A 49,714-nucleotide genomic window follows, 5' to 3' on the forward strand; every position below is an offset into this window, starting at 1 on the left:
ATGCAAGCTCGTACCGGCACGTCGTTGCGCTGGCGGATGCAAGGGCAAATTCCGCCCGGCGTGCAAAGCCGTGCTGACCCATGGAATAGGTCTGGCCGCCGATCGCCAACACGTCGTCCGGCGCCTTGCCTACGATCGGAAAGAGCACGGGGGAACGCCCGCTCCAGAAAGCCGCATCGCCGTTCCACAGCCAAGACCTGCCATCGCTGGTCGCAAGCGTCTGCATCTCCGCCCCGAGAGAGGAGACATCCACTGTCAGATATTGGTTGGTGATCCGCGTCAGGCTTGGCATCGAGCGTCCTCTTCAGTTTGCCTCCCGCGTCGGACCATATCCGCGCCCGCCGCCGAATTCCATCCGAAAGGCAGAGGACCTATTGCGGCTTGCCATTCTTCCAGGTGACGTTCTGGCCATAGAGCGGGATGGTCGAGATTGCCATCTTGGCTGATCCATCGGTCAGTTCGCGGGAATGCGCGAGATAGATCAGCGTATCGTTCGCCTTGTCGTAGATCCGGTTTACGACCAGCTTCTTCCAGATCAGCGACATGCCTGTCTTGAACACCTCGTCGCCACCCTTCGAAAGATCGATGTCGTCGATCTCGATCGGCCCCGTCTGACGGCAGGAAATGGAGTTGTTGGAGGGATCCTCAAACCAGTTGCCGTTCTTCACGCGGTCGATGACGCTTCGGTCGAAATAGGTGACGTGGCAAGTGACGCCCTTTACCTGAGGGTCGGCCACCGCGTCAATGACGATGTCGTTGCCGGTCCAGTCGACCCCGACCTTGCCGACCTGGTCGGCGGATGCTGTGCCGGCGCAAAGCCCGATGAGCGAGGCGGCGGCGAGCGCGATGCAGCTGTTTCTGGACATGACGATTCCCTGATGACATCCGCATCTAAGGTAAGTGCGGCCGATGTCTTTACAAGGAAGCCCTCACGCCTTCCTGCAGGTGCAGGCCTCGTATCCTTCCGATGTCAGCCTTCCGGGTTTCATGCCGATCAGACCAGGAATGGCATTCACAGCTGTGGCCCCGACGGCCTTTGCCATCGCAATCGCCGCATGCGCGCAGACGGCAGCGTCCTCGGCGGCATTGTGATGCGCAAAGCGCAAACCGAGATGCTCGGCGATCATGTTGAGCTTGTGCGACAGAAAATGCGGCCAGATCCGCTGGGCCATCTTCAAGCTGCAGAGATACGTCAGCTCCGGGTAGGATTGTCGATAGAGATCCAGGCTCGAGCGCCAAACGCTAAAGTCGAAAGCCGCATTATGCGCGATCATGGTCGCGCCTCGGAAGTCGTCGTGAAACTCGTCCATCACCTCCGGGAACTCCGGAGCGTCGTCGACATGCTCGGGCCTGATACCGTGAATGGCGATGTTCATGCGGGAGAACCGCATGTCTTTCGGACGGATCAGCCGCTCCTCGACGCGTGTGACCTTGCCGTCCTCGATCCACGCCAGCCCAACCGAACAGGCGCTGGCGCGTTGTTCGTTGGCCGTCTCGAAATCGATGGCGATGGTCTTCAAGTTACGTCCGCGATTCTGTGTGTGCAGACAGGTAGCCCTGTGAGACGCCTAAGGTAAACAGCGCAGCTTGACTTGAGCGCCACGATCAACGACTTTCCTGCCATGATCGGATCGAAAACCATTCTTGCAACGATGCATTTCACCACGGCCCACGCAGGGCTTGGGAAAGCATTGGCGCGTTAGCCGACCGATCAATCCCGAGAACCCTGCCGAGGTGAGCAGGGTTTTCGAAGCTTGCTCTCCTCATTCAAATTCAAGGAGAGCATTTTGAAAAATCCGGAAGAGAATTTACTGGACCGACAACCGGCCGCCTGCGGGGTGACTATCCGTGCCATGCGCGCCAGCGATATCGAAGCGGTGACGGCCTTTATCAACCTGCCCGGCTTTCGTCACGGCACGCTTCGGCTTCCCTTTCAGACGGTCGAGGAGACACGACAACGTTTCGAGAGCATGCCTCGGGGCAATGTCAGCGTGGTCGCCGAGCTCGACGGCAAGCCGGTCGGCGATGCCCACCTCATGCGCTACCAGGGGCGGCGCGGCCACGTGGCGAGCATCGGCATGGGCGTGCGTGACGACTTCACCGGCAGAGGTATTGGCAGCGCGTTGATGGAGGCAATTGTCGACACGGCCGACAATTGGCTCAACATCAAGCGGTTGGAGCTCACCGTCTATACCGACAACGCCGCTGCCATCGCCCTCTACGAGAAATTCGGCTTCGAGAAGGAAGGTCTGCTGAAGGCCTTCGGCTTCCGCGCTGGCGAATATGTCGATGCCTACACGATGGCACGTATCAAGTCGTAGAAGGGTGAGCGGGCTGCCGCCTCACCCGCCGATCAGGGCCAGCCACTCGTCCTCGTCCATCGTCTGGACGCCGAGTTCGCGGGCCTTGTCGAGCTTCGAACCGGCACCCGGCCCGGCAACAACGATATCGGTCTTCTTGGAGACGGAACCTGCAACCTTTGCACCGAGGCTTTCGGCCGTCGCCTTGGCCTCGTCGCGCGTGAACTTCTCGAGCGAGCCGGTGAAAACGACAGTCTTGCCGGCGACCGGGCTGTTCGAAGCAGCGACCTTCTCTGCCGCCAGGGGCGTGCCGTCATTGAGCTCAGCCAGAAGCCGCGAGATCACCTCGACATTGCGCGGCTCCTTGTAGAACTCGACAATGGCGCGCGCCATAATCTCACCGATGCCTTCGATGGCGTTCAGGTCGTTCCAGGCGTCACCGGAAAGCGGTGCTGCCTCCACCATCGCCGCCTCGAAAGCCTCATAGGTGCCATAGGAGCGTGCCAGCAGCTTCGCAGTCGTTTCGCCGACGTGACGGATGCCAAGCGCGTAGATGAACCGGTGCAGGGCAATGCTGCGCCGCTCATTGATTGCGGAATAGAGTTTGCCGACACTGACCTTGCCGAAGCCTTCGATGTTTTCCAATTTGGTCAGCGAGTTCGACTGCCGCTTCTCCAAAGTAAAAATGTCGGGCGCCGTTCGGATCTGCAGCGCCGGATCATCGCTCTCGAAGAAGAAGTCGACCTGCTTCGATCCCAGGCCTTCGATATCGAAGGCGTTGCGGGAGACGAAATGCTTCAGGTGCTCGGTGGCCTGCGCGCGGCAAATAAAGCCGCCAGTGCAGCGTGTGACCGAGTCCAGCTTGCCGGTCTTTTCGTTCTTCTCCCGCACTGCGTGGCTATCGCAGACCGGGCATTTTTGCGGGAAAGCGTATCGAACCGCCTCGGCGGGCCGCCTCTCCATCACGACGTCAAGCACCTGCGGGATAACGTCTCCCGCCCGCTGTACGATGACAGTGTCGCCGATCCTGATGTCGTGCCCGACTTCGCGGATGCGTTCGCCCGAATTGCCAATACCTTCGATGTAGTCGGCATTGTGCAAGGTCGCGTTGGTCACGACGACGCCACCGACGGTGATTGGCGTCAGCCGGGCAACCGGAGTGAGGGCCCCGGTGCGGCCCACCTGAATGTCGATGTTCTCGACGGTCGTGAAAGCCTGCTCCGCCGGGAATTTATGGGCTGTGGCCCAGCGCGGGCTGCGGGAGCGGAACCCAAGGCGAGCCTGCAGTTCAAGACTGTCGACCTTATAGACCACGCCATCGATGTCGTAGTCGAGGTCCGGCCGCTGGAGGCCGATCTCGTCGTAATGCGCCAGGATTTCGGTAACCGAATTCAGCCGCTTCATCAGCGGATTGACCGGAAAGCCCCAACTCTTGAACACCTCGACCATGCCGAACTGCGTGTCGGCAGGCATGTCCGATATCTCCCCCCAGGCATAGGCGAAGAACTTGAGCTTGCGGCTTGCCGTCACCTTGGCATCAAGTTGCCGCAGCGATCCGGCCGCCGTGTTGCGCGGATTGACGTAGGTCTGCTTGCCCTCCGCTTCCATCTGCTTGTTCAGGGCCTGGAAATCGCTTTTGGCCATGTAGACCTCACCACGTACTTCGACGATGGCAGGCGCACCAGCCGGCAGCGTCTGGGGAATTTCCTTGATCGTGCGGATATTCGCCGTGACGTTTTCGCCTGTCGTGCCGTCGCCGCGCGTTGCCGCGCTCACCATCCTGCCGTTCTCATAACGGATCGACATGGAGAGGCCATCGATTTTCGGCTCTGCCGTGAACGCGATCGATTCGTCCGGCAGCCGGCCCAGGAAGCGGTAGACGCTAGCCACGAAGTCCTGCACATCCTCCTGCGAGAAAGTGTTGTCGAGCGACAGCATGGGCCGCGCGTGCACGACCGGCGCGAAGGTTACGGAAGGCGCCGCACCGACGCGCCGCGATGGACTGTCCTCGCGGATGAGTTCCGGAAAGCGCGCTTCGATCGCATCGTTGCGCCGTTTCAGCGCATCGTATTCCGCGTCCGAAATCGCTGGACGGTCCTCGCCGTGATAGAGCTCATCGTTGCGGGCGACCTCCTTGGCAAGCCGCTCAAGCTCGGCGGCGGCATCCTCGATCGTCAGATCGTCTACGGCAACGGATTCGGTTGGCATACTGTTTCACTCCCTCGAACGGCGAGTCGTTTTAGCGCATCTTGCAAAGATGGAAAGAGCAGCAGAGCAGACATGTCGGGATCCAACCGTGGAGTGGGCGCTCGCGCTCCGGTCACGCGCCGGCAGCCACGCGGCGCATTCGCCGGTGGTCCCTTCCCGAGTTGCTTGCCGGCCTTCGCCGCTTCGGAGAGCCCACACGAATGCGGAACCTCACTTTGTTTTAGTTTGTGGCTCCGCATTCGCGTGGCCTTCAGCGTTCTCTCGGGGCATCCCTACCCCTACAGATGATCACCTCGCCTCGCTGCGTGACGGAACTCCGCCACTTGCACGGCTCGACCGAACCGGACATGGCTGTCCGGGGGAGGCTTGACAGGAGAGAACTTTGCCGGGGCTCTCATCCGAAAAGTCTGCAACTTTTCAGGAGACCCGGGATTCCCTCCACGGCTTTCACCTCCCTTGCCTTTCGCGCACGTCACGGTTCCGGCAAGGGCGCCGGCTCCCGCCTGCCCGCGAACGTCTCGCGAAACACTCCGGCGACGGAAGCGAACGGATTGTAGGCCTGACGTCGCTGAGTGGGGAAATGGATGCGTGCAAGTCATTGGAGAGATTGGCGTCATGGCGCCTATTCTTACACTGCCTGCCCTATCGAGGCTGAAGCGGACACCGCTCGCTTGTTTCTGGATCCTCGGGTCAAGCCCGAGGATGACGAAGGAGAGGCGGGAGCAAGGGTCTGAGGCAACCGTTGAATATGCCGCACCGAAAAAACGGGCAGCCGCATGGTGGAGGCCGGACGCTCGTTCGATCAATCCACGGCACGACGACATGTCGCCGACGTTCGATGCGCGCTCCTCGGCTTCGGATATGGCACCTTAAGCACACACTCACGGCCGTCATCCTCGGGCTCGACCCGAGGATCCAGACACAAGCAGGCGGTGATAGCCCCATAGCTCAATCGGTAACATGCCACCCTGGAAGACCGCCGCCCCCTTCGCGGGCGTGAAGCGGTGGCTACCCGTTCCCGGCAAGCAACCGCGCGGCAGCGGCCCTCGCCTCTTCGGTCACCGAGGCACCCGCCAGCATACGGGCGATTTCTTCCGTGCGATCGCCGGGCGCCATCGTCGCGACGCGAGTCGCGATCTTCTCGGAGCCTTCGGCGGCCGGGCCCTTCGAGATCAGGAGATGCGTTGCCGCCCGGGCGGCGACCTGCGGCGCATGCGTGACGGAAAGCACCTGGACTCGGTCGGAGAGCCGCTTCAGCCGCTGCCCGATAGCATCCGCGACTGCGCCGCCGACGCCGGTATCGATTTCGTCAAAGACAAGTGTCGGCGCAGAGCCGCGATCGGCAAGCGCAACCTTCAGCGCCAGCAGGAAGCGCGAAAGCTCGCCGCCGGAAGCTACCTTCATGATCGATCCCGGACGCGTTCCGGGGTTGGTCTGAACGTGGAATTCCACCACGTCGATACCTTCCGAGGTCGCGTCCTCCGGATTGGTGGTGATCTCCACCATGAACCGCGCCCGCTCGAGCTTCAGCGCCGGCAGCTCTGCCATTACGGCAGCGGCCAGCGCATCCCCGGCATGGTGACGCTTGTCGGAAAGCGTCCGCGCCGTTGCGTCGTAATTCGCCTTGGCAAGACCGACCTCTGCCTGGAGCTTGGCAAGCTTTTCCTCGCCTGCGTCAACATCGGCAAGATCGCTGATCATGCGGACCGCCAATGCTGGCAGTTCCGTCACCGGAACCGAATATTTGCGTGAGGCGGCGCGCAAGGCAAACAGGCGTTCCTCGACACGCTCCAACTCCTTCGGGTCGTATTCCGTCTTCCTGAGCGCAGCCTCGACTTCCATCTGGGCGTTGGAAAGCTGGTCCAAAGCAGCGTCGAGCAGAGCTACCGTATCTTCCAGCAGTCCCGGAGCTTCGTGGCTCTTGCGCTCCAGCCGGCGTACCAGCGAGGCGATATGCGGCACGGGAGAAGCATTGCCGTTCAGGAATTCGGAAGCTTCTGCGATATCACCCGCGATCCGCTCGGCCTTCATCATCTTCTGGCGGCGATCCGCAAGCTCGTCTTCTTCTCCGTCCTGCGGCGAAAGCTTTTCCAGTTCTTCGACGGAGGAGCGGAGATAATCCGCCTCCCGCGCAGCATTCTCCACCTTCTCGCGCTGCTTCTTCAGCGTCCGCTCGGTATCTCGCCAGATGCGGTAAAGGTTGGAAACGGCGGCAGCGTCTTCATTGGTGCCTGCGAAAGCATCGAGCAGAATCCGGTGCGCATGTGCATCGACCAGCGCTCGATCGTCGTGCTGGCCATGGATCTCGACCAGCATCTGTCCTGCCTGGCGCATCAGCTGAACGCTGAGCGGCTGATCGTTGACATAAGCCTTGGTGCGACCATCAGCGTTTTGAACACGGCGGAAAATCAGATCGCCGTCATCATCGATGCCATTCTCGCGCAGCAGCCTGCGGGCGCCGTGATCCGGGCCAACGTCGAAGACGGCCGTCACCTGCCCCTTGTCTTCGCCGTGGCGAACAAGGCCGCCATCGCCGCGACCGCCGAGGGCGAGCGACAGGCTATCGAGCAGGATGGATTTACCGGCACCGGTCTCCCCGGTCAGCACCGAAAGGCCGGTCTCGAAGGCAAGATCCAGCCGCTCGATCAGAACGATATCGCGGATCGAAAGCTGGATCAGCATTGGGCCTCAGGAACCGAGCAGGAGTTTCTTGCCTGCGGCAGCAATCCATGAGCCGGGGTTTTCACGCGGCTCGGTGCCACCACTCTTCAGCAGCTTGAAGGAGTCCGCGTACCACCGGCTATCCGGATAGTTATGGCCGAGAACCGCCGCTGCCGTCTGCGCCTCTTCGACGATGCCCATTGCGTAATAGGCTTCGACAAGGCGCGCCAGTGCTTCTTCGATCTGGTTGGTATTGGGATACTTCTCGACGACAGTGCGGAAGCGCGAGATCGCGGCGAGATATTCCTTGCGCTCCATGTAGTAACGCCCGACCTGCATTTCCTTGCCGGCCAGCTGGTCGCGCGCGAAACGGATCTTCGCCTGTGCGTCGTCGACATATTCGGAGTCCGGATAGTTGTCGATGACCGCCTGCATAGCCTCGACGGTCTTGGCCGCCGCGCGCTGGTCCTGCGTCACGTCAACGATCTGCTTCGAATAGCTGAGACCGATCAGATACTGGACGTAGGGAGCATCCTTGGACTTCGGATATTGCGCCATATAGCGGTTGCCCGAAGCAAGGGCATCATCCAGGCGGTTTTGACGATATTTGACGAAGGTGCTCATCACGAGCGCCTTGCGCGCCCATTCGGAGAACGGATTGTCGCGATCGATCGCGTCGAACTTGCGGGCCGCTTCGCTCATGTTGCCGGCCTTCATGTTCGCAAGGCCCTGGTTATACAGAACGTCCGGCGGATCACTATCGAGGCCGAGCTTGGTAATATCGATATCAGGGTCCGACTGGCATCCGGAAATTAAGGCACCTGCGCTCAGCACCAAGATCGATGCGAACAAAGCGCGCGCTGTCTTCATCATACTTTCAGACCCTGCATAACCCATCGGAACAATCCCAACGCTGCCATCCCTCAATGTCAGCCACGCCTTGCCGGCGTTTCTAGCCACAAATGTGCAGCCAGAGCAACGCAATGATGATGCATTAACGCATTTTTGTGGCGATGCCGGCCACAATCATCTGTTTTGCACCGAGAAAGCCGCAACTGTTGCCGCTAAACACCTGCCGCTAAACATCTATCGCAGAATCACCAACGCCTGCTTCTCATAAAGAAACCGCCCCCCGAAGGAGGCGGCCCTGGCCTAAAAGATGCGATGGAGGTCATGCCGACCAGGGAGCAAATTCCGGTGCGTTGACCCGGATGAAATCCCGGGGAGCAACACGCTGGCGCGGCGCAGACGTCTCGACCACTTCATAGGCGGTCGGGTCGCTGAGCAACGCCTTGAGAGCATTGGCATTCATCTTGTGGCCGCCGCGGTAAGAACGGTAGCAGCCGATAAAAGGAGCGCCGGCGAGCGCCAGATCGCCAACGGCATCGAGCGCCTTGTGGCGCACGAACTCGTCCTTGGCATAACGCAGGCCTTCAACGTTGATAACGGTATTGTCGTCCGAGATGACAACCGAATTCTCGAGCGAGGAACCGAGCGCGTGGCCCGAAGCCCAGAGACGCTCGACATCCCGCATGAAACCGAAGGTACGGGCGCGCGACAGCTCGGACTTGAATGTCGCCGCCGTCATGTCGCCTTCCCACTTCTGGCGGCCGATCAGCGGGCAATCGAAATCGATCTCGACCTCAAAGCGCATGCCGTCATAGGGGCGGAACTCGCTCCAGGAGCCACCATGCTCGATGCGAACCGGCTTGGTGATGCGGATGTAGCGGCGCTTCACGCCGAGCGATACCAGGCCAACCTGCTCGATCGCTTCGATAAAGGGCATCGAGCTGCCGTCCATGATCGGCATTTCTGCGCCATGAACTTCGATCAGGACGTTATCGAGGCCAAGCGCGTAGACAGCAGCCATGACGTGCTCGATCGTCGCGACCGAGCGCGCCGGCGAGAACCCAAGGACGGTGCAGAGATCGGTATTGCCAACCTGAGAAGACACGGCACGGTATTCGGAAACGTCGCCGTTCTCATGCATGCGATTGAAGACGACGCCAGAGTCAGCCTCTGCCGGGTTGAAGGTAATCGAAACGTCAGCACCGGAATGAACGCCGATGCCCGAAAGCGTGATCGGACGCGATACTGTCGTCTGAAAACCCAACATGCCAATAACCATAAATTTTGCCTTTACTATCCCCGGTGATCCGCAGCGGCTAACATGCCGAACCATCTGCCAGGGTTCATTTCACTCCGTCAAAAATCCCGCCGAGAGGCGCAAAAAGACGGTTTCGTGACCACATACATACGTGCGCCCGGCTTCCAATCCAAATCACTGTTTCTTTCGCATTGTTACGAAAGCATGTCGTTGAAATTACAACGCAATATGCACCAGATCTGACCCTCTGAAACGAGAAGGCCCGGGAGTGTGCTCCCGGGCCTTTTTATAGCGATTCCGTGCCTGCCTCAGTTCGATTGCCGGCGCAGGAAAGCAGGAATTTCAAGCTGATCGTCTTCCTGCATCATCCGAGCCTGCGGAACGCTGCGGCCCTGATCGTCGAGATTTCCACGGCGCGGTGCATAGAGGCTCGCTTCCGGAGAAAGCGGGCGGCGCTGCTGCGATGCCGCGGCCGGAGCCGACGTCATTTCCGGAGCAACCTCCTCCTCGCGGCGACCAAGCGAGTTGGTGATCCGCTTCAGGAGGCCCATCGGACCACGCTCTTCGTGGGCATGAGACGGAGCTGCCGGCTGCGAGCGGTGATCGATCTCTGCCTGTACTACCGGTGGAAAGTCTTCCACCTTCGGCATGCGAACGGCCTGCTGAGCAGCCATCGGCTGCTGCATGACAGGCGCCGGCTGGCTCATGATCGGCTGCGGAGCCGGCTGGCTGATGACGGGCGCATGAACCGGAGCCTGCTGTATCGGGGCTGGGCGAATGATCGGCGCGGCCTCAGGAGCAGCAAAGATCTTGCTCTGCGGACGGAAGGCTTCCTGCGGAGCAGGCTGCTGGTGAACCGGAGCTGCCGCGCGCGGAGCGTGGATCTCGAGCTCACGCTCCATTTCGGCTTCTGCCGTACGGATTGCCTGCGCGACCGTGTCGACCGGCTTGGGGGCCTGCTGCATGACCGGTGCAGGCTGAACTGCGGCCGGCGCCTGAGCAACGGCCGCGGAAGGACGCACGACTGGCTTGGCCGCGGGCTGGAAGGTCTTGCCTGCCGCCGCGTTGATGGCACGGTCGATACCGGTCGCAACAACGGAGACGCGGATGATGCCTTCGAGCGATTCGTCGAACGTCGCGCCGAGGATGATGTTGGCATCCGGATCGACTTCCTCGCGGATACGCGTCGCAGCTTCGTCGACTTCGAAGAGGGTAAGGTCGCGACCGCCGGTAATGGAGATCAGGAGACCCTGCGCACCCTTCATCGAGGTTTCGTCGAGGAGCGGGTTGGCGATCGCAGCTTCAGCAGCCTGCATCGCGCGGCCCTGGCCGGACGCTTCGCCTGTACCCATCATCGCGCGGCCCATTTCGCGCATGACCGAGCGGACGTCGGCGAAGTCGAGGTTGATGAGACCTTCCTTCACCATCAGGTCGGTGATGCAGGCAACGCCCGAGTAGAGAACCTGGTCAGCCATCGCGAAAGCGTCGGCAAACGTTGTCTTGTCGTTGGCGATGCGGAAGAGGTTCTGGTTCGGGATGACGATCAGCGTGTCGACCGACTTCTGCAGCTCTTCGATGCCGGCTTCCGCCAGGCGCATACGGCGTCCGCCTTCGAAGTGGAAGGGCTTGGTAACAACGCCGACGGTCAGGATGCCCTTGTTCCGGGCTGCCTGAGCGACAACCGGAGCAGCGCCCGTACCCGTGCCGCCGCCCATACCGGCGGTAACGAAGCACATGTGCGTGCCGTTCAGGTGATCGATGATTTCATCGATGCACTCTTCGGCAGCCGCACGGCCGACTTCCGGCTGCGAACCGGCACCGAGACCTTCGGTGACATTGGCGCCGAGCTGGATGATTCGCTCTGCCTTCGTCATCGTCAGGGCCTGGGCATCCGTGTTGGCGACGACGAAATCGACACCCTGGAGGCCCGCGGAAATCATGTTGTTGACAGCGTTGCCGCCGCCGCCGCCGACACCGAACACGGTGATACGCGGCTTAAGCTCAGTGATATCCGGCTTTTGCAGCTTGATAGTCATGTTACCGTTCCTTCTCTTTATGGCCGCATCGCCACGCCGGCCAATTCACTCAATTGTCAGAAGCTTTCTTTCAGCCACTGCCCCATGCGGGCAAAGCGGCTGGTATTTCCCCCAAGCGACATGAGCAGACCGCTCTGTGACGCATGTGTTTCCTGGTCCGCGACCTGCGGGTAGATCATCAGGCCGACAGCGGTCGAAAAGGCGGGGCCTTTCGCTGCGGTCGGCAGGCCCGAGACACCCATCGGACGACCGATTCGGACGTTGCGGGCAAGAATGCGACGCGCAACTTCGGCAAGGCCGGTCAGCTGGCTCGCACCACCCGTCAGCACGACGCGCTTGCCGACGATCGGGCTGAAGCCCGAGCGCTGGATGCGGTCGCGGATCAATTCCATCGTTTCCTCGATACGAGCGCTGACGATGCGCGACACCAGGGCGCGCGGCACCTGCGTCGGCAGGTCGCGTTCGTCTTCGCCGATCGGCGGGATCGAGATAAGTTCGCGTTCGTCCGAGGAGTTCGGCATTGCGGAGGCGTGAACGACCTTGAGGCGTTCGGCATCCTCGATCCGGGTCGAAAGACCGCGGGCCAGATCGGTGGTGACGTGATGGCCACCGAGGCTGACGGCATCCGTGTGCACCAGCTTCCCCTCTGCAAAGACCGAAATCGTCGTCGTTCCACCGCCCATGTCGATCGCCGCGCAGCCAAGCTCGACCTCATCATCAACAAGAGCGGCCAGACCCGAAGCGTACGGTGTTGCAACGATTCCCTCAACAGAGAGGTGCGCGCGATTAACACTCAACTCGAGATTCTTAAGCGCAGTGCGTTCAGCAGTGACGACGTGCATATCGACGCCGAGGACGTCACCATACATAGACAGCGGATCGCGAATGCCGCGTTCGCCATCCAACGAGAAGCCGGTCGCCAACGAATGCAGGACCGCGCGATCCTGGCGTAGCGACTGCTGGCAGGCTGCCGACAGAACCTTCTTGAGATCGTTCAGCTCAACTTCCTGACCACCGAGGTCGATGGTTGCAGTGTAGATATCGCTTGTCAGACGGCCCGCCGTGACATTGACGATCAAGCTCTCGACGGTCAGGCCGGCCATGCGCTCGGCCGCGTCGACTGCAAGGCGGATCACGCTCTCAAGCGCATCGAGGTCGGAAATCGCGCCTGTCTTGATGCCGCGTGAGCGCTGATGGCCGATCCCGATGATTTCAATGTTGTGCGTACGACCGGGCAGCACCTGACTTTCCTCGCGAGGCGTCAGGCGTCCGATCATGCAGACGACCTTCGTCGATCCGATGTCCAGCACCGAAACGACATGGGACCGCTTCGACGAAAGCGGCTTCAGGCGCGGCAATCCGAAATGGGACGAACCGAACAAGCTCATATATTTTGCCCCGCCTTCTTCAAATCCTTGGTCCGCTGATCGAGTACGAGCTGCCGACGCTCCATTGCTTCCGGCGTCAACTGAATTGCGGTCCGGTCGGTAAGCCTCAGATCGACGGCCGCGATATCGCGCTCCAGAAGATCCTGCTCCTTCATGAACTTCGACAGCCGCGCCAAAGCGAGATCGACGTCGTCTTCCGGCAACTTCACAGCAACGCCGTTGTCCATGTGCAGATCCCAGCGACGACCCGAAACCCAGACGTAAGCCTTCACCCGCGCCTTGATCTCCGGCCAGTTCGCGAATTCAGCCTCGAGCGAAGTTGCAGCAACTTCAGCACCACGACCGACCACCAGCGGCAACTGTGAGAACTTGTTGTCGCGAAGCGGAGCGATGACGGAGCCACCCTTCTCCACGAGTGACAATTCCTGGCCATGCTGCCAGATCGCGTAGGCCTGACGCTCCTTGAGCTTCACCTCGATCGTCTTCGGATAGATCTTGCGAACCTCTACGTTCTCGACCCAAGGAAGCCTGGCGATCTTCTGACGCGCCGCATCGACATCAAGCGCAACAAGCGACGTCGTACCGTCCAGCCCGAGCAGCTGCAGGATCTCGATCTCGGAGGTCTCCGAGTTCCCGGACACCTTCACATCATCGATCGCAAAGCCAGCAGCAGTCGTCGTCGCCTGCGCAACCGCTTCCGTGTGCCCGCCAAGTGACATGCCGTAGAGGCCGGTCGCAGCGAAGAAGGCCAGAGCGGAAATAGTTCCAGTGTGCACCGGAATATGAATGCGACCACTGCCAAGACTGACGAGGAAACGCACCACTCGACGCAGCGGACGCGGCAACACCAGCCGCCCCTCACCTTCGGGATACGAAGGCTCAGCGTGATGACTTGGGCGCCCTATCCTTTTGACCGTCACCGAGAACAAGAAGCGTCCTCCACCATCCAACGGAGAAATTCACCAAACGAGTAGCCGGCATGACCAGCCATTTCGGGCACCAGGGAGGTTGGCGTCATTCCAGGCTGAGTATTGATTTCCAGCCAGATGACTTCGCCATCTTCAGAGAAGCGATCGTCGTAACGGAAGTCTGAGCGACTGACGCCACGGCAACCAATTGCTTGATGCGCCCTTAACGCCAATGATTGTATTTTTTGGTAAATATTCGGTGAAATTTCCGCAGGAATGACGTGTTTCGAGCCACCCGCGACGTACTTGGCATCGTAATCGTAAAAGCCATGCCCCAACGGCACAATCTCGGTTACACCCAGCGCGCGATCGCCCATGACGCCGCAAGTCAGCTCGCGACCATGGATGTAGCGCTCAACAAGAACCTCTTCGCCATAGCGCCACTCCGGAGAGCTGATGATCTGCGGCGGATGGGACTGATCCTCCTGAACGATGACCACACCGAAGCTGGAGCCCTCGCGCACAGGCTTCACAACATAAGGCGGCTTCATCGGATGCTCAGCCGGAAAAGCGAATCGATTGATCACCGCAGATTGCGCAACCGGGACGCCGGCGGCGGCGGCGACGCCCTTGGCCTTGTCCTTATCCATGGCGAGCGCCGAAGCCAGCACGCCCGAATGCGTGTACGGGATCTCAAGATACTCAAGGATGCCTTGAATTGTCCCGTCCTCGCCGTAGGGGCCGTGCAGGGCATTGAAGACGACGTCCGGCCGCAATGCCGCGAGCTTGGCGGACACATCGCGATCGACATCAATGCGCGTCACCTGGAACCCTTCGGCCTCGAGGGCGTCAGCGCACGCCGTCCCGGAAGAAAGGCTTACCGGCCTCTCCGAGGAAAATCCGCCCATCAGGACAGCGACATGCTTGCGACTCATCAACACCCCCAAAAAATAACCTGCACTTTGAGTTCCGACGCTTGCACCAAGCTTGTTTCCTGCCCGAATCTCGCTCGATGATGCAGGTGTATTAGTGCCTGATTATGGTTAATGAAGTGTTTACTTTCGTTAATTTTTGCCTCTGACGGTCATCCCGACGGAACCGCACCGGACGAGAAGAAACCAGCAACGCCAGGGCATAGCGCACGGGAATTCATCAAGACGTTGAGCCAGCTCGAGACTTCCTGGAACGTTAACTTCCCGACGAGACGCGGCGCGATCGACGATCGAAATCCGCTTCAAGGTATCCGCTATTGGTGATTCTGATCGAGTAAAGTGAGGGCGGCGGAAAAATGCAAAGCACGCTAATCTTTTTTCCGTTTCTTACGCGATTGGCATTTGCGCCGAATTAAAATTGCGTTAAGAGCCGCTGGCCTCCCAAGGCACAGGTACAATCCCGATTGGAATGAAAATGTCAGACGCGATATCCAGAGTATCGCCGACTCCCGCTTCATCGAACAGTGCGCAGGTCAACTCGCCGGCGCGCGTTCTGATCGCGAGCCTTGTCGGCACCACGATCGAGTTCTTCGATTTCTATGTATATGCAACGGCAGCCGTGTTGGTTTTCCCGACGCTGTTCTTCCCGAACAGCGACCCGACGACCGCGCTGCTTGCATCCTTTGCGACTTTCTCCATCGCCTTCTTCGCCCGCCCGCTTGGCGCCGTGGTCTTCGGCCATTTCGGCGACAGGATCGGCCGCAAGACGACACTCGTCGCCGCCTTGCTCACCATGGGCATCTCGACGGTTGTGATCGGTCTTCTGCCGTCCTACGAATCGATCGGCGTCCTCGCGCCGCTGCTGCTCGCCATTTGCCGTTTTGGCCAAGGCTTCGGCCTCGGCGGGGAATGGGGCGGCGCCGTGCTGCTCGCGACAGAAAACGCGCCGGAAGGCAAGCGCAGCTGGTACGGGATGTTCCCGCAGCTTGGCGCGCCGGTGGGCCTGTTCCTCTCCTCCGGGATCTTCTGGCTGCTGCTGCAGGTCATGTCTCAGGATGCACTCCTGAGCTGGGGCTGGCGCGTACCATTTATCTCGTCCATCCTGCTCATCGTCATCGGTCTGTGGGTCCGCCTTTCGATCACCGAAACGCCGGCCTTCCAGAAGGCGATCGACAAGCAGGAGCGCGTTGCCGTCCCGGTTGCCGAACTCTTCCGCAAGCACAAGCGCAGCCTGTTCCTCGGCACCTTCGTGGCTCTCGCGACTTTCGTGCTGTTCTACATCGGCTCCGCTTACCTGCTGTCCTACAACGTCAAGGTCCTGAAGATCCCGTTCCTGGACGCGCTCGAAATCCAGATCATCGGTTCGGTCGCCTTCGGCATTTTCATCCCTGTTGTCGGCAAGCTCGCCGAGCGGTTCGGACGTCGCGAAATGCTGATCCTCACCACTATCCTGATCGGTATCTTCTCGTTCTTCCTGCCCGGCCTGATGACCGGCGGCGAAGGCAGCATCGTGGTCTTTGCGATCGTCGCCATGGCACTGATGGGCATGACCTACGGCCTGATCGGCACGGCTCTCGCCGCGCCCTTCCCGACGGCCGTGCGCTACACCGGATCGTCGATTACCTTCAACCTTGCCGGCATCTTCGGCGCTTCGCTGGCGCCCTACATCGCCACCTGGCTGCAGGCAAACCACGGCATGCAGTATGTCGGCTACTATCTCGGCCTTTCCGCCGTCATCACATTGATCTGCATCCTGGCTTCCGGCCGCGACGAAGTCTGATCATCGAAACAGCGCAGTTCGAAGGGCCGCGACAGGCAATGTCGCGGCCCTTTTTGTTGTTGTCTGTTAACGCCTTGCTTCTAGATTTTCTGAAACAAGGAGAGCCCGATGCTGACAAGACGATTATTGCTCACACAAGGGTTCAGCGCCGGAATCTCGCTTACACTGCCGTCAATAGGACGCACAGCCAGCGTTCCGTCCACCGATGTCACCTTCCTTGTCATCAACGATGTCCATGCATGCCGGTTCGGAGACGGGCTAAGCCCAAACTGCCAGGAAGAAGGCAAGACCGACGCGAACCTGCTCCGGCACATTCTCGCGTTGAACAACATTCATCACCAGACTTGGCCCACGGAAGTCGCCGGCAAGCCAAGCGGCCTCTCGCTGGCTGGACAGCCGATTGCAATGCCGCAGGGCATCATCGTCTGCGGCGATGTCACGGACGACGGTGGCGGTCAAACGGCAGAATTCGCGGAAGGGTCGCAGCTGCTACAGTTTTCCCATCGCTATCAGCAGGGACGTGGACCTGATCACGTGCACTTTCCCGTTTATGTCGGCCTAGGCAACCACGATCTCGATCAGGACGGGCGCCCGCCTCAGGTCGACTGGTACCGGGACGAACTGCGCGACTATGTGCGGATGAACCACAAGCCGAGCGTATTCTTCAAGCCGGTAGTACCGGCCGACAACTACGACGAAGCCTCGGACAATTATTCCTGGAACTGGGGCGGCCTTCACCTGATCCAGGCGCAGCGTTACGGTGGGGACAATACCAAGGGCGCCGCAAGCAGCCTTGATTGGATGAAGCGCGATCTCAAGACCTACGCCTCCGATGGACGCCCGGTAGTCATCTTCCAGCACTACGGTTGGGATCCGTTTTCATTGGAGCGCTGGGATCCGGAGAAGACAACATTCACCGCCAATGGCAGCGGCGCGCCCCATTGGTGGGGTGAATCAGAACGTCAGGAACTTCTCGCAACCCTCGAAGGCTACAACGTAATCGGGATTTTCCATGGCCACGAGCACGACACGCCGATGGTCTATCGGGTCGACAAGCTGGACGTCTTCAAAGCGAAAGCCGCCTTCATGGGCGGCTTCTGCCTTGTCCGGGTGACAAGCAACACGATGGATGTGGCAATCGGCGAAGCCAGTGACGACAGGGGCGGCGTGGCCTTCTCCGCTGCCTTCAGCAAGCGCTTCGGCTGAGGATTACTCGCTGGTTACGCCCTGGAAGGGGCGAACCTCGCGCCCTGGCATGAACACGCCGAGTCGCTTGATTTCCCACTCGAGCTTGATGCCGGAATTCTCGAAGACCTCCCGGCGAACCTGTTCGCCGAGGTATTCGAGGTCATATCCCGTCGCCTGCCCCATGTTGATCATGAAGTTGCAGTGAAGTGACGACATCTGCGCGCCACCGATCACCAGACCGCGGCATCCCGCTTCGTCGATCAGCTTCCACGCGGAATGTCCTTCCGGGTTCTTGAAGGTCGAGCCGCCTGTCTTCTCGCGGATCGGCTGAACCGTTTCGCGATGGCTGCGCACGGCATCCATCTCGGCGCGGATCTTAGAACGATCCTCGCTATATCCTTCGAAGAGTACGGACGTGAAGATCAGATCGCTCGGTACCGACGAATGGCGGTAGGAATAGCCCATATCCGCATTCGACAGCACATGTTTGTTGCCCTTGCGGTCGATGGCGGAGACTTCGACGAGCCGCTCGCGCGTCTCACCCCCGTTGGCGCCAGCGTTCATCCGTGCCGCGCCGCCTATGCTGCCGGGAATGCCATAGTAGAAATGAAAGCCGCCGATGCCGTTGTCCATTGCCATGGCTGCGACGTGCTTGTCCGGGCAGATCGCACCGGCGCGAATGCGGTTCTCGCCCGCCAGCTCGACGGAGCCGAAGCCCTTGGCCGAAAGCCGCAGCACAACGCCTGGAATGCCGCCATCACGCACCAGAATATTGGAGCCGACGCCCACGACCGTAATCGGCACCTCCTCAGGCAGAAGCTGGAGGAAGGCAATGAGATCGGCCTCGTCGTGCGGCTGGAACATCAGCTCGGCCAGACCACCGGCATGAAACCACGTGACACGGTCCATCGGCGCATCCGGCGTGATCCTCCCGCGGATGTCCTTTACACCGTCGCCAAGCGACGCAAGAAGCTTTTCCCCATTCACCTGTTTCATGCAGATATTCCCGAAAGGCTTTCCAATTGCTTGGGCAGCGCTGCCGCCCAGTACGTAATACTCCCAGCCCCCAACAGAACCACAAAATCGCCCGGCTTTGCAATCTCTGCGACCATTTCAGGCAAAAGCTCTGGGGATGACAGGAAGCGGGCATCGCGGTGACCGCCGGATTTGATCCTCGATACGAGCGTCTCCGAGTTCATGCCCTCGATGGGATCCTCGCCAGCGGCATAGACCGGAGCAAGGAAAATGCTGTCCGCGTCGTTGAAGCAGGAAGCGAACTCCTCGAACAGGCTGGATAGCCGTGAATAGCGATGCGGCTGATGAACTGCGATCACGCGGCCCTTGCAGGCCTCACGCGCAGCCCGCAGCACCGCCTTGATCTCGACCGGATGGTGGCCGTAGTCATCGAAGATCTGAACGCCATTCCATTCGCCGGTCAGCGTGAAGCGGCGCTTGACGCCGCCGAAGGAGGCCAGCCCCTTGGCGATGTCCTCGCTCGACATGCCGAGACGGTTTGCAACGGCGATCGCCGCGGTGGCATTGGAGATGTTGTGACGCCCAGGCATCGGCATCACAAGATTGTCGAGCCTGATGACCTGCCCGGTCCGCCGGCGACGGATCTCCACGTCGAAGATCGAACGCGGACCATCAATGCGGACATTCATGAAACGCACATCGGCCTGCGGATTCTCGCCGTAGGTAACGATCTTGCGGTCCTCGATACGGCCGACCAGCGCCTGAACTTCCGGATGGTCGAGGCATAGCACGCCAAAGCCGTAGAAGGGCACGTTCTCGACGAACTGGCGGAACGCGGCGCGCACGGCATCAAAGTTGCCGTAGTGGTCAAGATGCTCCGGGTCAATGTTGGTGATCACAGCAACATCGGCGGGAAGTTTCAGGAACGTACCGTCGGATTCGTCGGCCTCCACCACCATCCATTCGCCCTCGCCCATACGGGCATTGGTGCCGTAGGCGTTGATGATGCCGCCGTTAATGACGGTCGGGTCGAGGCCGCCTGCTTCCAGCAGGGTCGCCACCAGCGACGTGGTCGTGGTCTTGCCGTGCGTACCACCGATCGCGATCGCATTTCGGAAACGCATCAGCTCGGCAAGCATCTCCGCGCGGCGCACGACCGGCAGCAGCTTTTCGCGCGCCGCCACGAGTTCCGGGTTGTTTTTCTTGATCGCGGTTGAGACCACCACCACTTCGGCATCGCCGAGGTTCTCGGCCTTGTGGCCGACGAAGACTTCAATGCCCTTGTCGCGCAGGCGTTGCACGTTGGCGCTGTCGGCCTGATCCGATCCCTGCACGCGATGGCCGAGATTGTGGAGCACCTCGGCAATGCCGCTCATGCCGATGCCGCCGATGCCGATGAAATGAACGAGGCCGATGGCCTTCGGCATTTTCATGCGCGTTTCCCCTTGAACTCTGCAATTGTACGTCGTGCCGCAATAGCCTCAACCATGTCGGCAAGCAAGTTCGCAGCGTCGGGTTTGCCCGCCTGCTTGGCCGCAGCAGCCATACGAGCGAGCTTTTCCGGATCGTTCATGACATGAGCCAGGATCGACGCGATCTTCTCGGAAGAGAGTTCGGCCTGAGCGATGACCTTGGCGCCGCCGGTCGCGGCAAGCGCCGCGGCATTGGCCGCCTGGTCATGATCCAGTGCATGCGGATAAGGTACCAGGATCGCCGGACGCCCGATCACCGATATTTCCGAAACCGTCGAGGCGCCTGAACGGCAGATCACAAGGTGTGCCGCGGCAAGTCGTTCGGCCATGTCGGTAAAGAACGGCGCGATGTCTGCTCCCATCTGCAATTGCGCGACGCAGCCGGCAACCATATCCATGTCTTCGGGCCGCACCTGCTGCGTCACGCGCAACCGGCCGCGCAATTCGTCATCAAGAAGGCTGATCGCCGTCGGCATCGCCTTGGAGAAATATTGCGCGCCCTGGCTGCCGCCGAAGACGACCAGATTAAAGGGCTCGCCGGCGCGGGAAGGTGCATAGGGCGCTTCTGCTGCCGCGATGATCGCGGGGCGTACCGGGTTGCCGGTCGTTACCGTCTTATCGGGAAACTGGCCGCCGCTTTCAGGCAGGAAACCACCGGCAATCGCCTGAACACGACTGGCAAGCGCCTTGTTGGCGCGTCCCATCACCGCATTCTGCTCATGAATCATCGCGGGCACGCCGAGGCGCGTGGCAGCGAGCAGCGGCGGCACGGTCGGATAGCCACCGAAGCCGACGACGACTGTAGGCTTCAGGCGGGCGATCAACTTCTTGGCCGCGCGCATCCCGCTCCACAATGTCCACAGCGAGCGCGCAACCGCCACTGGATTCTTTGAGGCAATCGTCGCCGACGGGACGACGTGAATCTCCTCGGCAGGGAATTTGCCGGCGTACCGTTCAGCGCGGCTGTCGGTGACGAGATGCACGGAATATCCGCGTTCCTTCAGCTTGTAGGCCAAGGCCTCCGCAGGGAACACATGGCCACCGGTTCCCCCGGCGGCAAGCAGGACGATGCCTTTGCTCATAAACTCTTACTCCGCCGGCATACCGTGCGCGACACGGAAGAGGCTCCGATCCTGCGCACGCTTTTCCGGCCTATGACGCGTCAAGGCGAGGATAAACCCGGCAGTGACGCAGATAGCGACCATGGACGAACCGCCGTAGGAAATCAGCGGCAAGGTCATGCCCTTTGCCGGCAGCAGTTCGAGATTGACGCCCACGTTGATGATCGACTGTATGCCGATCTGCAGCACGAGGCCAGCGACTGCGAAGCGGTTGAAGTCGTTCCGTTCCTTGTAGGCGTGCGAGAGACCACGCAGCACAAGGACGGAAAACAGCGCCACGAGCGCCATGCAGAAGACGATTCCGAACTCTTCCGCCGCGACCGAGAAAATGAAGTCGGTATGCGCGTCGGGAATGATGCGTTTGACGATGCCCTCGCCCGGTCCCTGGCCGAACCAGTCACCACGGATGATGGCTTCGCGCGCCGTATCGATCTGGAAGGTGTCACCTTCACCTGTGAGGAACTTGTCGATGCGCAGCGCCACGTGCGGAAACACATAGTAGGCGCCGACGAGGCCCCCGACGCCACCCGCGCCGAGGATGATGATCCATATCCACGGCATGCCGGCCATGAAGAACATCCCACCCCAAACCGCTGTCGTCAGGATCGTCTGTCCAAGATCCGGCTGTGCGACAAGAAGGGCAGCGACGATGCCGAAGAGGATAATTGCGAAGAGGTTACCCGGTATTTCCGGCTGCCGGGCATGCTCGGCAAACAGCCATGCGCAAACCACGACGAATGCGGGCTTCATGAATTCCGATGGCTGGATCGAGATCCCGGCCAACGTGACCCAGCGGCGAGAGCCCTTGACCTCGATGCCAAAGAACAGGGCCAGCAACATCATGGCGAGAGCAGCGATCAGAAGGATGATTGCGGTACGTCGAACCTGGCGAGGCGTCAGAAACGAGAGCCCGATCATGACGCCGATCGAAGGGATCATGAACGCCGCGTGTCGCTTGACGAAGTGGAACGGCTCCAGTCCAATACGTTCGGCGACCGCGGGCGAAGCGGCAAACGACAACATGAAGCCGATGCCCATCAGGAAGATGAACATCGCCAGGAAAAAGCGGTCGATGGTCCAAAACCAATCGGCCAGAGGCCCACGTTCCGCGCGGCTTACCATGTTATTTATCTCCTGTTGCCGAACCTATCAGCATGGTGATTCCTTCGAGCGCTGCCACATGGCTGACAAATGCATCGCCCCTGACTTCGAAGTTCTTATATTGGTCGAAGCTTGCGCAAGCCGGGGATAACATCACGGCAAGCGGGCCATTCTCATCCTTCTCGGCATCAGCAGCGGCGTGCGCGACGGCACGCTCCAGCGTGCCGGAAATCTCGTAAGGCACGGCCTCGCCGAGCGTTGCGGCAAATTCGGCCGCGGCTTCACCGATTAGGTAGGCTTTGGCAATCCGCGGGAAGAAGCCGGTAAGCGAGGTGATGCCTCCAGCCTTCGGCAGCCCACCGGCAATCCAGTAGATGCGGTCATAGCTCGACAATGCGGGAGCGGCCGCATCCGCATTGGTGGCCTTGGAATCGTTTACGAAGACGACATTTCCGCGACGTCCGACAGGCTGCATCCGATGCTTGAGGCCAGGGAACGATGCAAGTCCGGCACGGATCTCGTCCTCGGACACACCAACCGCCAGGCAGGCTGCAATCGCGGCTGCGGCGTTCTGCGCATTGTGGCTGCCGCGCAGTGTCTGTATCCCCTCAAGGTCGACGATCGCGCGCACGGCACCAGCGGCTGCGCGCATGAGCCTGCTGCCCTCGGCGTAGATGCCATCCGCAAGAGGGTGCCGCCGGGAAATCCGGATCACCTTGCCACCTGCCCGCTCGATACTATCGGCAACAATCTGGCAATAGCTGTCGTCCACGCCAATGACGGCCACGCCGCTACCGGCAACCAGCCGTTCCTTGACGTCGGCATAGTGCTGCATCGTGCCGTGACGGTCGAGGTGATCCGGTGTCAAATTGAGCAGGATACCGGCAGATGGATTGAGCGTCGGCGCGAGGTCTATCTGGTAGGACGAGCATTCAACGACGTAGAAGCGCCCATCCTTCGGCGGATCAAGTGTCAGCACCGCCGTACCAATGTTGCCGCCAAGCTGTGTGTCGCGTCCGCTGGACTTCAGAATGTGCGCGATCAGGGCCGTCGTCGTCGACTTGCCGTTAGTGCCGGTGATAGCGATGAACGGGCAATCCGGCGCATGCGCCCGTCGTTCCCGCACAAAAAGCTCCACGTCGCCGACGATATCGACACCTGCAGCACGAGCGAGATCCACCGTCCAATGCGGTTTCGGATGCGTCAGGGGAACGCCCGGCGAAAGCACGAAGAGCGACTGCACACTCCAGTCGATCGTGCGCAGATCAGCAGTGTGGATGCCCTCGGCGGCAGCTTTCGTGACGCTATCTGGATTATCGTCCCATGCCGTCACGTCGGCACCGCCCAGCTTCAGAGCGCGCGCCGTGGCAAAGCCGGAACCGCCGAGCCCGAACAGCGCGACCTTTTTTCCTGACAGCGTCGTAACGGGAATCATCGCCGCCTCACCGAAGCTTCAGGGTGGAGAGGCCAAGCAGGGCGAGACCGACCGCGATGATCCAGAAGCGGATCACCACCTGGCTCTCCGTCCAGCCCTTCTTCTCGAAATGGTGGTGAATCGGGGCCATCAGGAAGACACGCCGACCGGTCATCTTGAAGAAGCCGACCTGAATGATAACCGAGAGCGTTTCCATCACGAACAGACCGCCAATGATCGCCATGACGATCTCGTGCTTGGTGGCGACCGCAACGGTACCGATCGTTCCGCCAAGCGCCAGCGAGCCAGTGTCGCCCATGAAGATAGCCGCGGGCGGCGCATTGAACCAAAGGAAGCCGAGACCGGCACCGATGACTGCCCCGAGAACCACCGACAGCTCGCCGGTACCAGGCACAAAGTTGATTTGCAGGTAGTTCGCGAACACGGCGTTACCGGCGAGGTAAGCAATCACGCCGAAGGACGCTGCGGCAATCATGACGGGGACGATGGCAAGTCCGTCGAGACCATCCGTGAGGTTCACGGCGTTGCCCGCGCCGACGATCACGAAGCCGCCGAAGGCGACAAACATGATGCCGAGATTCATCATGAAATCCTTGAAGAAGGGAAACGCGACCGATGACCCGAATGTCGAGCCCGCGGTTCCCGAGGCCAGTGCCGTGCGCATCATGAAATAGACCGCAATACCGGCGATCACGAACTCGATGCCGAGGCGCGCTTTACCGGAAAAGCCCTTATGGCTCTGCTTGGTGACCTTCAGATAGTCGTCGTAGAAGCCGATCGCCCCGAAACCGAGCGTGACGAGCAGCGTCGCAACGACATACACGTTTGAAAGATCCGCCCACAGCAAGGAAGAGCCGACGATCCCGGCGAGGATCATCAGGCCGCCCATGGTCGGCGTACCGGCCTTCTTGAAGTGCGTCTGCGGGCCGTCAGCACGGATCGGCTGCCCCTTGCCCTGGCGAACGCGCAACGAGTTGATGATCATTGGACCAAAGAGGAAGACGATGAAGGCGGATGTAAACAGAGAGGCGCCCGTGCGGAAGGTAATGTACCTGAACAGATTCAAGAATTTCAGGTGTTCCGACAGTTCGACAAGCCAAATCAGCATTCAGGGCCCCTTGTTTACCCGCTCAAAAATCGCGTTGCGTGTCGGCAAATGGCGGGAATTTGTCAAGGAGCGCGGCGACGATCTTGCCGAAACCGATGCCCAGTGACGATTTTACCATCAGCACGTCGCCAGCCGCGACAGCGTTCAATACATATTCTGCAAGTTCCTCGGTCTTCTCGTAGTGGACGACCTGCACGCTCTCCGGGAGCGATTCCTTCAATGCAGCCATTTCGGGGCCGGCGAGCCAGACGTGCTCGATACCGGAGGCAAGCAGCGGCCCCGCCAGATCCGAATGGACCCTCTGCGCGTAGTCTCCCATCTCAAGCATATCGCCAAGGACCGCGATGCGGCGCCCAACGCCCGTGGGCATGGAACTCGCAAGCACAGCGATCGCCGCCCGCATGGACGCCGGATTGGCGTTGTAGCTCTCGTCGATGACCGTGAAGGCACCGCGGTCGATCGCAAGTCGATGGCGGCGCCCCCTGCCCTTCTCCGGCTGGAGCGTCGCAAGCGCACCGATCGCCTGCCTCATATCGGCACCGACGAGCGTCACAACCCCAAGGGCTGCCAATGCATTCTCTGCAATATGGCGGCCCGGCGCGCCGATCGCGACTTCCTTGGTATCGCCGTCGATGGTGATCCAAAGCGTCGAACTCTGGTCGGAACCGTTGAACTCCGCCAGGCGAAAATCAGCCTTCGCATGTTGGCCGAAGGAATGGATGTGCTGGATGCCACAAGCCTGAGCCGTGCGCTCCAGGAAGTTGAACTGATCGTTGTCCCTGTTGAGGACGACCTGGCCGCCCGGCACCACCCCTTCGAAGATCTCGGCCTTCGCGGTCGCGATTTCCCGGATGCTCTTGAAATTGCCGAGATGGGCCGGGGCGATCGTCGTGATCACCGCGACATGCGGTTGGATCATCTTGACCAGAGGGCGGATCTCGTCCGGATGGTTCATGCCCACCTCGAAGACACCGAAGTAGGTATCGAGCGGCATGCGGGCGAGCGTGAGCGGCACGCCCCAATGATTGTTGAAAGAGGCGACGGAAGCATGAACCTTGCCCGATGGAGACAAGACCCGCCGCAACATCTCCTTCGTTGTCGTCTTGCCGACCGATCCGGTGACGGCGATGATCTGTGCGCGCGAACGGGCACGGGCAGCTTGTCCGAGCTTGCCGAGCGCCGCCAGCACATCCTCGACGACGATCATCGGAACGGTGAGGCGGCCCATTGCTGGAAGACGGGCTTCGCTGACGACGAGAAGGGCAGCCCCGTTGGCCATTGCCATCGAGGCGTAGTCGTGGCCGTCGACGCGGTCGCCCTTGATCGCAAAGAAGGCTTCGCCGGACGCAACGGAGCGGCTGTCGATGGAAATGCCGGTGATGCCCTCAGGCAAAGTGCCGAACGGCCGCCCTGCCATGGCGGCAATCATGTCTTCCGTCGTCCAAAGCCAGTTCACGGTTTCAGCTCCTCCAAAGCCTTACGCAATTCGGCATGATCCGAAAATGGCAGCGTCACACTCCCTATCGTCTGCCCTTCCTCGTGTCCCTTGCCCGCAACGATCAGCGTGTCGCCGGATTTCAGCATCCCGACTGCCGTGCGGATCGCCTCGGCGCGGTCGCCAATTTCGCTTGCGCAGCCTGCTGCCGCCATGATCTCGGAACGAATGGAGGCAGGCTCCTCGGAGCGCGGGTTGTCGTCCGTCACGATCACCACATCGGCCAGGCGGCAGGCAATCTCGCCCATGATTGGACGCTTGCCGCGGTCGCGGTCGCCACCGCAGCCGAATACGACGATCACGCGGCCGGTGGTGAATGGCCGAACGGACTCCAGGACATTGGCGAGCGCGTCCGGCTTGTGCGCGTAGTCAACGTAAGCGAGCGCGCCATCCTTGGTGTGACCAACCAGCTCGAGACGCCCGGATGCGCCCTGCAGCTTCTCAAGCGCGGCCATGGCAACCTTTGCCGGCACGCCTGTCGACATGGCAAGGCCAGCCGCCACGAGAGCATTGGCGGCCTGAAAATCACCAGCAAGCGGAATATCGACCTCGAAGATCTCGTCGCCAGCATGGATCTCGGCCACCTGCTTGTGACGGAAATGCTCGACGCGCTTGAGCGTCAGGTAGTCGCCCTTGCGGCCCACGGTGCGGACATCATGGCCAGCATCGCGCGCAGCCTTGACCGCTTGCTCCGACCATGCGTCGTCGGCGAAGATCACCGCCGGCGCGCCCTTCGGAAGCAGAGTATCGAACAGCCGCATCTTGGCCGCCATATAGCTTTCTATGGTCGGGTGGTAGTCCATGTGGTCGCGGCCGAGGTTGGTAAAGGCAGCCGCTGCGAGCTTGACGCCATCGAGGCGGCTCTGATCGAGACCATGGCTCGAAGCCTCCATCGAGGCATGCGTGACGCCCTCGCCGGACAGATCCGCCAGCAATTTGTGCAGCGAAACCGGATCCGGCGTCGTCAGCGAGCCGTATTCGTTGCGCGTGGGCGAGACGACCCCCGTCGTGCCGATCATCGCAGCCGGATGTCCGGCATAAGCCCATATCTGTCGCGTAAACGAGGCAACGGATGTCTTGCCGGCCGTACCCGTTACGGCGACCATCGTTTCCGGCTGCTTTCCGTAGAAGCGCGAGGCAGCGATTGAAAGAAACCGGCGTGGATCCTTCACGACAAGCACGGGGATGGAAGCGTCAATGCTCTGGGAGGCAACGGCCGCAACCGCACCATGCTTCGCCGCATCCGCAATAAAGCCGGCACCGTCAGCTTTCGTACCGGCAACAGCCACGAACACCATTCCGGGTTCAATCTTGCGGCTATCGGGCGAGATGCCGGAAACCGCCAGCGCCCCGACAGACCCGGCCAATTGATCTTCAAGTTCCGGAAATGCATTTCCGGCGATGTCTCGCAAGTTCATCGAATGTACTTTTCTTTCTCAAGCCGCCGCGCCCCGGTGGCGAATCGGCTCCGACATTCATTCAGACTCAATAAGACACCAACATGGCCGATCCGTCGTCACCGAACTTCGGTTCCACACCGAGAATTGGCGCTGCGCGGGCAATGATGTTCTTCACCATCGGCGCTGCCGTAAATGCGGCAATGTTCTGACCCTTCTCGCCGTTGTGCGGCTCGTCGCAGAAGGTCAGCACGACATACCGCGGATTGTCCATCGGAAATGCCGCGAGGAAGGCGTTGAAGTTGAGGTTCGTCGCGTAGCGACCGTTGACCACCTTGTCGGCCGTGCCGGTCTTGCCGCCGACGCTGAATCCGGGCACATCGGCGTTGCGGCCGGAGCCCTTTACGCCGTTCAGCTTGAAGAGGTAGCGGACATCTTCGCTGGTGCTCGGCTTGACCACCACCTCTGCAACGTCATCAGCCTGTTCGCGCGTGCGCGGCAGGAACGTCGGCTCGATCAGCTTGCCACCGTTGACAAGCGCTGCGCCGGCGACTGCCGTTTGCAGCGGCGTGGTCGAGACACCGTGACCGAATGAGATCGTGATCGAGTTGATCTTCTTCCAGACCTTCGGCTGGCTCGGCATCTTCACCTCAGGAAGCTCTGTCTTCATCTTGGTCAGAAGGCCGAGCTTGGTCAGGTAGTCCTTTTGGGCGTCCATGCCGACGATGTCGATGATGCGCGCCGTACCGACGTTCGACGAGTACTGGAACACTTCCGGCAGAGTCAGCCAGCGGCGCTGACCATGGAAGTCGTGAATCGTGAACCCGCCGATGCGGATCGGCTTCGTGGCATCGAAGCTGTCGTTGAGGCTAACCTTGCCGGTGTCGAGTGCCATTGCCACGGAAAACGTCTTGAAGGTCGATCCCATCTCGAACGTGCCGTTCGACATGCGGTTCAGCCAACCCTCCTTGGCGCCCTCCAGCGGGTTGTTGGGGTCGAAATCAGGCGCCGACGCCATTCCAAGCACTTCGCCGGTATGAATATCGAGGACAACAGCGCCGGCGCCCTTGGCTTCGTAATTCTTGACGGCGTTGACGACGACATCGCGCACGATGTTCTGAACGCGAACGTCGATCGACAGCCGGACCGGTTCGAGTGGCTGATCGCTTGTCATCCCGACTGAGGCAAGGTCGGCAAGACCCTGATCATCAATGTATTTTTCCATGCCGGCAACGCCGCGGTTGTCGATGTTGACGTAGCCCAGAATGTGCGCGGCGGTCGGACCACCGGGATAAAAGCGACGCTTCTCCGGGCGGAAACCGATACCCGGAATGCCGAGCGCCAAGATCTGGCTCTGCTGCTTCGGCGTCAGCTGGCGACGCAGCCAGGCGAAGTGCGAGGTACGGTTTGCGAGCTTCTTGTAGGTGCCCTTCACATCGAGATCCGGAAGGACCGTCGCAAGCTTCTCGACGGCCTCATCGGCATCAACGACCTTGTTCGGCTCGGCGAAGAGCGAGACCGTGCGGATGTCGGTGGCGAGGACCTCTCCGTTTCGGTCCAGAATATCCGGCCGCGACGCCATCAGGCGGTCTGGCGGCAGGATGCTGGACACGACATCAGGGTCGCGGATTGCATACTCCACGAGACGCCCGCCGATGACGCAATAGACCCCAAGAAAGCCGACAATCAAAAGCCCGACGCGGCTCTTGGCCTGTCCGGCCCGCTTCTTTCGCGACCCCTCGATCGGTAGGCTGCCCCCACCAAGACGGCCATAGGCGCCTGCCGAAAAATGCGCCTGGCTCTTCAAGACCATGATGCGTGAAAGAAATGACATCTCTACTCCACCGATCCGGTTGCCATCAGGTCTTCTTCTTCGGGTTGCGGCGCCACTGCCTTGGGCTTTGCCTTGGTGCCGGCCTTCGCCTCGGCAATGTCGGGCACGGGAACCTGCGACTTCAGCATTGGCAACTCTCTGGCATGAACGAGAGAGGTGGACGCCGTCGGCTGCAATTGAAGTTCGCCGTTATAATTGTTGACGAGACGCTCGAGTCTGTTCGGCTGGGACAGCAAGGCCCAATCAGCCTTCAACAGATCGATGGTGTCCTTCTCGAGCTTGATCTCCGCCTCGAGGCGATGAACCTCCTCGAGTTTGAGCTCCGCGTGATGCTTGATCGTGTAGGTAACAGCCGCAGCAGCCGTCATGACACCGACCAGGATGAGGTCCAAGGTTCTCAACATATCAGGCTCCGACCTTTCCGAGACTTGCCAGATTCGGCAGTCCGAAGATGGAAACATCCGCCGCTTCGGCGGGCGCGGCAGTGCGCAGCCCTGCCCGCAGCTTCGCAGACCGCGCCCGCGGGTTCACAGTGGCTTCGGCCTCGCTTGCCGAGACCATCGGCTTGCCAATCCGTTCAAAGGTCGCCGCGCGCTCGTGCGCAACAGGCAGATGGCGCGAGCCCGAAGCCTTGCCTGCGCGATCAGAGAAGAACGTCTTGACGATGCGGTCTTCAAGCGAATGGAAGGTCACGACAACAAGACGTCCACCGGGCTTCAGGGACCGTTCAGCGGCAAAGAGTGCCTGCGCCAGTTCACCGAGCTCATCGTTGACGAATATCCTGAGCGCCTGAAAGACGCGCGTCGCCGGATGAATCTTATCCTTCATCTTTCGGGGCGTGACGAGTTCGATAAGGCCGGCCAGGTCACGCGTCGTTTCGAAGAGTTTCTCGGCACGCCGCTTTTCGATCGCATGCGCGATACGCGGCGACTGACCTTCCTCTCCGAGAAAATGAAAGATGCGGATCAGGTCCGCCACCTTGGCGCGATTGACTACGTCAGCTGCGGAAACTCCCGCCGCCGACATCCGCATATCCAGAGGACCATTCTTCTGAAACGAGAAGCCGCGATCCGCTTCATCGATCTGCATCGACGACACGCCGATATCAAGCACGACCCCATCCAGCCCTTCGGAAGGAGAACACTCGGCCAATTGAGAGAACTGAGAGTGGATGAGCTTCAGGCGACCCCGGCTATCGGCGACAAGGGCCTGACCGGCCGCGATAGCGGTTGGATCCCGATCCAGAGCGATCACATCCGCGCCAGCGCCTAGAATGGCAGAGGTGTAACCACCCGCACCGAAGGTGCCATCCAGAATGACCTTGCCCGGGAGCGGCTCCAGAGCAGCCAGAACCTCGTTGAGAAGAACCGGAATGTGGCGAACCGGTCCGCCACCGGCATCAGTTGAATCTCCGCCAGGATTCGCCGCCATTCCGTTCCCTCGTATTGTTAGGAACGCCTGCCCGCCAGCCGACGCCCTCCTCGTGCCTGCATCTGAGCAGCCTGAAATGCCTGCGGCTGCCACAGCTGAAAATGATCCGCCCGACCGACGAAGGTCACCTCGTCCGAGATACCGGTGAAGTCGCGAATGAAATCCGTGACCATCAGCCGACCTTCCGCGTCGAGCTTCATGAAGATACCGCCCCCGTGAATGAGAAGCGACATCTCGTTGGCGTCCGGCGAAAACGGATCCTCCGCAGAAATCTGACGTTCGAACCTCTCCAGGAGATCCGGACCGCCAATACTGATCGCCGGGAACACAAAGTCCTGGAAGCAATAAAGCTCCTGAACATTGCGCTGCGCCAGCACGGATCGAAATACCGCCGGCACGGAAACCCTGCCCTTGGAATCGATTCTGTTGGTCGCATTTGAAAGGAAGCGGCTCATGACACGAAACATCCGTTCCCGAAAGAGCCCGGACGGAACTCAAAAGCCCGGAACCTCGAAATTCAGGCACAGCTTCGCGAGCCGAATGGGCGAGATCCCATCCAGCGCTTCCGGATCGGAAGACACCTTGGCTTTGCGATTGGTGGGCACCTACTTGCCCTTGCGCAGTGCATGAATGGGATAACATGGGACCATATGGGCGTCAATGGGAAACGCCCGTCTCACGATGAGCGCAGTATCGAAAATTTATAAGCTGTTAAGTTTAACAAAGGGTTAGGATTACAGTACGGAACGCGGATCGGCGTCACGCCGACACGGCTGCGGCAACAACGGTTGCTCCATAACGAAACATGCAAATAAGTGATGTTAAACAGTGGCTTGACGCGGCGGCGCCTTGTTACCGAATTCGATCTCCGCTGCCACCCACATATAGCTACATCGCGACTATCCATTTCGAGGTAGGAGGGCGCCTTCTTCGGAGGTGACCACGTGCAAAATAGTAATGCCCCGGAGAATTGAATTAATTCGATGTCGCCACATATTATCGATCTCTAAATAAGTAATAGTGGAGTAATGCCATGACAAACTTCACATTAAAGGGGCTTCTGTACGGACGCTTCGAGGCAGGAAAGCGTATTCCGCTCTCGCAGTCGGGCATGACAACCGACATTCAGTGCGACTCCTGCGGAAAGATATTCAAGCGCTGGTCGATTCTTGCCCGCAGCAGCACCACCTGCGAAGAATGTCTGACTAAGGCGCCCACCGCGCACTGACGACGATCCGGGGCCCTCATTTCGTAAAGTGAATTCGCCAGTTGGCCTGTAAGCCGGGTTCTGTATGGCCCCGGCCGAAGCCGGAACGTGGCAGCCATTCCTCTGGGACAACGTTCGCACGCTGCCTCACGCAACCCACCCGGATGACTGACCTGGAAACCAGCCGGAAGGCTTTCGCCTCCCACGTCATCCCTATTCGGTCTTGCTCCCGGTGGGGTTTACCTTGCCATCGCCGTTACCGGAGATGCGGTGGGCTCTTACCCCACCCTTTCACCCTTACCTGCCGAGGCAGGCGGTTTGCTTTCTGTGGCACTTTCCCTGAGGTCGCCCTCGCCGGACGTTATCCGGCACCGTGTTTCCGTGGAGCCCGGACTTTCCTCACCCTACCGCCTTTCGGCATTGGTAAAGCGCGGCTGCCCGGCCAACTGGCACGGCTCCCTTAGCGGAGACCAAACCGGAATTCCACTGAAATGTCTGTACCCGACCCGTAATACCGCGACGCCTTGTCGAAACGACCCTGCCTAACGGAAAATAGGCGTCAACTCTCGGCCGAAGTCCTCGGCACCGAGCCAACCCTGCGTCATAACGACCGCACCGAGGCGGCCAAGCTCATCCGACGATTTCGCGGCGACGAAATTGCCGCCAGTGAGTACAGCGATTCGCGGCGAATCCGTATATCCCACATAGGGATACGCGCTTGCCGTAAAGCTCGCGACACACGGCGCCGAACTTGTCGGGCACCCAGCCAATGATGGCATGAGTTGAAGCGCGGTACTTACCAGAAGGTCGCGCTCAGCCGGATCGCCGTCAGACCGAAACCAGGCCCCAACATCCTCGAGCGTCTTGAATGAGCGTGTTTCCAGGTCCCCGCCGAGTTTCAAATAAGTCTTTCCGTCGGGATAGCGCACGGGCGGCAGGATGTAGACGTGGTCCTCGTCACGCTCGCCAAAGACGATCGCGGACGGCATGTTCGCGAAGACCGACATCTCGCGATCGCCGAGTTCAAAGAAAGCGACGGTGCGCGCCGCGACGCGAATATCCACTGGAGCTGGCAGAAGGTCACCGAAGTTACTGAACCCGCCGGCGGCAACCAGCACACGCTCCGCTGTGTAGCGTGTACCGCCAGCGTGGACTTCCACGAAAGCCCCCTCATCGCAAACCGAGGCAACCGTGGCATCGATGACTGTCACACCGCCCTGCTCGGCAAGCCGGGTCTGAGCGCGAACCAGTGCGCGTGGATTGACGTGACCCGCACGCCGAGCCTCGAAATAACCGTTAAAGGAGGGATCGATCGCGAACTGCGGAAAGCGGTCGCGCAAGGCCGCCGGCGTCAATGTTTCGACGTCGAGATCGAGCGCCTCGCTGATCTGCAGTGCCCGCCCGAGATATCCCTGGCCAGGTTGAGGCGGCGGTCCGGCAAACAGACAACCCGCTTCCGAGAAGAAGGAAATGCCGCTTTTCGCTTCAATGTCCCTGTAGCGGTCGAGCGAGCGCGTCGCCAGTGTCGCCCAGACCATATTGTCGTCGAAGGTCCGCGTGATGCGGGCCTCGTCATAGTGACTGGCAAAAACGCCGTGATGGCTCTTGCGCTCGATCGGTTCACTGGGACCGATGAGCGCTACACCTTCAATCATACCGGAAAGATGGCGGGCCGCAGCCGCGCCCATCATTCCGCGTCCGACGATGATCACCTTGAAATCAACTGTCATATGTCACCTCGTTTGAGGTCGGATAACACAGTCGGCAAGCTGATTCATAATCTTAAGTGCCCGCTCGAAAGGATTCTCGAACAAGCACTTTCGGATGATCAGTCGATCATTGCCAAGACCTTGCCACAATAGGCCTTGGAGACCGGATTCATGCGGGTAGCGCCATGACCGGCATTGTACTTCAGGATCGTGTCGCAGGTCGCACCGCCACCGAGCTCATGTGCGGCAGCAAGATACTTCATGCCGAACTTGATATTCGTCTCGGGATCGAACAGGCCCTTTTTCGTCCCGACATAACCCATCATCTTCGCCGTTGCCGGCTTGATCTGCATGAGGCCGACCTCACCCGCGCTGCCGCGTGCGTTTGGATTGAAGTTGCTTTCAACTCGCACCACCGCGTGAGCGAGCTCGACGGGCACATTGTACTCGTTTGCGTATTTGACAATGAGAGCAGAATACTTGTTGGCCGCGAAATCCGGCATCGCGTAGCCGCTTGTACGATCAACGGTCTTCAAAGGAAGCGTCTGAGATCTTGCGCCCCATTCGCCCGCAAAGGCGCAATTGATACCCATCAGCAGTGCGCTCGCGCACACTGCAGCAGAAATTACCTTCTTCATGCAGTCTAAATACTCCGACCCAAAGAATTTCCGGATGAAAATTAAATAACAATCCGGCCATATGCGGCAGACATACATTAGATATTCTGCAGCAATTCTTTTTGTTTCAATTGACGGCCGCTCAAAACCCCAAACAAGACAAGCGGCGCCGTTCGACGATTGGCGTTAGACCATCGCAATGAGGAGATAATAGGGAAATGATGTGGCGGCGCAGCAAACTCCCGAAATCGTGGGAATCGGCACCCGCTTAAAAGTACTACTTATGAGGAGTAATGAGGAAGCGACGCCAGCAAACGGTGCAACGTGTCTATCGTCGAAAAGTCCGCGATCCCATCGATTCGGGCCGGGCGAAAATGGCGCTGAAACGCCTCGATGTCGCCGGCCATCTTGTCGGAGAATTCACCTGTTATTTCAGTCGCGTAACCATAAAGTGAAAGCATCGACTGCAGGGCTTCGACCGGCTGGCCACTATCACCGCGTTGGAAAAATCTTCCACCGGCAATCGGGCTGGGCTCAACCCAGTGCCCTATACCAGCCCTATGGAGTTCTCCCCAGGGAAATTTTTCCCCCGGATCCACCTTGCGAATAGGTGCGACATCGGAGTGTCCAAGCACCCTTTCAGGGGCAATGGACCAACGTTGGCCGCAATCGCGACACAATTCGATGACCGCCTGAATCTGTTCTTGGGGATACTCCGGAAGCCCGCCGGGATGACCCGCATTGGCGATCTCGATACCGATCGACAAAGAGTTGATATCGGCCTCACCCTGCCAATAGCTTTTGCCCGCATGCCATGCACGGCGCGCCTCCGGCACGAGTTGAAGAACCTCGCCGTTCTCCTGCACGAAATAGTGGCTCGAAACCTGGCTCTCGTCGCGACAGAGCCACTCCAACGCTCCATCTGGCGTCGGCATGCCCGTATAATGAAGAAGGATCATATCCGGCTTGCGCCCGCCTGCACGCTCGCCGTGATTTGGCGAGGGACGAACAACGGCCTTCCGGTAGTCAGCCTCGAAAGAGGTCATGCTGCGCGGCGTTCCTTCTCGATCGCCTCGTAGGCTGCATTCAGAGCGGCCATGCGCTCATTTGCTATGGCATGGAACTCGGCCGGAACGCCCCGCGAAATCAACCGGTCCGGATGATGTTCGCTGACGAGACCGTGGTAGCGGCGGCGGATCGTCGTGAAATCATCGGAAGGCGAAACACCAAGTACCTTATAGGGATCGCGGCCAGCGGAGACGTGACGCGCAGCAATCCTGTCGAAGTGTTCCTCATTCATGTGGAAGATTTCAGCCACATGCCGCAGGAACGCGAGTTCCTTCTCATGAATAAGCCCATCTGCCTTGGCGATATGGAACAGGCCGTCAAGAACCTCCTCCAGCACCGGGCAGTTGGCAGCGCAAGTGACGCAAAGGGAGGAGAGCTTCTCCGCATAGGCCTCGTAGCCGGCAACATCCTGACGCGCCAGATTGTAAAGGCGTGCGACGTTTTTCGCCTGCTCCGGCGGAAACTCGAAGATCTCGCGGAACGCGTTCACTTCCTTCTCGCTGACGATTCCGTCCGCCTTGGCCATCTTCGCCGAGAGAGCGATGATCGCAACGGAGAACGCAACCTTGCGGCGCGTCTCGGGATCACCCTCGAAAACTGTCCTGATAGCCTCCACCACCGCCGAAAGGACGTTGCCCGCGGTGTTGCCAATGGCATTCAGCAGTTTTTCCCAGAAGGACATAAGGTCTCTCGCAGTGCAAATAGTGTGAAACACCTTGACCAAATAAAGACTCCGTTTGCAAGGCGGCGATTGGTCGTTGGGGCGAATACAGCTTTCACAATTCGGTAATTGTCGCTTGCATGTCCAAGCATACGCGGCATTCGCATGGTGTCATATGACACGAAAGGATAGGCTGCTGTGGTGCCAGTCCTGACGACAAACACGCGCTTGAAGACAGCCGGGCCTCGCCCCTGGGGCGGATTTCCACAATCCATCTGAACAGCTATCCGGAGCTTGAAACGATTATATCTCCGCTTCCATCCACCTTCGCCGTTTGGGACGAGATTTTCACAATAACTACACTTTACATGCCCCTTCCCCTGTCGCATCCATGCGTTAGGTAAGCGGCACACAGCTGCACTGATACGAGACATTGGAGGGATCATGGCCAAACAGAAAGTCGCAATGCTCACGGCTGGAGGCCTGGCACCCTGTCTGTCGTCCGCGGTCGGCGGACTGATCGAACGCTACAGTGATGTGGCGCCCGATATCGAGCTCGTTGCCTATCGCTCCGGCTATCAGGGCGTGCTCCTCGGAGACAGCATCCAGATCACGGGAAGCATGCGGGAGAAAGCGCCACTTCTCCACCGTTACGGCGGGTCGCCGATCGGCAATAGCCGCGTCAAGCTCACCAACGCTGCCGACTGCGTAAAGCGCGGCCTGGTCAAGGAAGGCGAAAACCCGTTGCGCGTTGCCGCCGAACGTCTTGCCAACGACGGCGTCACCATTCTGCATACCATCGGTGGCGACGACACAAACACCACTGCCGCCGACCTTGCAGCGTATCTCGCTGCCAATGGCTACAACCTGACGGTCGTCGGTCTGCCCAAGACCGTCGACAACGACGTCGTTCCGATCCGCCAGTCGCTCGGCGCATGGACGGCCGCCGAAGTGGGCGCACACTTCTTCGACAATGTCAGCAACGAGCAGACGGCGGCACCGCGCACCCTTATCATCCATGAAGTGATGGGGCGTCATTGCGGCTGGCTTACAGCGGCAACTGCCCGCGCCTATCTGCAGCGAACGAAGAACTATGAATATGTCGACGGGCTGATGACCAACGCCAAGATGAAGAGCATCGACGCGGTCTATCTGCCGGAAATGGCATTCGACCTGGATGCAGAAGCGGCGCGGTTGAAGGAGATCATCGACCGCACAGGTCACGCTACGGTATTCGTCTCGGAAGGCGCCTGCCTCGACGCCATCGTCGCGGAGCGCGAAGCGGCGGGAGAAACTGTCAAGCGCGACGCGTTCGGACATGTGAAGATCGACACGATCAATGTCGGCGGCTGGTTCCAGAAGCAGTTTGCCGGCCTCATCAATGCCGAGCGCTCGCTCGTGCAAAAGTCCGGCTACTTTGCCCGTTCGGCCCCGGCCAATGCCGACGACCTTCGCCTTATCCAGAGCATGACCGACCTTGCGGTCGAAAGCGCTCTGAACAAGGTTTCCGGCGTCACCGGTCACGATGAAGCGCAGAATGGCAAGCTTCGGACAATCGAATTCCCCCGCATCAAGGGTGGCAAGGCCTTCGACATATCCACCAAGTGGTTCGGCGAAGTCATGGATACGATTGGCCAGAAATACCAGGCAGCGTGATTGACTGAGGGTCGATATGGTGTCTTTGCTTGTTTCCTAAAGGAATAGGAGGAGATTCCATGTCGCTCGAAGCCTGGTTCGCTTTTGCTGCTGCGTCAGCCATCATGCTGGCCATTCCAGGCCCGACGATCCTCCTCGTCGTTTCCTACGCGCTTGGCCACGGACGCAAGACGGCGCTCGCGACCGTCACTGGCGTTGCGCTGGGCGACTTTACCGCAATGACCGCATCGCTCTTCGGACTGGGAGCGGTGCTCGCGGCTTCCGCAACGCTGTTCACCGTACTGAAGTGGGTCGGCGGCGCCTATCTTATCTGGCTCGGCATCAAACTCTGGCGGGCGCCGGTGATCTCCGAACCGATGGCCGACAACGACAACCTGCCGGAAAAGAAGTCCCTGAAGGTCTTTCTTCACGCCTATGTCGTCACGGCGCTCAACCCCAAGAGCATTGTGTTCTTCGTCGCTTTCGTTCCGCAGTTCCTGGATCCATCGAAGCCTTTTTTCGGCCAGATGCTGATTATGGAAGCAACGTTCCTCGTGCTGGCAACCATCAATGCCTCGGTTTACGCACTTGCTGCCAATGCGGCTCGCGGCCTTATCCGCAAGGCAAGCGTACAGCGCGCCGTCAACCGCACCGGCGGCACATTGCTCATTGCGGCCGGCGCCGTAACGGCCGGCTACCGGCGCATCGCCGCGTAAATATTTTCAGTGGGTTGCAGCAAAGCAACGAATAGGTTAATTGCGAAATCCGGGCTTAAGGTTCTTGGTAACTTCTGACGCTGCCGGGGCGGCGATTCACGAAAGTGAGAGTATGGTAGCGATCGGTTTTTCCGGCCTGAAACGCAGTCTCGTCGTTTCCACGATGCTCTGCGGCGTTGTTGCTGGATGCACGAGCGTCGAATACACATCGACGGCGGAATTGACCGCAGTGCAGACCGTTGTTCCGACGCCAAAGCCAGGCGAGGATGCCACACTCGCAGCCGTGCCTGCCGGAGAGGGCGGGACCGAAACGGCGATGCTCACAGCCACCGACCCGACAGCGACTGCGCTGGCCGCACCGGCCATGCCGACTACCGATCCTTCCCAGTTGAGCGGCCAGGCCGAGCCGACTGCCGCAACGGGATACGCGGAGATCCCGCTTACGCCTGAGATGACGGCTATCCAGTCCGTTGTCCCAATCCCGCGCCCGGGCACGCCTTCCCCATCGACGCAGCTCGCCTTTGCAGCAACGCCTCAGGCAGGCAGCGCGATCGCCGCACTCTCCGCGATCGACACGACTCCGCATCCAATGATGGACTACGGCTTCGACACATCAGGCCCGTCCGACCCGCCGGCCGCTCCGCCCATGTTCAGCGACAGCGACGATGATGGAGCACCGACAGTCGAGAAAAGCGCCATCACCAAGATCATCGACAAGTACTCGAAGCTCTACGAAGTGCCAGCGTCGCTGCTTCACCGTGTCGTACATCGGGAAAGCCGTTACAATTCGAAGGCCTATAACAAGCGTGGCTACTTCGGCCTGATGCAGATCAAGTACAACACGGCCAAGTCGATGGGCTACGATGGTGAGCCTGCTGGCTTGTTCGACGCCGAAACCAACATCAAATATGCCGCCAAGTACCTCCGCGGCGCATGGCTCGTCTCCGACAACAGCGAAGACGATGCGATCCGCCTCTATGCGCGTGGCTACTACTATGATGCCAAGCGCAAGGGCATGGACAACATCGCCCACGGCAATTACTGAGCACTGTCGGACAGCACCTCGAGAAGCTCCTTCACCAGTATCTGCGGCTTGTAGCGAAGCCAGCTCGGCGTCAGCCCGAGCCGCACGACCACAAGCTTCGCGGACGGCACGATAGCAACACTCTGCCCATCGTGCCCCTCCATCCAGAAGGTATCGTCGGGAAGGCCAGCTGCGGCGCTGCTGTCGCCGCCAGGTGCTGCAAGCCAGGCCTGCGCCTGGGTGTATTTGCCTGCGGATGAGACGGTCGGCGTCCTCATCGCCGCCATGAACTTTTCCGGTAGCAACCTTTGCCCGTTCCAGACGCCGTCCTGAAGGAGGAACTGGCCGAAACGGGCCCAATCCCGTGCCGTGGCGTAGAGGTAGGAACTGCCGGCGAAGGTCCCGCGTGCATCGACCTCCAGCACGGCGCTCGACATGCCTAGCGGATCGAACAGCGCAGTCTTCGGGTAGGCGAGTGCCGTCTGCAAGTTGCCAATCCTGTTCATCCAGATCTTCGAGATCAGAACCGATGTACCGCTCGAATAGTTGAAGCGCTCGCCGGGGCTTGCCTCCAGTGGCAGGCTCGCCGGCAGCGCCGTCATATCTGCATCGAGGTAGAGCATGCGTGTCACGTCGGCGACCGTGCCGTAATTCTCGTTGAAGGCCAGTCCGCTCTCCATGCCCAGGAGATCGCTGAGCTTGATCGCAGCATGGTCGCCTCCCTGCCACTGTGGCAGGAGCGCGGCATCATCAAACGCGATCTTGTTGTCTTGCATCAGCCGTCCGACAATCGCGGCATTGACCGTCTTTGTCATCGACCAGCCCGTCAGCGGCGCGGTCGGCCCGAAGCCATCGCCGTAGTGTTCGCCGATGATACGACCGTTTTGAACAACGACGACCGCTCGGACCGCCGGCCCCGTCAGACTGCTGTTCGAAAGCAGTGCTTCAACACGGCTGTCATTGGCCTTCGCGACAGCATTGCCATCCGGCCATATCGCCTCGTTTTGCGGGCTCGGGGTCGCGGCAACCTCTGGCACGGCGCCCGCAGCCGCCGTAAAGTCCCCGTCCGGCACACTGCTGCAGCCGAGCGCGCCGCGGTAGATCGCATAGCCAGGCGCAAAGAGCCCGAGGATGCGAGCAGTCACACGCTTCTCCTGCTCGTCGACAGCCACCCGCACCAGCCTCAGCAACGGATTCCCCGGCGCCTGAACGTCCTCATAGAGCACCTGTTGGGGATCCCGCCCCGCAAGGAATACGTTCGAGCAAATGATCTTGGCCGCATAGCCGTCCCCTACCCGCAGCAATTCTGGTGGGCTGACATAGAGCCAGGCCGCACCCATCGCGACGATGACGACCAGCAGAAGAGCCACTGACTTCAGGAAACGCAGCAAAAATCGCATAGGCGATCCTCCCTACACGTAAGAGAAGCAGGAAAGCCCGGAACGCGAAAGACCCCAATACGCCAATGGTTTCCGATTTCCACCGCCGGCGGACCTGCCCACAGCCGGCGTCATCAAACTGTAGTGCCGACGCGCTAAACGCCCTGAACGCTAAAAGGGTGAAAGACTCACATGACGGAATTTGCACCGGATGCCGGCTTCCGCAAGAACCGGAAACTCAAGGCAGCTCTTCTCCGCCACAATGCCTTCTCCAAGGCCGGCTTTTCCGAACGGCTCTTCGGTCTGCTGTTTTCTGGCCTCGTATATCCGCAGATCTGGGAAGATCCTGATCTGGACATGTTGGCAATGGAGCTTGAGCCCCATCATCGCATCGTGACGATTGGCTCGGGCGGCTGCAACATGCTCGCCTATCTCTCCAAAAGCCCGGCCTCGATCGATGTCGTGGATCTCAATCCGCATCATATCGCTCTCAATCGCCTGAAGCTTGCTGCATTCCGTCACCTGCCTGGACACGCCGACCTCGTTCGCTTCCTCGCCTCGCCACGCGAAACGTCGAACAGCCACGCGTTTGACCAGTTCCTCGCAGCCAACCTCGACGAGACGACTCGGAACTACTGGAATGGCAGAAAGTTCGGCCGTCGACGCGTTACGGTTTTCAATCGCAACATCTATGAAACAGGCCTCCTCGGTCGGTTCATCGGCGCAGCCCACCTTCTCGCCCGCCTGCACGGCGTCGATCTCACCGAGATGACGAAGACGCGCTCGTTGCGTGAACAGCGCCAGTTCTTTGATGACAGGATCGCACCGCTCTTCGACAAGCCCATCGTTCGCTGGATCACCGGCCGCAAGAGCTCGCTGTTCGGCCTCGGCATCCCGCCGCAGCAGTATGACGAGCTGGCAAGCCTCGCTGCCGATCAATCAATCGCTCCGGTGCTTCGTTATCGTCTGGAGAAGCTCGCCTGTCATTTCCCGATGCAGGAAAACTACTTTGCCTGGCAGGCCTTCGGTCGCCGCTACGCGCCGAAGGGAGAAGGCCCGCTTCCGACCTATCTCGAACCGGCGAACTACGAAGCGATCCGCGCCAACGTCGATAGAGTTACGGTCCATCATGCAAGTTTCACCGAGCTGCTTGCCGGCGAACCAGCTGCGTCGCGCGATCGCTATATCCTGCTCGACGCGCAGGATTGGATGACCGATCAGCAGCTCAACGATCTGTGGGCGGAGATCAGCCGCACCGCCCGCGAGGGCGCCCGGGTGATTTTCCGCACGGCTGCCGAGAAGAGCATCATCGAAGGACGTCTGTCGCCGGCGATCCGCAATCAGTGGACTTATGTGGAAGAACGTTCGCGCGAACTCACAGCGCTTGACCGGTCGGCGATCTATGGCGGCTTCCATATCTACGGGAAGAACGCGTGAGCGGCGTCGACACCGATGCCCTTGCAAAGGGCGATGGCCATGCCGCCCTCATGGACGGCATGTACCGATATCAGCGCCATATCTACGATCTGACGCGCAAGTACTACCTGCTCGGACGCGACCAGACGATCCGCGATCTCAACGTCCCGGTCGGAGGCACGCTGCTGGAGGTTGGCTGCGGAACAGGCCGCAACCTCGCACTAGCACACAAATGCTACCCGCAAGCCCACCTGTACGGCCTCGACATCTCTCAGGAGATGCTGATCTCAGCCCGCAAGACCTTTGAGGGCAGAAATACCGTTCCAAACTTTCGCGTCGCGGACGCCACCGCCTTCACAGCCCACGAATTCGGCGTCACCGGCTTCGACCGCATCCTGATCTCCTATGCGCTGGCGATGATCCCGGACTGGGAACGAGCAATCGACTCAGCCTTGGCGGCATTGCCCCCCGGCGGCGAGTTGCACATCGTCGATTTTGGGCAGCAGGAGCGCCTCCCCCGCTGGTTTTCCCGAATTCTCAAGGCCTGGCTGCAAAAATTTCACGTCACGCCACGCGCCGATCTGCGACAGGTTCTCGAGTCTCAAGCCTCTGAAAAGCAAGCACGACTGACCTTCGAGACGGTCGGAGGCGGCTATGCCTGGCGTGCCGTTCTTACAAGCAAGTGCTGATATTTCGCTTGAAACTAACCGAATTTTTACGTTGATATGAAAAATAGAGGGGACATTCCTCTGCTGGACGCGTCTATCACGAAGGTCAAGCTGTGGGGCAAAAAGATCATTCGTTTCACGACGGAACACCTATGCGCCGGCTCTTGTTTTGCGTTTTGCCGTTGGCCGCCATGCTCGCCGGGTGCACCGCAGCGGGCTATGATTATCTCGAAACAGCGTCGGTAAAGCCGAAAACGCGCTTCAAGGACACCGATCCTCAGGACTTCGGATCAAAGCATCCGGAGAAGCACCCTGTTCACGGTATCGACGTGTCGAAGTGGCAGGGAGATATCGACTGGCAGACGGTCAAGAATTCCGGAGTCGCTTTCGCCTTCATCAAGGCGACCGAAGGCAAGGACCGGATCGATGCTCGTTTCAATGAGTACTGGCAGCGCGCACGCGCCGTCGGCATCCCGCACGCGCCCTATCATTTCTACTATTTCTGCTCCACGCCCGACGAACAGGCAGACTGGTTCATCAGCAACGTGCCGAAGGACTCGATGCGCCTGCCTCCAGTGCTCGATGTCGAGTGGAACGCGGAGTCGAAGACGTGCCGCTTGCGTCCTGATCCGGCAACCGTCCGCGTTCAGCTCCAACGCTTCTTGAACCGCCTCGAGGCTTATTATGGCAAGCGACCGATCATTTACACGTCGGTCGATTTCCACCGCGAGAATCTCGTCGGTTACTTCCAGGATTACCACTTCTGGGTGCGCTCTGTCGCCAAGCACCCGGAAGTGACCTATGCCGACCGTCGCTGGGCGTTCTGGCAGTATACATCGACGGGTGTTGTGCCGGGCATCAAGGGCCCCACCGACATCAACGTCTTCGCCGGCTCGGCGCAGAACTGGCACAATTGGGTAGCCGCGGTCTCCAAGGACACAAATTCTTAGTAACGTCCGCTGGTCTTTCTTGCTTCCGTCACAATCATTTGGGAAATCGAGGAAATTCCATTTGATGACGAGGATCGAAACCATGTACCGCTCGCCCGCAAGCCGCACGGCACTTGCACTCCTTTTTGCCGCCGGCCTTGCCACCGGCGCCGCCGCGCAGACGCCGGCGCCGAGTGCACCGGCTTCGCAGGCGCCAGCTGCGGCATGCGACGGCGATCTTTCCGACTTTCTGGCCGGCGTAAAAGCGGAGGCAATTGCAGCCGGTGCAACTGCGGAAGCTGCAGACAAGGCGCTGGAAGGCGCACAGATCGACCCCAAGGTCCTGAGCCGCGACCGCGCGCAGGGAGTCTTCAAGCAGACCTTCCTGGAATTCTCACAACGCACCGTCAGCCAGGCTCGCCTCGACATCGGCCGCCAGAAGATGAAGCAGTACGCTGATGTCTTCGCCCGCGCCGAGCAGGAGTTTGGTGTACCGGCAGGCGTCATCACCGCTTTCTGGGCGATGGAGACCGATTTCGGCGCGGTGCAGGGCGATTTCAATACCCGCAACGCCCTCGTGACCCTTGCGCATGATTGCCGCCGGCCGGAACTGTTCCGCCCGCAGCTGATTGCGCTTATCGAGATGGTACAGCATGGCGACCTCGACCCGGCGGCCAACACAGGTGCCTGGGCCGGTGAGATCGGTCAGGTGCAGATGCTGCCCCGCGATATCATTGCCTATGGCATGGACGGTGACGGTGACGGCCATGTGCGCCTCAAGCAAAGCGCCCCGGATGCGATCCTCACGGCGGCCAAGTTCATCCAGCATCTGGGCTTCCAGAAGGGCCAACCGTGGATCCAGGAGGTGACGCTGCCAGAGAATCTCCCCTGGGAGAAATCTGGCCTTGGTGGCCCTCTGACGGCCGGCGAGTGGTTTGCCCTTGGCGTCAAGCCGCGCGACGGCAATACGAGCTTCGGCAACCTCCACGGCGACCTGATTTTGCCGCAGGGTCGCCTCGGCCCGACGTTCATCGCCTATCCAAACTTCCAGATCTATCTCGAATGGAACAAGTCGTTCATCTACACGACCTCGGCCGCCTACTTTGCGACCCGTCTCGCCGGTGCTGAGACTTATCTGAAGGGTACTCCCGAACAGGGGCTTTCCAACGACCAGATGAAGGAACTGCAGACGAAGCTTGGGACGCTCGGCCATGACGTTGGAAAGGTCGACGGCATCCTGGGTTCGGGCACCCGCGTCGCCATCCAGAAGGAGCAGCAGCGTCTCGGAATGCCTGCCGACGGCTGGGCAACACCGACACTTCTCAACTCGCTCTGATCACATCTCCGGGCAATGCGCTTTCAGGCCGGGTTTCGTACCCGGCCTTTTCGTTTTCATGGATTGTCCCGTGGTTTCAATCGCTTCACGCGAAGCCTTCATCTCGCCGAAAGTGTGAAGGCCGGATCGCCGACTTTAACGGAGAGTTAAAATCTGTGAATATTTTTCCACGGCATTTTCTCTTTTGATTTCAGCTTATTAGCTTTATCGACACGCTGAAAATGTGACATTTTCGCCGCAGCGCAACATAAAATCCGCTTTCCAAGCGACACAATCACGACATATTATCGCACCGTTAACGCGAGGAGACAGACATGGGGCTTACACAATCCTTGAATGTCCTTTTGGTCAGCGCGGCGTTTGCATTCGTATTGACAATGCTTTTCATCTAAACGTCGTGACAACAGAACAGTACCGAGACTCCTGAGTAGCGAAACAGTTCAATGAATCGGAAAAGCGCATCCCACGAGGAGATGCGCTTTTCTTTTTGTCTCGCGATGCGACCTGCCTATGCGGCGGCGCCAGCCTTCTTGGCGCCTTCCCGCGTGAAGCCGAGATTGGTCAGCACGGCCGAAACGAGCGGCGCGCGGTTCATCGTATAGAGATGAAAATCAGTCAGACCGCGGCGGGCCAGATCCTCGATCTGCTCGGCGGCAACCTCAGCAGCCACCTTCGCCCGATCCTCGGGCTTGTCGTCAAAGCCAGCAAAACGCTCATCCAGGAAGCCCGGGATAACAGTGCCGCACGCACCGGCAAAGCGCTTGAGCTGCGTGAGGTTCTGAATCGGCATGATGCCCGGCACAACTGGAATAGTGATGCCGGCAGCCCGCACCTTTTCGAGATAGCGCTCGAAAGTGTCGTTGTCGAAGAAGAACTGCGTTAGCGCGCGGGTCGCGCCGTTGTCCGCCTTCTGCTTCAGCATATCGATGTCTGCAGCCGTATCGCGGCTCTCCGGATGCTTTTCGGGATAGGCAGAAACAGAGATCTCGAAATCACTGATCTCGCGCAGGCCGGCAACCAGCGCCGCCGCATTTGCATAGCCACCGGGATGCGGCTGGTATGGCGCGCCGACACCGCCTGGCGCGTCGCCGCGAAGCGCCACGAAATGCTTCACGCCAACCTTGCGGAAGCTGTCGATGACGCTGTGGGTTTCATCCTTCGTCGCACCGACGCAGGTAAGATGCGATGCCGTGGCAAGCGGCGTTTCGGCGATGAAGCGAGAAACCGTTGCCAGCGTTGGTGCCTTGGTCGTCCCACCGGCGCCGTAGGTCACCGATACAAAGTCCGGGTCCCAGTCCTGCAGCTCGTTGACCGTATTCCACAGCTGTCCTTCCATCTCTTCCGACTTCGGCGGAAAGAATTCGAAGGAAATGCCGATCTTGCGGCGCGCGTCGCTGTTCAAAGCCATGTCATTCTCTCCCGGCAAATATAGGTTCGGCGCCTTCGCCTGCGGCGGAAGCCATAAGGCGCCTGGGGTCGCGCGCAAGCCAGACGGTGACGGTAAGTCCCTGCCCGCTCTGATGACCCGGATGAAGATCGACGACCTGCTCGACGTCCAGCCCGGCCTTGCGCAACCAGTCAGACATGGACTGGTGCGAAAAGCCGAGGCGAACATGTGCATGCTCGTCCCGAAGATATTCCAACCCGTGCGGGGCCAGATCGATGATAAGCAACCGCCCGCCAGGGCGCAGCATGCGCGCCGCCTCGCCGATCGCGATTTCCGGCTGATCGAAGAAGTGCAGCACCTGATGGATCGTCACGACGTCGAAATCCTGCGCCTCGAACGGCAGGTTCAGAATATCGGCATGACGGACCGATGCCTTGGTGATCCCTGACTTGTCGAGATTGGCGCGCGCCACGCTCAGCATGTCGCGGCTGGCATCCACACCGATTGCCCGGCGGTAGAGGCCGGACAGCAGCTCTAGAATGCGCCCCGTCCCGGTGCCGAGATCCAGAAGAGAGTCAATCGGCTGGCTGCCGAGCAGGCGAATGACAGCGGCATCGACCTCTTCGTCGGCAGCGTGCAGGCGACGAAGCTCATCCCATTCCGCGGCATTGCGGCTGAAGTAGGCCTGGGCGCGCTCGGCGCGATGACGCTTGACGGCAGAAAGGCGCTCGCTGTCACGCAGAATTACGGGATCGTTCTCGGAGGCATGCGCCAGCAGGCCGCGTACAAGTATTGCGGCCTTGCCATCCTGCCGAAGCCTGAAATAGGCCCAGGCGCCTTCCTGATAGCGATCGATCAGATGCGCCTCGCCAAGCAGCTTCAGGTGGCGAGAGATGCGAGGTTGGGACTGGCCGAGGATCTCTGTAAGATCGGTTACTGTCAGGTCCCCTGCGGCCAGCAGCGCCAGCAGGCGCAGACGTGTCGGTTCGCCGGCCGCCCTGAGGACGTCCACCAACGCATCCAGCCCGAGTCTGATAGGCTCACCCATATCCGATCCAATCAACATATAAAGATATCTTTATGTGATTTGAAGGGGCGTGGCAAGCTGGAATTCCATCCATTCACGAAATTACCTGCTCGGATCACGACATAGGTGCGCGCAAAAAAAGCCCCGGCAAACCGGGGCTTCCATATCGCCGGGGTCGCTCTTTGAATCAGCGAGTCAGGCGCTTGTAGGTCACTCGATGCGGATTGATCGAGTCGACGCCGAGACGGCGCATCTTGTCCTTCTCGTAGTCCTCGAAGTTGCCCTCGAACCACTCGACATGGCTGTCACCTTCGAAGGCGAGGATATGCGTCGCCAGACGGTCGAGGAACATGCGATCGTGGCTGATGATAACCGCGCAACCTGCGAAGCTTTCCAGAGCGTCCTCGAGGGCAGCAAGAGTTTCGGTATCGAGGTCGTTGGTCGGTTCGTCGAGCAGGATAACGTTGCCGCCAGCCTTCAACATCTTGGCAAGGTGGACGCGGTTGCGCTGACCGCCGGAAAGCGTGCCGACCTTCTGCTGCTGGTCGCCGCCCTTGAAGTTGAAGGCGCCGCAATAGGCACGGCTGTTCACTTCGTGCTTGCCGAGCTTGATGATGTCGTTGCCGCCGGAGATTTCCTCCCAGACGGTCTTGTTGCCGTCGAGCGCATCGCGGCTCTGGTCGACATATCCGAGATCAACGGTCTCGCCGATGCGGATCTCGCCGCTATCGGGCTTCTCCTGGCCGGTGATCATGCGGAACAATGTCGTCTTGCCGGCACCGTTCGGACCGATCACGCCGACAATGCCGCCGGGCGGCAGCTTGAAGGTGAGGTTCTCGATGAGCACCGTCTCGCCATAGCCCTTGGTGAGGTTCTCGGCCTCGATGACCACCTGACCGAGGCGTTCGCCGACCGGGATAACGATCTGGGCATCGCCGGGACGACGGGCCTCTGCCGCTGCGACCAACTCGTCATAGGCACGGATACGGGCCTTGGACTTTGCCTGGCGGGCCTTCGGGCTGGCGGCCATCCATTCCTGCTCGCGGCTGATCGCCTTCTGGCGGGAGGCCTCTTCGCGGCCCTCCTGCTGCATGCGCTTGGCCTTCGATTGCAGATAGGCGGAGTAGTTGCCCTCGTAGGGGATACCGCGACCACGGTCGAGCTCGAGGATCCAGCCCGTGACGTTGTCGAGGAAGTAGCGATCGTGGGTGATCATCAGGACCGAGCCGGGGTACTGGCGCAAATGTTTTTCAAGCCAGGCGATCGTCTCGGCATCGAGGTGGTTGGTCGGTTCGTCGAGCAGCAGCAGGTCGGGCTGAGCGAGCAGCAGACGGCAGAGCGCCACACGGCGCTTTTCACCGCCGGAGAGCTTTTCAACCGAGGAGTCGCCGGGCGGGCAGCGCAGTGCGTCCATCGCCATCTCGACCTGGCTTTCGAGGTCCCAGAGGTTCTGGCTGTCGATGATGTCCTGGAGCTTCGCCCCCTCTTCCGCCGTCTCGTCGGAATAGTTCATCATCAGCTCGTTGTAGCGATCGAGGATCGCCTTCTTTGGAGCAACCCCCTCCATGACGTTCTCAAGGACCGTCTTGGAAGCATCGAGCTGCGGTTCCTGTGCGAGATAGCCAAGCGTCGCACCCTCGGCGAGCCACGCCTCGCCGGTGAATTCCTTGTCGAGCCCGGCCATGATGCGCAGAACGGTCGACTTGCCGGCGCCGTTCGGACCCAGGATACCGATCTTGGCGTCCGGGTAGAAGGAAAGGTGGATATTCTCCAGCACCTTCTTGTTGCCGTACGCCTTGTTGAGGCCGGCCATATGGTAGATGAACTGACGTGCCATTGATAATTCGCTCCGCGCGGGAATTTGAGTTTGCCGCTATGTAGGCGAATTGGCACCAAGGAGCAACGCGCGACAGGCAAAAACCCGAGGCTTTTGTGGCCGCGCAAGCAATTTGAGCACCGCTACGCGATTATTGAAGCTTGGCGTGATCGATACGAAATAGCTGGAAACTGGTCGGCTTCGCATAAGGCACCCTCTCAAGCCCCGACCACTCCCCCCCG

42 protein-coding genes and 1 other RNA gene (1 of these 43 cut by a window edge) are annotated in these 49,714 nt (G+C 60.0%); 11 read left to right on the forward strand and 32 right to left on the reverse strand.

Annotated features, from left to right (window positions below; translation table 11 throughout):
• The 3 genes from JNB88_RS24155 to JNB88_RS24165 all read right to left on the reverse strand — a co-directional run.
• A protein-coding gene (locus JNB88_RS24155; RefSeq protein ID WP_220357628.1) for an aldose 1-epimerase family protein crosses the window boundary here: on the reverse strand, nt 1-292 show its 5' end (the start). Its footprint begins 578 nt before the window's first position; only the first 292 of its 870 coding nucleotides appear in the window; the start codon lies at nt 290-292; the stop codon falls past the left edge of the window.
• A 79-nt stretch (nt 293-371) separates the two neighbouring features.
• Entirely contained in the window at nt 372-866 is a 495-nt protein-coding gene (locus JNB88_RS24160) for a CreA family protein (RefSeq protein WP_220357629.1), read from the reverse strand.
• A gap of 63 nt (nt 867-929) precedes the next feature.
• Nucleotides 930-1,520 carry a 3'-5' exonuclease gene (locus JNB88_RS24165; protein ID WP_220357630.1) on the reverse strand — a complete coding sequence of 197 codons (591 nt, stop codon included), beginning with the start codon at nt 1,518-1,520 and terminating at the stop codon, nt 930-932.
• A gap of 264 nt (nt 1,521-1,784) precedes the next feature.
• Here JNB88_RS24165 and JNB88_RS24170 point away from each other — a divergent pair, with 264 nt between their 5' ends.
• On the forward strand, nt 1,785-2,321 hold the full coding sequence (locus JNB88_RS24170) for a GNAT family N-acetyltransferase (protein ID WP_420832213.1): 537 nt from the start codon (nt 1,785-1,787) through the stop codon (nt 2,319-2,321).
• A gap of 21 nt (nt 2,322-2,342) precedes the next feature.
• On the opposite strand, the gene ligA is transcribed toward JNB88_RS24170, so the two are convergent.
• The 8 genes from ligA to JNB88_RS24210 all read right to left on the reverse strand — a co-directional run bounded on the left by ligA (nt 2,343) and on the right by JNB88_RS24210 (nt 14,543).
• Entirely contained in the window at nt 2,343-4,508 is a 2,166-nt protein-coding gene (gene ligA / locus JNB88_RS24175; RefSeq protein ID WP_220357631.1) for an NAD-dependent DNA ligase LigA, read from the reverse strand.
• A gap of 1,008 nt (nt 4,509-5,516) precedes the next feature.
• Complete coding sequence (gene recN, locus JNB88_RS24180; RefSeq protein ID WP_220357632.1) at nt 5,517-7,190, reverse strand: DNA repair protein RecN; 1,674 nt, start codon at nt 7,188-7,190, stop codon at nt 5,517-5,519.
• 6 nt (nt 7,191-7,196) lie between these two features.
• A complete protein-coding gene (locus JNB88_RS24185; RefSeq protein WP_197066604.1) occupies nt 7,197-8,066 on the reverse strand; it encodes an outer membrane protein assembly factor BamD in 870 nt (289 codons plus the stop codon).
• Between the two features lie 274 nt (nt 8,067-8,340).
• A complete protein-coding gene (gene lpxC / locus JNB88_RS24190) occupies nt 8,341-9,297 on the reverse strand; it encodes a UDP-3-O-acyl-N-acetylglucosamine deacetylase (protein WP_037129137.1) in 957 nt (318 codons plus the stop codon).
• A 287-nt stretch (nt 9,298-9,584) separates the two neighbouring features.
• On the reverse strand, nt 9,585-11,312 hold the full coding sequence (ftsZ, locus tag JNB88_RS24195; RefSeq protein ID WP_220357633.1) for a cell division protein FtsZ: 1,728 nt from the start codon (nt 11,310-11,312) through the stop codon (nt 9,585-9,587).
• Between the two features lie 56 nt (nt 11,313-11,368).
• On the reverse strand, nt 11,369-12,700 hold the full coding sequence (gene ftsA, locus JNB88_RS24200) for a cell division protein FtsA (RefSeq protein ID WP_018858330.1): 1,332 nt from the start codon (nt 12,698-12,700) through the stop codon (nt 11,369-11,371).
• Nucleotides 12,697-13,629, reverse strand: a complete 933-nt coding sequence (locus tag JNB88_RS24205; protein WP_220357634.1) for a cell division protein FtsQ/DivIB — start codon at nt 13,627-13,629, stop codon at nt 12,697-12,699. Before JNB88_RS24205 ends, ftsA begins: the two co-directional genes overlap by 4 nt.
• Nucleotides 13,617-14,543, reverse strand: a complete 927-nt coding sequence (locus JNB88_RS24210) for a D-alanine--D-alanine ligase (protein ID WP_220357668.1) — start codon at nt 14,541-14,543, stop codon at nt 13,617-13,619. The genes JNB88_RS24205 and JNB88_RS24210 overlap by 13 nt, the downstream gene beginning before the upstream one ends.
• A gap of 472 nt (nt 14,544-15,015) precedes the next feature.
• On the opposite strand from JNB88_RS24210, the gene JNB88_RS24215 reads away from it, so the two are divergent.
• Nucleotides 15,016-16,320 (forward strand): MFS transporter, encoded by a 1,305-nt coding sequence (locus JNB88_RS24215; RefSeq protein ID WP_220357635.1) that lies wholly within the window; start codon nt 15,016-15,018, stop codon nt 16,318-16,320.
• A gap of 108 nt (nt 16,321-16,428) precedes the next feature.
• On the forward strand, nt 16,429-17,526 hold the full coding sequence (locus tag JNB88_RS24220) for a metallophosphoesterase (protein WP_220357636.1): 1,098 nt from the start codon (nt 16,429-16,431) through the stop codon (nt 17,524-17,526).
• A 3-nt stretch (nt 17,527-17,529) separates the two neighbouring features.
• Here the strand turns inward: JNB88_RS24220 and murB are convergent, their stop codons facing one another.
• The 12 genes from murB to mraZ all read right to left on the reverse strand — a co-directional run bounded on the left by murB (nt 17,530) and on the right by mraZ (nt 31,332).
• Nucleotides 17,530-18,504, reverse strand: coding sequence for a UDP-N-acetylmuramate dehydrogenase (gene murB, locus JNB88_RS24225; protein WP_037133142.1), 975 nt, complete (start codon nt 18,502-18,504; stop codon nt 17,530-17,532).
• On the reverse strand, nt 18,501-19,916 hold the full coding sequence (gene murC / locus JNB88_RS24230) for a UDP-N-acetylmuramate--L-alanine ligase (RefSeq protein ID WP_220357638.1): 1,416 nt from the start codon (nt 19,914-19,916) through the stop codon (nt 18,501-18,503). The genes murB and murC overlap by 4 nt, the downstream gene beginning before the upstream one ends.
• On the reverse strand, nt 19,913-21,037 hold the full coding sequence (murG, locus tag JNB88_RS24235) for an undecaprenyldiphospho-muramoylpentapeptide beta-N-acetylglucosaminyltransferase (protein ID WP_220357639.1): 1,125 nt from the start codon (nt 21,035-21,037) through the stop codon (nt 19,913-19,915). Before murG ends, murC begins: the two co-directional genes overlap by 4 nt.
• 6 nt (nt 21,038-21,043) lie before the next feature.
• Complete coding sequence (gene ftsW, locus JNB88_RS24240; RefSeq protein WP_037133136.1) at nt 21,044-22,198, reverse strand: putative lipid II flippase FtsW; 1,155 nt, start codon at nt 22,196-22,198, stop codon at nt 21,044-21,046.
• 1 nt (nt 22,199) lies between these two features.
• Nucleotides 22,200-23,612 (reverse strand): UDP-N-acetylmuramoyl-L-alanine--D-glutamate ligase, encoded by a 1,413-nt coding sequence (murD, locus tag JNB88_RS24245; protein WP_220357640.1) that lies wholly within the window; start codon nt 23,610-23,612, stop codon nt 22,200-22,202.
• A gap of 7 nt (nt 23,613-23,619) precedes the next feature.
• Nucleotides 23,620-24,720: a phospho-N-acetylmuramoyl-pentapeptide-transferase gene (mraY, locus tag JNB88_RS24250; protein WP_220357641.1), complete on the reverse strand. Its 1,101-nt coding sequence runs from the start codon at nt 24,718-24,720 to the stop codon at nt 23,620-23,622.
• A 22-nt stretch (nt 24,721-24,742) separates the two neighbouring features.
• Complete coding sequence (locus JNB88_RS24255; protein ID WP_220357642.1) at nt 24,743-26,176, reverse strand: UDP-N-acetylmuramoylalanyl-D-glutamyl-2,6-diaminopimelate--D-alanyl-D-alanine ligase; 1,434 nt, start codon at nt 26,174-26,176, stop codon at nt 24,743-24,745.
• Entirely contained in the window at nt 26,173-27,633 is a 1,461-nt protein-coding gene (locus JNB88_RS24260; protein WP_220357643.1) for a UDP-N-acetylmuramoyl-L-alanyl-D-glutamate--2,6-diaminopimelate ligase, read from the reverse strand. The genes JNB88_RS24255 and JNB88_RS24260 overlap by 4 nt, the downstream gene beginning before the upstream one ends.
• A gap of 67 nt (nt 27,634-27,700) precedes the next feature.
• Nucleotides 27,701-29,446 (reverse strand): peptidoglycan D,D-transpeptidase FtsI family protein, encoded by a 1,746-nt coding sequence (locus JNB88_RS24265; RefSeq protein ID WP_220357644.1) that lies wholly within the window; start codon nt 29,444-29,446, stop codon nt 27,701-27,703.
• A gap of 2 nt (nt 29,447-29,448) precedes the next feature.
• A complete protein-coding gene (gene ftsL, locus JNB88_RS24270; protein ID WP_037133124.1) occupies nt 29,449-29,850 on the reverse strand; it encodes a cell division protein FtsL in 402 nt (133 codons plus the stop codon).
• A gap of 1 nt (nt 29,851) precedes the next feature.
• Entirely contained in the window at nt 29,852-30,877 is a 1,026-nt protein-coding gene (rsmH, locus tag JNB88_RS24275; protein ID WP_220357645.1) for a 16S rRNA (cytosine(1402)-N(4))-methyltransferase RsmH, read from the reverse strand.
• Between the two features lie 17 nt (nt 30,878-30,894).
• Nucleotides 30,895-31,332 (reverse strand): division/cell wall cluster transcriptional repressor MraZ, encoded by a 438-nt coding sequence (mraZ, locus tag JNB88_RS24280; protein WP_037133205.1) that lies wholly within the window; start codon nt 31,330-31,332, stop codon nt 30,895-30,897.
• A gap of 578 nt (nt 31,333-31,910) precedes the next feature.
• On the opposite strand from mraZ, the gene JNB88_RS24285 reads away from it, so the two are divergent.
• Complete coding sequence (locus tag JNB88_RS24285) at nt 31,911-32,105, forward strand: hypothetical protein (RefSeq protein WP_220357646.1); 195 nt, start codon at nt 31,911-31,913, stop codon at nt 32,103-32,105.
• Nucleotides 32,106-32,138: 33 nt separating this feature from the next.
• Here JNB88_RS24285 and rnpB read toward each other — a convergent pair.
• The 5 genes from rnpB to JNB88_RS24310 all read right to left on the reverse strand — a co-directional run bounded on the left by rnpB (nt 32,139) and on the right by JNB88_RS24310 (nt 36,160).
• Nucleotides 32,139-32,534, reverse strand: an RNA gene (rnpB, locus tag JNB88_RS24290) — RNase P RNA component class A.
• Nucleotides 32,535-32,626: 92 nt separating this feature from the next.
• Complete coding sequence (locus tag JNB88_RS24295; protein WP_220357647.1) at nt 32,627-33,814, reverse strand: NAD(P)/FAD-dependent oxidoreductase; 1,188 nt, start codon at nt 33,812-33,814, stop codon at nt 32,627-32,629.
• Nucleotides 33,815-33,912: 98 nt separating this feature from the next.
• Complete coding sequence (locus JNB88_RS24300) at nt 33,913-34,431, reverse strand: lytic transglycosylase domain-containing protein (protein ID WP_220357648.1); 519 nt, start codon at nt 34,429-34,431, stop codon at nt 33,913-33,915.
• 260 nt (nt 34,432-34,691) lie between these two features.
• Nucleotides 34,692-35,456 (reverse strand): N-acetylmuramoyl-L-alanine amidase, encoded by a 765-nt coding sequence (locus JNB88_RS24305; protein WP_220357649.1) that lies wholly within the window; start codon nt 35,454-35,456, stop codon nt 34,692-34,694.
• Entirely contained in the window at nt 35,453-36,160 is a 708-nt protein-coding gene (locus JNB88_RS24310) for a J domain-containing protein (RefSeq protein WP_220357651.1), read from the reverse strand. Before JNB88_RS24310 ends, JNB88_RS24305 begins: the two co-directional genes overlap by 4 nt.
• A gap of 423 nt (nt 36,161-36,583) precedes the next feature.
• On the opposite strand from JNB88_RS24310, the gene JNB88_RS24315 reads away from it, so the two are divergent.
• The 3 genes from JNB88_RS24315 to JNB88_RS24325 all read left to right on the forward strand — a co-directional run bounded on the left by JNB88_RS24315 (nt 36,584) and on the right by JNB88_RS24325 (nt 39,535).
• Nucleotides 36,584-37,795, forward strand: a complete 1,212-nt coding sequence (locus JNB88_RS24315) for a pyrophosphate--fructose-6-phosphate 1-phosphotransferase (RefSeq protein ID WP_037133112.1) — start codon at nt 36,584-36,586, stop codon at nt 37,793-37,795.
• Nucleotides 37,796-37,854: 59 nt separating this feature from the next.
• Nucleotides 37,855-38,490, forward strand: a complete 636-nt coding sequence (locus tag JNB88_RS24320) for a LysE family translocator (protein ID WP_220357652.1) — start codon at nt 37,855-37,857, stop codon at nt 38,488-38,490.
• A 112-nt stretch (nt 38,491-38,602) separates the two neighbouring features.
• Entirely contained in the window at nt 38,603-39,535 is a 933-nt protein-coding gene (locus tag JNB88_RS24325) for a lytic transglycosylase domain-containing protein (RefSeq protein WP_220357654.1), read from the forward strand.
• On the opposite strand, the gene JNB88_RS24330 is transcribed toward JNB88_RS24325, so the two are convergent.
• Nucleotides 39,529-40,914, reverse strand: coding sequence for a serine hydrolase domain-containing protein (locus tag JNB88_RS24330; protein ID WP_220357656.1), 1,386 nt, complete (start codon nt 40,912-40,914; stop codon nt 39,529-39,531). The genes JNB88_RS24325 and JNB88_RS24330 overlap by 7 nt on opposite strands.
• Before the next feature lie 171 nt (nt 40,915-41,085).
• Here JNB88_RS24330 and JNB88_RS24335 point away from each other — a divergent pair, with 171 nt between their 5' ends.
• The 4 genes from JNB88_RS24335 (at nt 41,086) to JNB88_RS24350 (ending at nt 45,242) form a co-directional block, all read left to right on the forward strand.
• Nucleotides 41,086-42,330, forward strand: a complete 1,245-nt coding sequence (locus tag JNB88_RS24335; RefSeq protein WP_220357657.1) for a BtaA family protein — start codon at nt 41,086-41,088, stop codon at nt 42,328-42,330.
• A 50-nt stretch (nt 42,331-42,380) separates the two neighbouring features.
• Nucleotides 42,381-42,998 (forward strand): class I SAM-dependent methyltransferase, encoded by a 618-nt coding sequence (locus tag JNB88_RS24340; protein WP_220357670.1) that lies wholly within the window; start codon nt 42,381-42,383, stop codon nt 42,996-42,998.
• A 131-nt stretch (nt 42,999-43,129) separates the two neighbouring features.
• Entirely contained in the window at nt 43,130-43,927 is a 798-nt protein-coding gene (locus JNB88_RS24345) for a glycoside hydrolase family 25 protein (RefSeq protein WP_220357658.1), read from the forward strand.
• 82 nt (nt 43,928-44,009) lie between these two features.
• Nucleotides 44,010-45,242 carry a lytic murein transglycosylase gene (locus tag JNB88_RS24350; protein WP_220357671.1) on the forward strand — a complete coding sequence of 411 codons (1,233 nt, stop codon included), beginning with the start codon at nt 44,010-44,012 and terminating at the stop codon, nt 45,240-45,242.
• A gap of 508 nt (nt 45,243-45,750) precedes the next feature.
• Here the strand turns inward: JNB88_RS24350 and metF are convergent.
• The 3 genes from metF to ettA all read right to left on the reverse strand — a co-directional run bounded on the left by metF (nt 45,751) and on the right by ettA (nt 49,493).
• A complete protein-coding gene (gene metF, locus JNB88_RS24355) occupies nt 45,751-46,650 on the reverse strand; it encodes a methylenetetrahydrofolate reductase [NAD(P)H] (RefSeq protein WP_220357659.1) in 900 nt (299 codons plus the stop codon).
• 1 nt (nt 46,651) lies between these two features.
• Entirely contained in the window at nt 46,652-47,677 is a 1,026-nt protein-coding gene (locus tag JNB88_RS24360) for an ArsR/SmtB family transcription factor (RefSeq protein ID WP_220357660.1), read from the reverse strand.
• A gap of 166 nt (nt 47,678-47,843) precedes the next feature.
• Nucleotides 47,844-49,493: an energy-dependent translational throttle protein EttA gene (ettA, locus tag JNB88_RS24365; RefSeq protein ID WP_220357661.1), complete on the reverse strand. Its 1,650-nt coding sequence runs from the start codon at nt 49,491-49,493 to the stop codon at nt 47,844-47,846.
• Nucleotides 49,494-49,714 lie beyond the last annotated feature (221 nt).

The organism is Rhizobium cauense (assembly GCF_019511525.1).
Taxonomy (GTDB): domain Bacteria; phylum Pseudomonadota; class Alphaproteobacteria; order Rhizobiales; family Rhizobiaceae; genus Rhizobium; species Rhizobium cauense.

What these genes read in the sequence shown, in the direction of transcription:
- mraZ (WP_037133205.1), bottom strand. Translation starts at nt 31,332, where the DNA reads ATGAGCCGCTTCCTTTCAAATGCGACCAACAGAATCGATTCCAAGGGC.
- JNB88_RS24310 (WP_220357651.1), bottom strand. Translation starts at nt 36,160, where the DNA reads ATGTCCTTCTGGGAAAAACTGCTGAATGCCATTGGCAACACCGCGGGC.
- rsmH (WP_220357645.1), bottom strand. Translation starts at nt 30,877, where the DNA reads ATGGCGGCGAATCCTGGCGGAGATTCAACTGATGCCGGTGGCGGACCG.
- JNB88_RS24330 (WP_220357656.1), bottom strand. Translation starts at nt 40,914, where the DNA reads ATGCGATTTTTGCTGCGTTTCCTGAAGTCAGTGGCTCTTCTGCTGGTC.
- JNB88_RS24300 (WP_220357648.1), bottom strand. Translation starts at nt 34,431, where the DNA reads ATGAAGAAGGTAATTTCTGCTGCAGTGTGCGCGAGCGCACTGCTGATG.
- ftsW (WP_037133136.1), bottom strand. Translation starts at nt 22,198, where the DNA reads ATGGTAAGCCGCGCGGAACGTGGGCCTCTGGCCGATTGGTTTTGGACC.
- JNB88_RS24350 (WP_220357671.1), top strand. Translation starts at nt 44,010, where the DNA reads ATGTACCGCTCGCCCGCAAGCCGCACGGCACTTGCACTCCTTTTTGCC.
- JNB88_RS24320 (WP_220357652.1), top strand. Translation starts at nt 37,855, where the DNA reads ATGTCGCTCGAAGCCTGGTTCGCTTTTGCTGCTGCGTCAGCCATCATG.
- lpxC (WP_037129137.1), bottom strand. Translation starts at nt 9,297, where the DNA reads ATGGTTATTGGCATGTTGGGTTTTCAGACGACAGTATCGCGTCCGATC.
- ftsL (WP_037133124.1), bottom strand. Translation starts at nt 29,850, where the DNA reads ATGTTGAGAACCTTGGACCTCATCCTGGTCGGTGTCATGACGGCTGCT.
- JNB88_RS24215 (WP_220357635.1), top strand. Translation starts at nt 15,016, where the DNA reads ATGTCAGACGCGATATCCAGAGTATCGCCGACTCCCGCTTCATCGAAC.
- ligA (WP_220357631.1), bottom strand. Translation starts at nt 4,508, where the DNA reads ATGCCAACCGAATCCGTTGCCGTAGACGATCTGACGATCGAGGATGCC.
- ftsZ (WP_220357633.1), bottom strand. Translation starts at nt 11,312, where the DNA reads ATGACTATCAAGCTGCAAAAGCCGGATATCACTGAGCTTAAGCCGCGT.
- JNB88_RS24265 (WP_220357644.1), bottom strand. Translation starts at nt 29,446, where the DNA reads ATGTCATTTCTTTCACGCATCATGGTCTTGAAGAGCCAGGCGCATTTT.
- metF (WP_220357659.1), bottom strand. Translation starts at nt 46,650, where the DNA reads ATGGCTTTGAACAGCGACGCGCGCCGCAAGATCGGCATTTCCTTCGAA.
- JNB88_RS24260 (WP_220357643.1), bottom strand. Translation starts at nt 27,633, where the DNA reads ATGAACTTGCGAGACATCGCCGGAAATGCATTTCCGGAACTTGAAGAT.
- JNB88_RS24340 (WP_220357670.1), top strand. Translation starts at nt 42,381, where the DNA reads ATGGACGGCATGTACCGATATCAGCGCCATATCTACGATCTGACGCGC.
- JNB88_RS24185 (WP_197066604.1), bottom strand. Translation starts at nt 8,066, where the DNA reads ATGGGTTATGCAGGGTCTGAAAGTATGATGAAGACAGCGCGCGCTTTG.
- murB (WP_037133142.1), bottom strand. Translation starts at nt 18,504, where the DNA reads ATGAAACAGGTGAATGGGGAAAAGCTTCTTGCGTCGCTTGGCGACGGT.
- ettA (WP_220357661.1), bottom strand. Translation starts at nt 49,493, where the DNA reads ATGGCACGTCAGTTCATCTACCATATGGCCGGCCTCAACAAGGCGTAC.
- JNB88_RS24210 (WP_220357668.1), bottom strand. Translation starts at nt 14,543, where the DNA reads ATGAGTCGCAAGCATGTCGCTGTCCTGATGGGCGGATTTTCCTCGGAG.
- mraY (WP_220357641.1), bottom strand. Translation starts at nt 24,720, where the DNA reads ATGCTGATTTGGCTTGTCGAACTGTCGGAACACCTGAAATTCTTGAAT.
- murG (WP_220357639.1), bottom strand. Translation starts at nt 21,037, where the DNA reads ATGAGCAAAGGCATCGTCCTGCTTGCCGCCGGGGGAACCGGTGGCCAT.
- JNB88_RS24305 (WP_220357649.1), bottom strand. Translation starts at nt 35,456, where the DNA reads ATGACCTCTTTCGAGGCTGACTACCGGAAGGCCGTTGTTCGTCCCTCG.
- JNB88_RS24315 (WP_037133112.1), top strand. Translation starts at nt 36,584, where the DNA reads ATGGCCAAACAGAAAGTCGCAATGCTCACGGCTGGAGGCCTGGCACCC.
- JNB88_RS24325 (WP_220357654.1), top strand. Translation starts at nt 38,603, where the DNA reads ATGGTAGCGATCGGTTTTTCCGGCCTGAAACGCAGTCTCGTCGTTTCC.
- JNB88_RS24285 (WP_220357646.1), top strand. Translation starts at nt 31,911, where the DNA reads ATGACAAACTTCACATTAAAGGGGCTTCTGTACGGACGCTTCGAGGCA.
- murC (WP_220357638.1), bottom strand. Translation starts at nt 19,916, where the DNA reads ATGAAAATGCCGAAGGCCATCGGCCTCGTTCATTTCATCGGCATCGGC.
- JNB88_RS24360 (WP_220357660.1), bottom strand. Translation starts at nt 47,677, where the DNA reads ATGGGTGAGCCTATCAGACTCGGGCTGGATGCGTTGGTGGACGTCCTC.
- JNB88_RS24295 (WP_220357647.1), bottom strand. Translation starts at nt 33,814, where the DNA reads ATGACAGTTGATTTCAAGGTGATCATCGTCGGACGCGGAATGATGGGC.
- ftsA (WP_018858330.1), bottom strand. Translation starts at nt 12,700, where the DNA reads ATGAGCTTGTTCGGTTCGTCCCATTTCGGATTGCCGCGCCTGAAGCCG.
- JNB88_RS24335 (WP_220357657.1), top strand. Translation starts at nt 41,086, where the DNA reads ATGACGGAATTTGCACCGGATGCCGGCTTCCGCAAGAACCGGAAACTC.
- JNB88_RS24160 (WP_220357629.1), bottom strand. Translation starts at nt 866, where the DNA reads ATGTCCAGAAACAGCTGCATCGCGCTCGCCGCCGCCTCGCTCATCGGG.
- JNB88_RS24220 (WP_220357636.1), top strand. Translation starts at nt 16,429, where the DNA reads ATGCTGACAAGACGATTATTGCTCACACAAGGGTTCAGCGCCGGAATC.
- recN (WP_220357632.1), bottom strand. Translation starts at nt 7,190, where the DNA reads ATGCTGATCCAGCTTTCGATCCGCGATATCGTTCTGATCGAGCGGCTG.
- JNB88_RS24345 (WP_220357658.1), top strand. Translation starts at nt 43,130, where the DNA reads ATGCGCCGGCTCTTGTTTTGCGTTTTGCCGTTGGCCGCCATGCTCGCC.
- murD (WP_220357640.1), bottom strand. Translation starts at nt 23,612, where the DNA reads ATGATTCCCGTTACGACGCTGTCAGGAAAAAAGGTCGCGCTGTTCGGG.